The sequence below is a fragment of the Streptomyces sp. B15 genome, from assembly GCF_018070605.1.
In the GTDB taxonomy this organism is placed as follows: Bacteria; Actinomycetota; Actinomycetes; order Streptomycetales; family Streptomycetaceae; genus Streptomyces; species Streptomyces smyrnaeus.
Genome location: NZ_JAGPXJ010000065.1, coordinates 1 through 44,148, shown reverse-complemented (window position 1 = coordinate 44,148; position 44,148 = coordinate 1). Strand labels below are relative to the sequence as shown.

The following is a 44,148-nucleotide window of genomic DNA, read 5'->3' as shown; positions in this document are numbered from 1 at the left end:
TTCGCGCCAGGTCCTGGGGCCGGCCACCCCCCGGCCCGAGGACGGCGACACCCTCGGCTTCCGCTTCGCGTTGAGCGAGAACTCGCAGCAGGCCGACAAGCCGCGCGGCGCCGTCGCGTTCGCCGACGCCTGCGCGAAGACGGCGGCCGAGGCGGGCAGCAAACGGGTCGCCGTGCGCATCGACTTCGGCACCCGCGCCGACGCCGCCGAAGGTGAGCCCAAGGCCCCACCGGCCCCCCGCACCGGCTGCGCGCGCATACCGGAGAAGGGCACAGCTGCTGAAGCCCTGGCCGAAGTCGCTTCCCCGCTGCGCTACAGCTCCGAGGGGCTGTTGTGCGCCATCGACCACTATCCCGCCAAGGGATGCGGCGAGCAGGCGAAGGGCGGCGGCGACAGCGGGAAGGGGAGCAGCGACAGCCGGAAGAGCGGCGGCGACGGCGGGAAGAGCGACGGAAGCGACGACGGCCTGTCGACGGGGTTGGGGGTCGGGGCCGGTGTCGCGGCCGTGGCCATCCTCGGAGTCGCGGCACTGTGGCAGGCACGCCGCCGAAGGCGATAGCCGATGCACCGCTCCACTCCGAGAGCACTGCTCACCAAGAGCACGGGAGCGGGAGCGGGGGCCCGGACGGCGCCCCGCTCTCTGCCGAGAGCACCGCTCTCGACCCGCAGCACCGCTCTGCACCCGGGCGCGTGGTGGCTCTGGGCCCTGGGTCTGGCCACCGCGGCCTCCCGCACCACCAACCCCCTGCTGCTCGCCCTGGTGATCGCGGTGGCGGGCTACGTCGTCGCCGCCCGCCGCACCGACGCCCCCTGGGCCCGCTCCTACACCGCGTTCCTCAAACTGGGCCTGCTCGTACTCACCATCCGCCTCGTCTTCGCGTTCTTCCTCGGCTCCCCCATCCCCGGCAGCCATGTGCTCGCCGAACTGCCCGAGGTGCCGCTGCCCGAGTGGGCACGCGGGGTGCGGATCGGCGGGCGGGTCACGGCGGAGGGCATGCTCTTCGCCCTGAACGACGGGCTCAAACTGGCGACCCTGCTCATCTGCGTCGGCGCCGCCAACGCGCTCGCCAACCCCGCGCGTCTGCTCAAGTCCCTGCCGGGCGCGCTCTACGAGGCAGGAGTCGCGGTGGTGGTGGCGATGACGTTCGCCCCCAACCTCGTCGCCGACGTACGGCGGCTGCGGGCGGCACGCAGACTGCGCGGGCGGGACGACCGGGGGCTGCGCGGCGTGCTCCAGGTCGGTCTGCCGGTACTGGAAGGCGCGTTGGAGCGCTCGGTGGCACTCGCGGCGGCGATGGACGCGCGCGGCTACGGCCGCACGGCACAGGTACCGGCCGCCGTACGCCACACCACCACCGCTTTGACCCTCGGCGGGCTGCTCGGCGTCTGCGCGGGTACCTACGGTCTGCTGGCGGCCAAAGGGGCGGGCTTCGGTCTTCCCGTCCTGCTGGTGGGGCTGGCCCTCGCCCTGGCCGGACTGTGGCTGGGCGGCAGACGGGCGGCCCGTACCCGTTACCGCCCCGACCGCTGGGGAGCTCGCGCCTGGCTGGTGTCGGCGTCCGGCGCCGCCGTCGGCGCCCTCATGATCACGGCAGCCGATGTCCTTCCCGGACCACTGAACCCTCCGGCCGTACCGCTCACCGCACCCCACCTGCCCCTGTGGCCGGCCGCCGCCGTCCTCCTCGGCCTCCTCCCCGCCGTCCTCGCCCCGGCCCCACACACCGTTCAAGCCGCCCCGGGAACCGCCCCGAGCACTGCCCGTGCCCCCTCCATCGACCCCGCACACGGGCGGACCGCACGGAGGAACGCGGCACGGAGGGACGCGGCGCGGGGGAAGGCCGCACAAGGGGAGGCCGTCGCCGGGGAGAGCGCACCCGGGGTGAGCGCACAGGCGAAGGGCGCACAAGGGCGCCGTACCGCGCGGGCGCTGCGGGGCCGACAGCACGACGAGGAGAGCGCACAGTGATCACCTTCGACCAGGTCACCGTCGTCCACGACGGCGCGACCGCCCCCGCCCTCCCGCTGGTGGACGCCCATATACCGGAGGGCGAGCTGTGCCTGCTCATCGGTCCGAGCGGAGCGGGCAAGTCGACCCTGCTGGGCACCGTCTCCGGCCTGGTTCCGCACTTCACCGGAGGCACCCTGCACGGCAGGGTGACCGTGGCGGGCCGCGACACCCGCACCCACAAGCCCCGCGAACTCGCCGACATCGTCGGCACGGTGGGACAGGACCCGCTCGCCCACTTCGTCACCGACACGGTCGAGGACGAACTCGCCTACGGCATGGAGTCCCTGGGTCTGCCTCCCGGCACCATGCGTCGCCGTGTGGAGGAGACCCTCGATCTGCTCGGCCTCAACGAACTGCGTGACCGCCCCATCGCCTCCCTCTCCGGCGGTCAGCAGCAGCGCGTCGCCATCGGCTCCGTCCTCACCCCGCACCCCAAGGTCCTCGTTCTCGACGAACCCACCTCCGCGCTGGACCCGCCCGCCGCCGAGGAGGTGCTTGCCGTCCTGCAGCGGCTCGTCCACGACCTGGGCACCACCGTCCTGATGGCCGAACACCGGCTGGAACGCGTGGTGCAGTACGCGGACCAGGTGCTGTTGCTGGCACCGGATGACGAGGGGAGCGGTGGCGCGGCTCCGGGGGGCTTCCCCTCCCCTCCCCCACCCACCCCTGCCCTTCCCCCGCGGGGTGCGGCGCGGCTCGGGGAGCCGGCCGCGCTGCTGGCGGTCTCGCCCGTGCGGCCGCCCGTGGTCGAGTTGGGCGAACTGGCCGGATGGGACCCCCTCCCGCTGTCGGTCCGGGACGCCCGCCGCAGGTCCGGTCCGCTCCGCGAGCGACTGGCTCCCCATCTCCCTGCTGCCACCACCGCCGCCCCTCCGCACGGCGCCGAGCCGCTGGCAGAGGTCTCGCGGCTCACTCTGATCCGCGACCGTGTCCCGGCCCTGCACGAGGTGTCCCTCTCCTTGTACGCCGGGGAGACCGTGGCACTCATGGGGCGCAACGGGGCGGGCAAGTCCACCCTGTTGAACACGCTCGTCGGGATGCACAAGCCCACGTCGGGCCGGGTCACCGTCGGCGGCAGGGTCCCGCACCGCACCCGGCCGGCCGAACTCCTCCGGCACGCCGGTCTGGTGCCGCAGGAGCCGCGCGATCTGCTCTACGCGGACACCGTCGCCCATGAGTGCCGGACGGCCGACGCCGACGCCGGTGCCGAGCCCGGCACCTGTCGCGCACTGGTCTCCCGACTGCTTCCTGATATCGCCGACACCACTCACCCCCGCGATCTGTCGGAGGGCCAACGGCTGGCCCTCGCCCTGTCGATCATCCTCACGGCCCGGCCGCCGCTGTTGCTGCTGGACGAGCCCACCCGGGGACTGGACTACGCGGCCAAGTCCCGGCTGGTGTCACTGCTGCGCCAACTGGCGGCCGAGGGCCACGCCATCGTGCTGGCCACCCACGATGTCGAGCTCGTCGCGGAGCTGGCGCACCGCGTCGTCGTCCTCGCCCAGGGGGAGCCCGTGGCCGACGGACCCACCGACGAGGTCGTCACCTCCTCACCCGCTTACGCTCCACAGGTCTCCAAGATCCTTGCTCCCCAGCCATGGCTGACCGTCAGCCAGGTTCGGGAGGCGCTGTGACCGGCCGGACCGCCACCCCACCGCCGGCGGGCGGGGCCGATCCAGGAGACCGGGCGGACCGGGCCGGCCAGGCGGATCGGGTGGGCCGGGCCGTTCGCGCCGTACGGCTGGGGCCGAAGTCCGTTGCCGCGCTGGCGTTGACCAGTGCCACCGGCGTTGCCGCGTTCGCCTGGCCGCTGCTGGCCGATCGGACCTCCGGTCTGGCGCACTCGCAGGACGCTCCCTGGCTGTTCGCCGCACTGCTCCCCCTTCTGCTCGCTGTCGCCGTGGCGACCGTCTCCGAGACCGGGCTGGACGCCAAGGCCGTGGCCATGCTGGGCGTACTGGCCGCGGCCGGTGCCGCGCTGCGGCCGCTGGGCGCCGGCACCGCCGGTCTGGAGCCGATGTTCTTCTTGATGGTGCTCTCCGGCCGGGTGCTGGGGCCGGGTTTCGGATTCGTGCTGGGCGCTGTATCGATGTTCGCCGGGGCGCTGCTCACCGGTGGGGTGGGCCCCTGGATGCCGTTCCAGATGCTCACCATGGGCTGGGTGTCCATGGGGGCCGGACTCCTGCCGGGGCCCGGCACGTTGCGGGGCCGGCGGGAACTTCTCCTCCTCGCTGTCTACGGGGCGGTCTCCGCACTGCTCTACGGCCTGGTCATGAATCTGCAGGGCTGGCCGTACATCGCGGGCCTCGGCTCGGGCATCTCGTTCGTACCCGGTGACCCTCTTGGGGAGAATCTGGCCCGCTACGCCGCCTATGTACTGGCCACTTCCCTCGGCTGGGATGTACCACGAGCGCTGCTCACCGTGGTGCTGACCCTGACGCTGGGCGGCACGGTGCTGCGCGCACTGCGCCGGGCCACCCGTCGCGCCGCCTTCGACGCCCCGCCCGCGTTCAGGACGGCGCCCGGGCAGCAGGAGGACATCCAGGAGGGGAGCGACAACGTCTCCTCGCAGCTACCCAGGTCCTGATGAGCGCCACCGCATACCGGGCAGAGCCGGGGCGGTGAGGTCCCCGTGTTCCTGCCCGACCCCGACGGGCAGGAACACGAGCCCTACAGCGAGCCCCGCCGGATGTGCGGACTCGCGGCTCCTGTCCCGGGTGGCGCGACCTGGCACCGACTCCGGGAGGCTGCGGTGGGTTCAGCGGTCAGACGCGGGCAGCGGTGCCTATAAGGCGGAAGGGTATGACCTCGGCGTGGGTGGTCGGAGGCGGCGGCGCGGCAGTTGTGCGTGCACCGACGACGACCGGGACTGCGCACAGCCCGGTCCCCGCCAGCTCGCCCAGGCATGTCCATTGCTGCAACGTCTGCTCGGTCATGCTTGGGCCCCCCGTTCATCCCCGTTACGACCAGGAGAACGTCCGTTCTCCGGTCAGGTAAGACTGTATCGTAGAGAACAACGGTTCTCAAGACCTGGGGAGAACAGGGACGACGGGGGAGAACGGGGAGAACGGGGAGCATGGACAGCGAAGCCACGACCGAGGCTCGCATCCTCAGCGCGGCGGATGCGCTCTTCTACGAGCACGGCGTACAGGCCGTGGGTATGGACCGGATCCGTGACGCCTGCGGCGTCTCGCTGAAGAAGATCTACAAGTGCTTTCCGTCCAAGGGCGCGCTGGTCGAGGCGTATCTGCGCCGCCGGGACAAGTGGGCCCGGACCGCGCTGGAGGAGCGGGTGGCCCGCCACACCGATCCTCAGGAGCGGGTGCTGGCAGTGTTCGACTGGCTCTACGATTGGGTCGACGGGCCGGACTTCCACGGCTGCGCCTTCATAAACGCCTTCGGCGAACTGGGCGCCGACTCCCAGTCGGTGGCCGACGCGGTGCGCGACCACAAGACGGCGGTCCGCAGCTATCTGCGGGACCTGGCCCACGAGACCGGCGCGGCGCAGCCGGAATGGCTCGCCTCGCAGTTGGCCGTGCTGCTCGACGGAGCGATGAGCAACGCCTCCATCACCGACTCCCCCGACCCGGCGCACCACGCCCGCTCCGCCGCGAAGACGCTGCTGAGCGGCGCGGCCTCCCCGGCCGTCTGAACGGCCGTCGAACAACCATCTGAACGTCCGGACGACCGTCCGAACCGCGCCCAGGTCGTTACCCGGGGCCGCCCGGACCGCCCGATGCCGCACAGCCCGCGCACGCCGCCCGACCGCCCAGGACCCCGCAGGCCGGACACCGGCCGTCCCCACGGGCGACCCGCGTCCGGCGGGAGTCCGCAGGGGCGGTCGCCTACAGCCGCTGCAGGATGGTGGCCGTGGCCAGGGCGCCGCCCGCACACATCGTGATCAGGGCGAACTCCTTGTCGGCGCGTTCGAGTTCGTGGAGTGCGGTGGTGATGAGCCGGGCGCCGGTGGCGCCGACGGGGTGGCCGAGGGCGATGGCCCCGCCGTTGACGTTGACCTTCTCCAGGTCCTGTTCGAAGACCCGGGCCCAGGAGAGCACGACGGAGGCGAAGGCCTCGTTGACCTCGACGAGGTCGATGTCCTTGAGGGACATTCCGGCCTTGCCGAGGACGGCACGGGTGGCGTCGACGGGCCCGGCGCGGTGGAAGTGGGGGTCGGCGCCGACCAGCGCCTGTGCGACGATCCGCGCGCGGGGGCGGAGCTTCAGGGCGCGGGCCATGCGCTTGGAGGCCCACAGCACGGCGGCTGCGCCGTCGGAGATCTGCGAGGAGTTCCCGGCCGTGTGCACGGCGGTGGGCATCACGGGTTTGAGCCCTGCGAGGGCTTCCATGGAGGTGTCGCGCAGCCCCTCGTCGCGGTCGACGTGCCGCCACATGCCCTGCCCTGCGGCCTGTTCCTCCTCGGTGGTGGGCACCTGGACGGCGAAGGTCTCCCGCTTGAAGCGCTCCTCGGCCCAGGCGGTGGCGGCCCGCTCCTGGGAGAGGAGGCCGAGCGAGTCGACACGTTCGCGGGTGAGTCCGCGGTGGCGGGCGATGCGTTCGGCGGCCTCGAACTGGTTGGGCAGGTCGACGTTCCACTCGTCCGGCCACGGCTTGCCCGGGCCGTGTTTGGAGCCGCTGCCCAGCGGCACGCGGGACATGGCTTCGACGCCGCAGCCGATACCGATGTCGATGACGCCGGCGGCGACCATGTTGGCGACCATGTGGTTGGCCTGCTGGGAGGAGCCGCACTGGCAGTCGACGGTGGTGGCGGCGGTCTCGTAGGGCAGGCCGACAGCCAGCCAGGCGTTGCGCGCCGGGTTCATGGACTGTTCACCGGCGTGGGTGACGGTGCCGCCGACGATCTGTTCGACGCAGTCGGCGTGGATGCCGGTGCGGCCGAGCAGTTCGCGGTAGGTCTCCCCCAGCAGATAGGCGGGGTGCAGGTTGGCCAGGGCGCCGGAGCGCTTGCCGATGGGGGTGCGTACCGCTTCGACGATGACGGGTTCGGCGGCCATGAGTCGTCCTCTCCAGCCCGGCTGGCTCCCCACCAGCACAACTAGTACGCGTTCTAGTTCTTCGGACAGTGTGCGGAGCGTGCTCACCGCCGCGCAAGGGTCTTGCACCCTCCGCGCTCACTCCGCCGCATACGCGACCGCACGCTCCGTGCACAAGAACTGCTCCCGCAGCTCTTGCCACTTGTAGAACCCGTTATTACCTTCGGGGCGATTCTGACGGCCCGTCAGGAGCGGCCGGGCGCCGCCCCCGGTGCGCGCGCCGTGAACGAGCCGTCAGCACGTCGAAGATGGAGTGGAGCTGCCGATGTCCTCCTGCCCCGCGCTGCCCGACGGGTTCGACTTCACCGATCCGGACGTCTACCAACAGCGCGTTCCCCTGCCCGAGTTCGCCCTGCTGCGCGAGAGCGCGCCCGTGTGGTGGAACCGGCAGCCGCGCGGTGTGGCGGGCTTCGACGACGAGGGCTACTGGGTGGTGACCCGGCACGCGGACGTCAAGGAGGTCTCCACCCACCCGGAGCTGTACTCCTCCAACCTCAACACCGCCGTCATCCGGTTCGCCGACCATATGAGCCGCGACCAGATCGACGTCCAGAAGCTGATCATGCTCAACATGGACCCGCCCGAGCACACCCGGGTCCGCCAGATCGTGCAGCGCGGCTTCACGCCCCGCGCCATCCGCGCGCTGGAGAACGCCCTGCGCGAGCGTGCCGCGCGCATCGTACGGGACGCCAAGGAAGGCGGCAGCGGGGACTTCGTCACCGACGTCGCCGTCGAACTGCCGCTGCAGGCCATCGCCGAACTCATCGGCGTACCCCAGAAGGACCGTTCCCGCATCTTCGACTGGTCCAACAAGATGGTCGCCTACGACGACCCCGAGTACGCCATCACCGAGGAGGTCGGCACCCAGTCGGCGGCGGAGCTCGTCTCGTACGCGATGACGATGGCCGAGGCCCGCAAGGAGTGCCCGGCACACTACGCAGGGTCCGCGGCGGATATCGTCAGCCGGCTCGTGGCGGCCGAGGGCGAGGGCAATCTCAACCCGGACGAGTTCGGTTTCTTCGTGATACTGCTGGCCGTCGCCGGCAACGAGACCACGCGCAACGCGATCAGCCACGGCATGCACGCCTTCCTCACCCACCCCGACCAGTGGGAGCTCTTCCGCCGCGAGCGCCCCCGGACCGCGGCCGAGGAGATCGTGCGCTGGGCCACGCCCGTGGTCTCCTTCCAGCGCACCGCCACCCAGGACACCGAACTGGGCGGGGAGAAGATCTCCGCCGGTGAACGGGTCGGCCTGTTCTACTCCTCCGCCAACAACGACCCCGAGGTCTTCGCGGACCCCCATGTCTTCGACATCACCCGCGATCCCAACCCGCACCTCGGATTCGGCGGCGGAGGCCCGCACTTCTGCCTCGGCAAGAGCCTCGCCGTGCTGGAGATCAACCTCATCTTCAACGCCATAGCCGACCAGGCCCCCGACATCTGCCTCGTCGGCCCGTCACCCCGCAGGCTCCGCTCGGCGTGGATCAACGGGATCAAGGAACTGCGGGTCGTGTACGGGTGAGACGCGCGCCGGGGCGTACGCCTCCAGCGTGATCGCGAAAGCCTGCTGGGGTCGCGGCCCCGATGCGCCCGCGCCGCCGGGTGGGCCGAGGGGGGTGGCTCAGTCGCCCCGGGCCGCTCCACGGGCCCCGGGGCCGGGTGCGCCGGACTGTGCCACGTCCGGAGCAGCACGGGTGTCCGCGTCCGCGACGGCGTCCCCGTCCCCGTCCCCGCCCCCAAGGGTGTCCTCGTCCACCCGCGTATCCCCGTCCGCACGGCCCTCCGCGTCCGCGTCGGGCTTGGCGGTCGTCCTGTCACCGCGGATACGGGCGAGCCACCGCTGTCCGAGGAAGCCTGCCGCCACGACCGCGACGCCGCCCACCGCATCCAGCAGATAGTGGTTGGCGGTGGCCATCACCACGAACGTCGTCAGCAGCGGATACAGCGCACCCAATGCGCGCAGCCAGCGGTTGCGGGTGATGAGGAAGACCACGACGGCGCACCACAGCGACCACCCCACGTGCAGCGACGGCATCGCCGCGTACTGGTTGGACAGCTGGGTCAGCGCGCCGAAGTCCGGGTTGGACAGGTCCTGCGGGCCGTGGGCGGTGTCGATGTAGCCCAGGCCCGGCATCAGTCGCGGCGGCGCGAGCGGATACAGCCAGAAGCCGACCAGCCCCAGCAGTGTGGCGAAGCTCAACGCCGTGCGCGCCGACCGGTACAGGGGCACTCTGCGCACGTACAGCCAGCCCAGCAACGCGATGGGCACCAGGAAGTGGAACGTCGTGTAGTAGGTGTCGCAGGCGTCGCGCAGCCACTCCGTGCGCGCCGCCAGCTTGTTGAGGCTGTGCTCCATGTCGATGTGGAGGAAGGACTCCACGGTCAGTATCTGGTCGCCGTGGCCCTCGGCCAGGGAGCGCGAGTCGGGGGCGTGACCGCGGACGTAGGAGTACGCCCAGTAGCCGACGCGAATCAGCAGCAGTTCCAGCATCAGGTTGGGGCGGCTGAGCAGACCGGAGGGCTGCGGGTCGGCCCAGGCCGGCGAGGTGCGCGGCAGGAACGGCACGGCGCAGGACGCCAGCAGCGCCGCGAGCAGCACCGCGTTCTCGCCGAGCACACCGAACGCGGCGACCTTGGGCACCAGCGCCGTGCCGTCCAGCGTCATCACCATGACCACGAAAACCGGCCACACCAGCCGGTCCCCGGTGCGTCGGCCGACCCGCCCCACGACCGCCGGCAGCACCCACAGTTGCTGGTGCTGCCAGGCCATCGGCGAGGCCACCACCGCCGCGCAGCCCACCACGGCCGCGGCCAGCAGCAACTGCCCGTCACGCGCGTACCGCACCGCACGGCGCAGCGCCAGCCAGCTCACGCCCGCCACGAGCAGCACCAGCAGCACCACCTCCGGCGCACCGCGCAGTCCGGCACGCAACAGGGCGCCGTGCAGCGACTGGTTGGCGGTCGCGTCCGCCGGATCGCCCAGACCGACCCCCGCGACGTGGTGTATCCAGTACGTCCACGAGTCGCCCGGCATCGCGGCCCAGCCGGCGAGGGTGCAGATGACGAACGTGGCCGCACCCGAGACGGCGGCCGGGCGGCGCCCGGTGAGCCACAGCAGCGGTACGAACAACAAGGTGGCGGGCTGCAGTGCGCCCGCGACGCCGATGAGGACGCCGCCCGCCCTTCCGGCGAGAGCGGTCGCGGCCTTCCCGCGGGACTGCTTTCGGGAATCGCCGCCCACCAGCCAGCCGGTCAGCACCAGCAGGACCGGCAGGATGCTGGTCTGCCCCAGATGGAAGGTGTTGCGCACCGGCACCGACAGCACCAGCAGGCTCAGCGCGGCCGGTACCGCGAACAGCGCGGTACGCCGCGGGACCGGGTCGGGCAGCGCCCGCGCCGCGACCACTCCGACGGCGGCCACCAGCAGCATCGTGCCGAACGTCCAGGCCACGCCCAGCCCTTGCTCGGCAGCCCGGGTGAGCGGTTTGAGCACCAGCCCCGCGAAAGGCGTCCCGGTGAAGGGCGTGTCCCCGTCGTAGAGCGAACCGTGCACGCGCAGCACGCCGTTGTCGCCGATCCACGCGAACAGGTCGACGAGCCGCTCGTCCTGCGGGAGTCGCAGCACTGCGGCCGCCTGCCGCACGGCCAATGCCAGCGCCAGCAGCCACAGCCCCGCCAGCAGCATTCCCGAGCGGGAGTCCAGCCGCCCCCACTGCCGGGCCGACCTCCGGAACGGCCCGCCTCCGGTCGGGCGCCACTCGCCGCCCCGGTCCGGCCCCTTGGGCCCCTCCGCCACCGATTCCGCCGCCACGCCCCGCCGTCTCCCGTCCTGTCCACCGGTGTTCTGTCCGCGGGTCCCCCGCACCTGTCCGGATCCTCCCCGTTCCCCGGGGCCGGCCTTCAGGTCAGACGCTAGAAACCTACTCGCTACCTGACAGCTGTGCGCGACCGGCCACCAAGCGGGACAGACCTGTCACCGACGGGCCCGGCACCGGGCGGCGGTTCCCCTCCCCCGGGTGAGGCAGGATGGGCCCATGAGCATCGTCAAGATCAACGCGTTGACCGTCCCGGCAGACCAGCGGGAGGTGCTGGAGCAGCGGTTCGCCGCACGCAAGGGCTTCGTGGAGAGCGCCGACGGCTTCGAGTGGTTCGAGCTGCTGCGTCCGCTGGAGGGCAGCGACCGGTACCTCGTCTACACCCGCTGGCGGGACGAGGAGGCCTTTCAGGCCTGGATGAACGGCCCCATGAAGGAGGCCCACCAGCGGGCCAAGGGCGAGGACAGCGGTACGGAGGCCAAGCCGGCCGGGTCCGACGCGCAGCCGGGCGGCGGCGAGCGGCCCAAGCCGGCGGCGACCGACTCGGAGACCTGGTCGTTCGAGGTCGTCCAGCAGGCACCGCCCAAGAAGTGACTCCCTCGGCGGGGTGACGTCGCCCCGCCGCTCATGGCTGCGCCGAAGACGCAGCCGGGCCGGCAACGGGCCGCCGGCGGGCCGAGGCCGACCGCGGGCGGTCGTGCCTGCGCCGGGGACGGACGGTGTCTGCGCCGTGGCCGGGCTCGGCTCAGCCGTCGAAGGTGAGGCGTACCCGGCCGTCCGGGAGCCGGGCGGCACGCACCTGTTCCAGGTCCGGCACCCGCACGGTCGGACCGTGCTCCGCGGCGCGTGGTCCGACGCCGACCACGGGCATTCCGGCGGCCAGACCCGCGGCGATTCCCGCGCCCGAGTCCTCGAACACGACGCACTCCTCCGGGGGATGACCGAGCTCCGCCGCGCCCTTGAGAAAGCCCTCGGGGTCGGGCTTGCTGGCGCTGACATCGGCGGCGGTGACCCGGATCGCGGGCATGCGCAGCCCGGCCGCCGCCATACGCGCCGCCGCCAACTCGGGCGTCGCGGACGTCACCAGGGCGTGCGGCAGATCTTCGAGCGCCGCGAGGAAGGCGCCGGCGCCGGGGACGGGGACGACGCCCTCGGTGTCGGCGGTCTCCTCGGCGAGGAGGCCCCGGTTCTCCGCGTGGTTCTGCTCCATGGGGCGGTCCGGGAGCAGAGTGGCCATCGTCAGATGCCCCTGGCGGCCGTGTGCGACCCGCAGCACCTCGTCCGGGTCGAGGCCCTTCTCGACGGCCCAGCCCCGCCAGACCCGCGCCACGACGGCGTCGGAGTTGACGAGCGTGCCGTCCATGTCGAGCAGCAGCGCGCGAACGGTGAGCGGTGGTGTGGGCATACGGGGGCTCCCGGAATCGCGGTCGGCGCGCAGCTGTCGCGGAAAACCGGAGAAGCTGACGGCTCACAGGCAGCTGACGAGATACAGATGGCCCGCCCGCCGGTCAGGGACGCCCCTCCCGTCAGGTGAGGGACACGGGCGGGACCATTTGTTCCCCCATCATACAAACCAGTCCGGGAAACCGGCCAGCCCCGCGCGCCGTCCAGAAAATCGGCCGGCCCCGCGCGCGCTGGCGCACGCCCCTGGGTCCGGGCCTCCAGGGCCGGGCCTCCAGGGCCGGGGCTCCAGAGCCGGGTTTCTAGGTCCGGGCCTCCGACTCAGGTCACTAGGTCCGGGCCTCCAGATGGCGCCGGGTGGCTGGGCCGTACTCACCGGGGGTGTCGTCCCACAGCCGGTGGTGCGCCTGGTAGCGGAAGACGGCCTCCTGGACGCGCGCGGAGTAGACACCGTCCTCGCGGGCGTTCCGGTCGTAGTAGCCGACCTGCTTCAGACGGCGCTGCAGCTCGACGACCTCGGCGCCGGAGTCGCCGGGGCGCAGGGTCTCGCCCGAGGGGCGGTCCGGCCACACCGGGTGCGGACGGCCGTGCCTGCGCCCCCTGTCCCCCGAAGGGTCCGGCCGACCGGACGCGTGTTCCTCTTCTTGGGAGGGGGACGGGCGCGCGGTGTGCTCACCGCTGTCCCGGTCGGCGCGGGGCGTCGCCGAGATGCTCGGCCGGGAGGGAGCGGGCGTGGGCCGCTCACTGCGCTCCGGTTCCTCCTCCTCGGACGGAGAAGCGGAGGGCTCCGGGTCGACGGGGGCGCCGGTCGGCATATGGCGCAGCGCGCGCCCGTCCCCGGCCCGGCTGCCGTTGTCGGTGAGGAGCTGAGTGGTCAGCAGACCCCCGCCGAGTACGGCGGCCACCCCGACCCCGGCGAACACCGCCGTGCTGGGTCTGCGACGCTCCCGCATCCGCCGATGGCCCGCGGGGGCCGCAGCCACGGAGCTCCGGGCGCCGGGGCCGGCCCCGTCCCGTTTGCCGCCCCGGCTGTCCGCTTCGGTGACGGCCGACAGTTCGGCCGTCTCTTCCCCGCCCGGAGCCGCCGCCGGCATCAGGTCGGGCAACGGCACATGGGCGTCGTCCACGTCACCAGCATCCCCTGTCCCGGACCGGACCCCGGGCGGGCCCTCGGAGCGGGTGCCGGACTGCGCGGAGTTGGCCTCGTGCAGCAGTACGTAGGGGCGGATGTGCAGCGGGTCCTCGGGGTCGTGCGGCTGTCCGCCGTGCTCGTCCGCCCCGCCCCCGACGGTTGCTCCGTCAGCGTGTACGCACGGCTGCGTGCTGCCGTCGCACTCGGGACATCGTCCGTCCCCCGTCATCCCGATCCCCTCCCCTGACACCGCCACCCGTATCCGGTGCACGGCGGCCGTGCCCGAATCGCCAGTAACTGTCCAGTGCTGGACGATACGCGGTCGAGGTCGGTCAGGGTCAAGCGCACAGGAAAAGCGTGACAGGGGCGGAAAGTTCGTACTGCGGAAAGGCCCAGGAAGAGCGCCGCAGCCGCACGACGGAAGGCACCGAAGACGGCAACCGAAGACAACGAAGGACGGCGGTGGACCGCGCAAGGCAGCGAAGGGCGGCGGAGTGCGGCGGAGGCGACGCAAGGCAGCGGTCAGGACGCCCGGGGCGGCTCCGCGTGCCCGGCCTCCGCGTTCAGTTCGCGTACCAGCTCCGTCAGGTCCGCGGGGCGGTCCGGTGTCCACCAGTCGCCCAGCAGTTCGGCCAGCTGCTCCTGACGGGCGTCGGAGAGGGCACGTGCCGCCTGTTCGCCGCGCGGCGTGGCGACCAGTTCAAGCCCCTCGCGCGTCGCCAGCCCCCGTTCCTCCAACTCCCGTGCCCCGTCGGCGACGACCCGGCGCGACACCACTCCGGCGTCCTCCAGCAGCGCGGGTTCGACGGGCCCGTCGTGGTGGACGCGCAACAGCATCCAGGTGGCGGCCGGGGCCAGATCGAGCCCGGCGGTCCGAGCGATCCGCGCATACAGGTCCCGCCGGCCCTCGATGGTGCTCAGCCGGGAGAGGGCCCGGGTGACCTCGTCGGCGGGGCTGCGCTCGACGGGGCAGGCACCCAGCGTCTCGCTCTCGTCCGGAACCTGCACGCTGCGCCGCAACCGCTGCTCCCGCATCAGCCAGGTCAGGGCGAAGGCCAGCGCGGCGAGCGGCGCGGCGTAGAGGAAGACATCCGTGATGGAGGTCGAGTAGGCCTCCAGCACCCCGCGCCGGGCGCCGGGCGACAGCCGGCCGACGGACTGCGGGTCGCGCTTGAGGGAGTCCGGTGTGATCCCGCCGGGCAGGGAGCGCCCGCGCAGCGCGTCGGCGAGCTCGTGACCGAGCCGGGAGGCGAAGATCGCACCGAAGACGGCAACGCCGACGGCGGCGCCCACGGAACGGAAGAAGGTGACCCCCGAGGTGGCCACACCCAGGTCCGCGTAGCGCACGGCGTTCTGCGCGACCAGTACCAGCACCTGCAGCACCAGTCCGAGGCCGAGGCCGAAGACGGCGAAGTAGACGCCCATCTCCCACTGCGAGCTGTCCGGGCTCATCACGTGCAGCAGGAGCAGTCCGCCCGTGGTGATGGCGGTGCCCAGCACGGGGAAGATCTTCCAGTGCCCGGTGTGGGTGATCAACTGCCCGGAGACGGTGGAGGAGACGAGCACGCCCAGCACCATCGGCAGCATGTGCACACCCGACAGCGTCGGTGTGATCCCGTGCACAACCTGCAGGAAGGTCGGCAGATAGGTCAGGGCCCCGAACATGGCGAAGCCGATGACGAAGCTGATCACCGCGGAGAGGGTGAAGTTGCGTACGGCGAAGATGCTCGGCGGAAGCACCGGCTCCGCCGCTTTGCGCTCGACCACGACGAAGCAGACCAGCAGGATGGCGGCCAGCACCGACAGGCCGTAGATCTGTGCGGAGTTCCAGGACCAGGTGGTGCCGCCCAGTGAGGTGACGAGCACCACGCAGGTGGCGACGGCGGCGATCAGGAAGGTCCCCAGGTAGTCGATCCGGTGGGGCTCGGCGTGCACCGGGATGTGCAGCGCGAGGAGGATCACGACCATGGCGACGGCGCCGATCGGCAGGTTGATGTAGAAGACCCAGCGCCAGTCCAGGTGCTCGGTGAAGAACCCGCCCAGCAGCGGACCGAGCACGCTGGTCGTCCCGAACACCGCGCCGAACAGTCCCTGGTAGCGGCCGCGCTCGCGGGGCGGCACCAGGTCACCGACGATCGCCATGGACAGCGTGATCAGCCCGCCGCCGCCCAGCCCCTGCACTGCGCGGTAGCCGATGAGCTGCGGCATGTCCTGCGCCACTCCGCACAGTGCGGAGCCCACCAGGAAGATCACGATGGCGGTCTGGAAGAGGCGTTTGCGCCCGTACTGGTCGCCCAGCTTCCCCCACAGCGGGGTGGCTGCCGTCACGGCCAGCAGATAGGCGGTCACCACCCAGGAGAGGTGGTCCATGCCGCCGAGGTCGCTGACGACGGTGGGCAGCGCGGTCGCGACGATCGTCTGGTCGAGCGCGGCCAGCAGCAGCCCCAGCAAAAGCGCGCCGATCGGCAGCATGACCCCGCTGGTGCGAGGGGGTGCCGGCGCCGCGTGTTCCCCGCTCATACGCCCACGGTGCCGGTCCGGCGGTCACACAGCTTGCCGACCGCCGCCGTCCGGGGGACGCGGCGTCGGGTCCGGGGACGCGGCGTCGTCCGGGGACGCGGCGTCGTCCGGGGGTCACACCGCCGTAGGGGACACGCCGCCTACTGCGGCGCGCCTTCCGGCACCGGCGGCTGTCAGGCCACCGCCTCGTAGAGGCTGAATCCGGCCAGCGCCAGCATCACCAGCGCCGCGATCCTCGTGATCAGCCGCAGCGGGACGAACTTCAGCAGGGTGCGGCCTCCCAGGATGCCCAGCGCGGCCACGGCCCACAGGGCGAGCACGGCCCCGATGCCCACCGAGAAGGGGTCGTCGTAGCGGGCGGCGAGGTTGGCGGTCATGATCTGTGTCAGGTCACCGAACTCGGCGACGAGGATCAGCATGAAGCCGCTGCCCGCCACCTTCCAGAACGACTGGTCGGCGGGCTTGCGCGCCTGCTCCTCCTCGTCGTCGTCCTTCTTGAGCAGCAGCATGGCGGCGCCCAGCAGGAACAGCACACCCACGATGCCCTGCACCAGCCGGTGCGGCAGCAGAGTCAGGACACTGCCCGCCGCGACGGCGAGGGTGACATGGACGAGGAAGGCCGCGGCGACCCCGGCGAAGACATAGGACGCGCGGTAGCGGGTGCCGAGCATCAGCCCGGCCAGGGCCGTCTTGTCCGGCAGCTCGGCGAGGAAGACGACGCCGAACACGACGGCGACGACGGTGATGCTGAGCACGGGTTTCCTCCGTGGTCGGGGCTGCCGCACCGGCGCGAGCACACTTCGGCACGGCAGCGTCATGGGCCGCCCGTGCGCTGGCACGGACGCGGACACTGCGGCCGAAGGTCTCGCTGGCGCGGCACCGCCACCGGGTGGCGGATGCCTCGCTCCGGGCGCCGGGCCCGCACGCGGCGGGCCAGTGTGTCGACGGTCCGGCGAAGAGCTACTCCCCTTCAGACGCGTACGACTGTACGCGATGTCCGCACGCGAGCACGATCGTGCTCCGCTCGCGCCCCGACGGCAGTCGTCGGCGGGCGTCAGCGGGCGTCGGCAGTCGTTCTGGTGTCCAACTCCCGTACGGCATCCGTCGGGTGGGTGTATCGCGTGTGGCCGGAGACGGATTCCCGGGCAGGCTCTTGATGTGACGTGCACACGACCGTCAGGCTGTGAGCCGCACCACCCGAAGCACCATCGGCGAAGCACATCCACGCAGCACTGTCCACGCAGCACTGTCAACGCAACATCCGCCACACACCCTCACGCTGCATCGCTCAACTTCCCCCCACAACCGGGAGTTCGCATGGCGCACAAGCACCGGACCGTCCGCACCCTCTACGCGCGTCGACGCTGGTCGGCGCTGCTCGCAGCCCTCGCAGCCGCTGTCAGCGGACTGCTGGTCGCCCTCACCCTGGGCGCCTCCCCCGCCGCGGCCGAGCCCCCCACGCCGCCGAGCGCCTCGGAGGCCACCACCATGCTCGGTGATCTCACCGAGAAGTCCGAGGGCTCCATGGACGGCTACTCGCGCGAGAAATTCCCCCACTGGATCGACCAGGGCGACAGCTGCAACACCCGCGAAGCCGTTCTCAAGCGGGACGGCAAGGGCGTCGAGACCGGCAGCGACTGCTACCCGACGAAGGGCACCTGGACCAGCCCCTACGACGGGGAGTCCTGGACCAAGCCCTCCGACGTGGACATCGACCACATGGTGCCGCTCGCCGAGGCATGGCGCTCCGGCGCCGCCGACTGGACCCAGGACAAGCGCCAGAAACTGGCCAACGATCTCAAGATCGCCCAGCTGCTCGCGGTCACCGACAACGTCAACCAGGAGAAGGGCGACAAGGACCCCGCGGAGTGGATGCCGCCCTCCTCCGACTACCACTGCACCTACGTGCGCATGTGGGTCTGGGTCAAGCACACCTACGACCTGACGGCGGACTCCCAGGAGAAGGCGGCCCTGAAGAAGGCGCTGGCCGGCTGCTGAGGCGCCCGGCCGCGGACTCGGCCGGCGGCTGACTCGGCCGGCGGCTGACGCGAAAACCGGCCATGAACCGATGTCCGACCCGGTCGGGAAACTGGTCGGACGGCTCCCTCGTTCCGTACGGTGCGGGTTCCAGGCCCGCACCGTACGGCGCCACACGGACGAGGGAGATCCGCATGACCGGCCTTCGACTGGGCCCGCTGCTGCGCTACGTCGACCAGGACACCGCTACCGTCTGGGTCGAGACCGACGCTCCCTGTCAGGCCGAGGTCCACTGCGAGGGCAGCACGGCGGGCGGTACGGCCCGCACCTGGCAGGTCGCCGGACACCACTACGCGCTGATCACCGTCGTCGGGCTGGAGCCGGGCACCGAGACGCCGTACCGGGTGACTCTCGACGGCGAGCAGGTGTGGCCGCTGAAGGACTCCCCGTTCCCCGCCGGCACCATCCGCACTCTCCCGCCGCCCGACGCGGCCCCGGCCGAAACGCCTCCCCTCCGGATAGCCTTCGGGTCGTGCCGCTGGGCCGCCCGCCCGGCGGGCTCCCGGCACGATCCGATGGGACCCGACGCGCTGGACGCCCTGGCGCTCCAGGCGCTGGCCGGCGGCCCCCGCCCGGACGTCCTGCTCCTGCTGGGCGACCAGGTCTACGCGGACGAGACCTCCGAACCGGTCCGCGCGAAGCTCGCCCGGCGCCGCGATGTGAGCAGGCCCCCGTGGGACCAGGTGGCCGACTACGAGGAATACACCGAGCTGTACTACGAGTCCTGGCTGGACCCGGAGGTGCGCTGGCTGCTGTCCACCGTGCCCAGCTGCATGATCTTCGACGACCACGATGTGATCGACGACTGGAACACCAGCGAGGCGTGGCAGCGCGAGATCCGCGCCACCGACTGGTGGCGCGAGCGCATCCTGGGCGGGCTGACCTCCTACTGGGTCTATCAGCACCTGGGCAACCTCTCGCCCGCCGAGCTGGCCGAGGACCCGGTGTTCGCCGCCGTACGGCACGCGGACGACGGGGCGCCGCAGCTGCGCGCGTTCGCCGAACGCGCCGACCGGGACCCGACCGCGGCCCGGTGGAGCTACCGCCGCGACTTCGGCCGGACCCGGCTGGTGATGATCGATACCCGCGCCGGCCGGGTGCTGCCCGAGAGCGAGCGGCGGATGCTCGACGACGAAGAGCTCGACTGGCTGCACGAGCAGGTGCTCGACGGCGGGCCGGGCGCCGTCGACCATCTGATCCTGGGCACCTCGCTGCCGTGGCTGCTGCCGCCCGCCGTGCACGGCCTGGAGGCCTGGAACACCGCACTGTGCTCAGGGGCGCGCGGGCCGCGCTGGACGCGGCTGAGCGAGAAGCTGCGGCAGCGCGCCGACCTGGAGCACTGGGCGGCCTTCCCGCGCTCCTTCCGGGCCCTGACCGAGCTGATCCAGCGGGTGGCCACCGATCAGGAGGCGCCGGCCTCGGTCAGCGTCGTCTCGGGCGATGTGCACCACGCGTACGTCACCGAGCCGGAGTTCGACGATCTGAAGGTGTCCGGCGGCGGGCAGCGCTCCCGCGTGGTGCAGCTCACCTGCTCGCCGATACACAACGACATCCCGGCGGTGATGCGCTCGGGCTTCCGCTTCGGCTGGAGCCGGGCAGGGCGCCGGCTCGGGCAGCTGCTGGAACGGCACGCCCGCACCGAGGAGCCCACCCTGCGCTGGAGCCGCACCGGCGGCCCCTGGTTCGGCAACATGCTCATGACGCTGACCCTGCACGGGCGCGACGCCACCTACGCGCTCGACCAGGCCCGTCCGGCGACCTCCGCGCCGGACGGCACGCCCCGCTCCGCGCTGGAGCGGGTCTTCAGCGGCCGGCTCAGCGGAGCGGAACCGGCCGCCGGGCAGCACCGGGGCGGCTGAGCGGCGATCAGCTGCCGCTGAGCGGTACCGAGAAGCAGGCGAGCCGGGCACCGGCCTGTCCCGCGTGCCCCGGCTCGGTGCGGGTGCGGCTCTCGTGCAGTACGACCGACTGGGCCCCGCCCTCCCGGAAGGTCCAGTCGTGGCGGGAGACGGCGCTGCCCCGGCCCTCCCCGTCGGTGGTGAAGTCGAGCCACACCTCGTTGCGCGGGTTGGCGTAACGGGGGTTGGTGGAGGGCTGCTCGGGGTCCTTGCGGTGCTGGTAGTGCGGCCCCGCGTCCTCGGGCCGGGCGCCGCACGGCTCGGTGTGGACATGCGCCCCGTAGGTGCGGTTCGGCAGCAGCCCGCTCACCCGCAGCCGTACCGTGGTGTGGTGGTCGGTGGCCTTCCGCGCCACCATGATGTGCGCCCCCGCGGGCACCTTGGCACGGTCGTAGGTGACCGCGTCGGGGCGGATGAAGGCCTTCGCCGGCGAGAACTGGTCGTAGCGCACCACGATCGACTGCCGGTAGGAGTCGGCGGAACCGGCGCCGTCGGTCGCGTCGGCGGGCTCGTCGGTGTGCCGGATGATCGGGTCGGCGCTGTCGGCGGTACCGCGGCCCAGTGGGAAGAAGCGGTGCCCGCCCTTGCTGCTGACGATCTCGACCTCGCCCGAATCGACCTTCACACGCACGCTGCCGAGTTGGTCGTCGCGGAATCTCTCCGGCAGGTCGCGGAGATTCTTCAGCGCGGCCAGTCGGTCCATGTCCGCCTCGTCGGCGCCGGAGCCGCCGAGGTTCTTCAAGAGGTGGGCCAGGCCCTTGAGATCGACGCGCTCGGCGCGGGCCAAGGACTTCCCGTCGTCGTCCTTCGGCATGTCGCTCGCCGTACTCGACCCGCTCCCCGCCAGCAGCGCTGTCGCGACCGTGACAGCCGCCACTCCCCCCACGCCCACCGTGCGCATACGTACCCTCATCGTGCCGGCCTCCACTGATTCACGGGTTTTCCTATGGTCCGATTCCGTTACATCCGTATCCACAGGCACGGCGGAAGTGTCACCTGGCGAACCCAGCGGCCCTGAGCGGGGGACCCGGGCGTACGCTGTACGGCGGTAAACCGTCGGCCGACGAGAGCCGGGCAGGGGAGAAACGGGGACAGCAGTGCCGGAAATCCTGGGGTCGGTGACCGGATCCCCGTGGATCTACTTGGTCATCGCCGTATCCGTACTGCTCGATGTCTTCGTGCCCGTGCTGCCCAGCGGTGTGCTGGTGATCGCCGCCTCCACCGCCGCCGCCGGAACCACCGCGGCCGACGCCGCCGATCTGCCCAGCGCCGCAGCGCGCGGCGCGGCCGAGAGCGGCCATCTCGTCGAGGTCCTGCTGTTGATGCTCTGTGCGGCGGGCGCCTCCGTACTGGGTGATCTGGCGGCCTGGCGGCTGGCCTGGCGGGGCGGCGACCGCTTCGACCGGGCCCTCGCCCGCTCCCGCCGGCTCACCTCCGCCCAGGAACAGCTCGGCCGCGCCCTCTCCCAGGGCGGCGGTGCCCTCGTGGTGCTCGCCCGGTTCGCGCCCGCCGGACGCTCGGTCGTCAGCCTGACCGCCGGCGCGACCCACCGCAGCGCACGGGACTTCGTGCCCTGGTCGGCGCTGGCCGGAGTGGCCTGGGCGGTCTACAGCGTGGGCCTCGGCTACCTCGGCGGCCAGTGGCTGGGCACCAGTTGGCTGGGCACGGCCGTCTCGGTGCTCGCGCTCTTCCTTGCCGGTGGACTCGCCGCGTATCTGATACGGCGTGAGCCCGAAGGCGAGGACGCGACCGTGGCTGCGACTGCGACCGCGACCGCGGACGCGGGCAGGGGCGGCACGGGCATGGGCGCGGGCACGGGCATGGGCGCGGCCCTGTCGGCGGAAGCGGACACGGACGGGGAACTGCCGGGCAGCACCGCCCCCGCCGGTGCGGGTACGGCTTTTCAACTGCCGCCCGCGGCAAAGGTGCTGCCGGCGATCGGCGTCGTCTTCGCCGGACCGGCGACATTTCCGGTACTGCCCGTGCTCCCCGGCCTGCCGGGGATGCGCGTGGCCGGTGACGGTGGCGCCGAGGACGGCACGGTCACCGGTTCCGCCGCGGTGCCGTCAGTGTCCGCGTGAACTCCCAGGGCCGCTGGTCCACCCCCGAACAGCGGTCCTCGGCCGGGTAGGGCAGCTCGCCGCAGGTCCGGTCCCGGTTGACGGACCAGAACGCCGGCCGGGCCAGCCGCCGGTCGTGGGCGTACCGGGCGATGGTCCGGAAGTCCGCGACGGTGATGACCTCCTGACGCCCCGTGATGCCGTTCATCGTCGAGATGCCGCTGTGCGCGTACGCCCTGGCCGCGTCGTAGCCGTACGCCTTGCGGAGCCGTGCGGCCAGCCCTTCCGCCGCGCGCACAGTGGTACGGCCCATATCCTCCTCGCGGGCCTGCTGCCCGCTGCTCCCGGTGGTCGCGGAGCCGCTGCTGAAGGCGAACGGCATGATGGTCCAGGAATCCGGCTCCAGCCCCGCGCGCGCCGCCGTGCGGATCAGCAGCGCGTCAGGCCCGTCGCGGTCGCTGGGCAGCGTCACATGGACGGTGAGCCCGGGGTGGGCGGCCTTGACCCGCTTGAGCGCCTCCACGGTCCTGCGGCGGGCCGCGGCGCTCTCGTAGGTGCGCGTCTCGATGTCGACGTCGATCGCGCGCAGCCCGTAGGCGCGGATCACCTTCCGGTAGGCGGCCGCGAGTGCCGCGGCGTCCGGACAGTCCTGCTCCAGCTTGCGCCCCGTGCCACCGCCGAACGACACCACGGGCTCCCCGCCCGCAGCCCGCACGGCCCGCAGCGCCCGCGCGTCCGCTCCGCCGGTCAGTGGCCGCACCCCGTCCCAGCGCGGCTCGCACCCGCCCGCACTCAGCACGAACGCGAACGTGAACCCCCGCACGCCGGTCTTCCGCAGCACCGCGGCCGGATCGGGCGGGTCGCCCCACCCCAGGGAGAGATAGGGCTCGACCACCGGCCCGGAGGACACCGCCCCCGCGCCCCCGCCTTCGTTCCCGCTCCCGTTCCCGTCCGCACTGCCCGCTGCCACCACGGCCAGCCCCGACACCGCCACACCCACCAGCCGGCACGCCCGGCCCACCCGGCTCGTTCGTCGGCGTCCACACCTTCCGGTCCCACTCACACCGCGCATCCGTCCCCGCCCCGCCCCGCGATCCGGCAGACATCCGGGATTGTTCATACCAACTGATGAGGAACCGCCGCGCCGACGAAGAGCCGCCGCGCACAGCAAAAGGCCCCCGCGGACATCCGCGGGGACCCGATTCCGTCACTGGCCGAAAGCTCGACCGTCCGGTGGGCACAACTGGGATCGAACCAGTGACATCCTGCTTGTAAGGCAGGCGCTCTACCGCTGAGCTATGCGCCCGGAGCACGTGTGGGACGACAGCGTACCTCGCTCGGCGGTGGGCAGTGCAAACGTGGGGGTGGCCAAAGCGTTCCGTGAACGAATCAGCTCGTGTGTTCGTTGAGCCCAGGTGGGAGAATGAGCAGCGGTCGAAGAGCCACAGGCGCGTACGGGGAGAGGTTTCGTGACGGCGATGAACGGCGGTGGCATCCGCCGCTGGGGCTGGGGCAGTGGCCGCGCGGAACACCTCCGGGCCGACGCGCAGGCCGCCAAGGACGCCGCGGCAGCCGCCTTCTACGAACTCGACACCGCCCAGCGTGAGCTGCGCATCTCCATAGAGACGATCAGTGCCGTCGACAGCTCCCCCGCGGGCCGCAAGGCCGCGGCGGACTTCGCCGAGCTCGGGCGGCGCATCGACAGTGTCAGCCACGACTACATCACCGCCGTCGACTCCCACGACCTCGACCGGGACGACCTGGACGCCGCTGCCGCCTCCCGCGCCCGTACCGAGCTGGACCAGGCGCGCGGCGAGCTGGAGCGGGTCAAGGGGGAGCTGGACCGGTTCGCGCAGAGTCTCGGCCCGCAGCTGACCCGCGCGGAGAACCAGCTCGCCCGCCTGGCACCCGCCGTGGAGCGGGCCCGGCAGGCGCTGCTGGCCGCCAGCAACGCGCTGGACGCCGTACGGGCACAGGGGCTGAAGGCGGACGACCTCGCGGCACGGCTGGCGGCACTCTCGCCGGAGCTGACCAAGCTCAACGAGGGTGCGGGCACCCACGGCGTGCAGGAGACCATCCACCGCGCCGACCAGGTGGTACGGGAGGCCGAGGCGCTCCGCGCTCAGGCCGAGGGGCTGCCGCAGAAGGCGGCCGACATCGACAAGCGGCTGGCCTCGCTGCGTACCCGCACCGAGGCGCTGCAGAACAGGGCCCAGCAGGTGGAGCCCGTCCTCAGCGAACTGCGGCGCCGCTTCAGCGCGGCGTGCTGGCAGGACCTCCAGCAGGTGCCGCAGCAGGCCGAGCGCTCGGCGCGGCAGGCGGACGAGAAGCTGCGGGAGGCCCGCACCGCACGTGAGGAGCAGCGCTGGCCGGACGCCACCGCGCTGCTGTCGACGGTGCGGGCGCTGCTGAACACCACGGACGAGGCGGTCAAGGCCGCCGGAGAGCGGCTGCAGCGGCTCAACGAGGTCTCCTTCGACCACAGCAAGGAGGTCGAGCGCACCCGGTTCGCGATCCGCGACGCACAGCGGCTCGCGATGGCGGGGCGCTCCACCCCGGATCCGCGGCATGCGCAGCCGCTGGACAACGCGGTGGAGCGGGTGGATCGCGCGGTCGCCTCGCTCACCGGCCGCCACCCGGACTACTGGCACCTGCTCACCGAGCTGGACGCGGTCAAGGAGACGGTGCAACAGGTGATCGAGCAGATCCGCCAGGAGCGCGCGGCCGGGCACTGAGGCCCGGTGGCCGGGTCTCGGCGGGCCGGGCCGGGACATGGGGGCTGCCGGGAGCGCCGGCGCGGCGGAATCAGCTGGAGCCGCTGGAGCAGCCGTCACGGAGCGTCGCTGTTGAGGTGCTGGCGCCTCGGGCGGATGCTGGAAGGGGAAGCTGAGCGCCTCAGCCGTCCCGAGGAGGCCACGTGGCTGCGTCCCCCACCCGCACGTTCCGCCACCGCCGCGTCCTGCCGCGAGGGCGGCGCGTCCTGGACGAGCACATGCCGGTGCACCACAAGCTGAGCCGCGTCTACCGGGTGGGCGCCGGGCTGGTGGGGGTGATCCTGACCGCCTTCGGCGCTCTGGGGCTCACGAACAACATCGGCTTCTTCGACATCGGTGGCGACCGGGTGGGCGGTCTGAACACCAACGGCGCGCTGAGCGTCCTGTCCGTCGTCGTCGGACTGCTGCTCTTCTCGGGCATGGTGCGGGGCGGCAACTTCGCCTCCAGTCTCAACATCACCTTCGGCGTGCTGTTCCTGCTGAGCGGGTTCGTCAATCTCGCGCTGCTGGAGACGCGGTTCAACGTGCTCGCCTTCGAGCTGCAGAACGTGCTGTTCAGCTTTGCCGTCGGACTGCTGCTGCTGGTCTTCGGGATGTACGGGAGGGTGGGCAGCGCGCTGCCGCACGACAACCCGTACTGGCAGCAGCGTCACCCGGGCGAGGTCGAGGGCGCCCGGCGCGCCCGGGATCTGCGCGAACAGCGGACTCGTGCTCGCGTACGCGGCGAGGAACTGCGCCGCAGGGCCTCGCTCTACGGGGGCGCGGAGAGCGCGCAAGGCCGGGAGAGCGCGCAAGGCGGGGCGCCCGGCGCGGCAGGCGCCGGTGCGGGGGACGACGGCCCGGGCGAGCAGCAGCGGGACGGCGGCTAGCCCCTCACGGGCCGCATCCGAAGGGCGGTCCGGCCCCGTCAGCTCAGCGCGGAGCTCATCCGGCGCAGAATCGTCTCGCCCGCCAGCACGCCGCGCTCCGGCAGCACCCGTACGTGCGGCAGCTGCCAGCCGCTGTCGGCGAGCTCGCCGTGAGCCGGACGCCAGGCGACGTCGGCGGCGCGCAGCAGATCGGCGTCGAGCAGGGAGTCACCGGCCGCGAAGGTCCGCTCCGTGCCGGCCCGGCGGGCCACCTCGGCCACGGCGGCGCTCTTGGTGAGCGGATGCGGCACGGCGTAGATCTTGCGGCCCTGGAGGGAGACGCTCCAGCCCTGGGGGCCCGCCCAGGCAGCCAGCTCCTTGACCCAGGTGTCGGGCAGCAGTGCCCGCTCGACCACCAGGTAGGCGAACAGGCCGTCCGCGACCCGCTCCTTGAGCAGCCACTCGGGGCGCGCCCGGCCCAGCATATGGTCGCGGACCTGAGCGAGTGGGGCGCACCCGGTCAGCCGCTCGCGCACCCGCTCCCGCCACTCGGGGTCGCTCTCGCCGTCGACCAGCAGATGGCCACCGTTGGCGCACACGGCGTAGCGGGGCGGCGGGCCGGGCAGCCGGATACGGCGGTATTGCTCGGGGGTGCGGGTGGTCGCCGGCACGAAGACCGCACGCTCGCACAGCGCGGCCAGCAGCCCGGCGGCCTGCTCCGTCAGATAGGACAGCGGTCTGTGCTCGTACGTCTCCACGCACAGCAGCCGGGGTGCCTCAGGGTCGGGCATGGTCAGCTCCAGCGCCGCGGCCGAGTAGATCAGCGTGCGGTCCAGATCGCTGGCGACCAGGGTGCCTCCCGCCGGGCCGGACCCGGCGATGGTGGGCGTCACTGTGCGGCCTTTCCGTCGGCGCCGGTCGCGCCGCGCGTGTAGCGGGGGTGGACGATGCCGACGCAGCTGTAGGGCAGCTCGTCGGCCTCCTCGACGGGGACACCGCGCTGCGCGGCGAGCAGCCGTACGTGGTCGAGGTCGGCGCCCGCGCCGCGTCGGGCCAGGATGCGCCAGGGGACGCGGCGCAGCAGCACACGGGTCGTCTCGCCGACCCCGGGCTTGATGAGGTTCACATCGCCGATGCCGTACGCCTCGCTGATGTCCTCGACCGCGCGCCAGCCCGCCCAGGTCGGTGTGCGGTCCGCCCCGGCCAGAGCCGCGGCGTCGCGGGCGGCACCCTCGCGGACGGCGGGGAAGCGAGCGGCCACCGCGTCCACGAAGTGCCGCGACAGGTCGCTGTCCGCCAGCTCGCGGTAGAACTTGGCGCCGTGGAAGTCGTGCGGGCCCACCAGGTCGGCACGGAGCACGGTGCGGGATATCAGCCCGGAGACGGTGGAGTTGAGGCAGGCGGAGGGGATGAGGAAGTCCTCTCGGGTACCGAAGGTGCGCACGCAGGAGCCCGGGTCGGCGAGGACTGCCAGCTCCGGGTGGAAGCGCGGGTGCGCGGCGAGCGCCTGGGCCAGTTCTCGGGTGATGGCGCCCTTGCCGGTCCAGCCGTCCACGAACACGACGTCGGCCGGGTCGTGGTGGGCGGCGAGGTGGGCCAGCGCATTGGTGTCGATCCCGCGGCCCCGCACGATCGAGACGGCGTAATGCGGCAGGTCCAGACCGTGCGCGTACCGCGCCCCGTGCTCGTCTCACTGGCCCGGGCCGGTACGCCCGTCGGGGTACTGATGCGCCGTTGGGCGCGGGCCGCGCTCGGCGAGCACCGTCTCGGTGACGGTGCCGACCGCACGGGCGAGGCGCTCGGCCGCGGACTCCAACGCGTCGTGGAAGAGCTGCTGGTACTCCGGGGACGGCTGGTACTCCACGGGCAGCGATTCGGCGTAGTGCGCGCCGCCCGCCTGGATGGCCTCCTCCCGCTCCTCGGTGGGCGCCTCCAGCTCGACGTCGGACAGGTCGCGCAGCAGCCAGGCCACGTCCTCGGGCGCGTACGAGGAGAAGGCTGGGCCGCGCAGCGGCGCGGGCGGGTTCGGCCCGGCCGGGTCGGGGACGTATGCCGGGACGACGGACAGCAGCACCGTGGGCGCACATCCGGCGAGCTGGTCCAGCAGGCCGCCGGGAGCGTGCAGTTCGGGCGTGTCGCCCTGACTGTCCACGACAGCGACGACGGCGTCGAAGCCCTGGCCCGCGATGTTGTAGGCGTAGCGCTCGGCCCGGGACGCGTCTTGGGGCATGTCGTGCGCCGGGAAGGACAGCGCCGTGCGTATCGCGTAGCCCGGGTCGTCGACGGGGAGGACGGGCGAACGGGTCGTCGTGGAGAAGCGGATCTCCGCACGGCCCTTGGTGCGCTTCTCCATTTCGAACGCGAGCAGCAGCGGCGCGTACATCAGCTCCTCGTTGCCGAGGACCAGCACACGCGGCACCTCCCCCGGCGAAGCGTCCACCAGGGCCCCCGCGGGGGCGTCCTCGGCGGGGGCGTCCGCACAGGTGCCGGCGGCGGCGTTCGCACGGGTGTGGGCGGGGCTGTCCGCCCCGGCGGCGAGGCCCAGACCGGACAGCACCCGCTCGGCCATGCCCGGCAGCGCGGCCTCCAGCCGGGTGTGCTCACGCGGTCCGAAACCGTGCCGCCCCCCGTCGGGCAGCCCCTGCGGCCAACCGAGGTCCACCCGCCGCACGGTTCCCCGGGGAGCCGCGGACCGGGCAGCTGTCGCACGCGCGGGTGCCGGGTCGCTGCCGTACTTCTCGACCAGTTCCCGGCCCCGCTCCAGCACATCGGCGGGCAGCCTCACCCGCCCGGCTGCCAGGGCCACCACATCGACGCGGGTGCCCAGGTCGGCGGCGAACTTCTCCAGCGAGGCCGCATCGCCGTCACTGCGGGTGTCGACAAGCGCGGCCACCACGTACCGGTCGCGCGGGTGGACGGCGTGCAGTGCGGCGATGGTGTTGCGTACGGTCCGGCCGGTGGACAGCTCGTCGTCCACCAGTACCAGCGGCCCGTCCGTGCGCAGCACACCTGGGTCCCGGGGCAGCAGCAGATGTGAGGTGGCGTGGCTGTGCTCCTCCTCGAAACCGCCGTACTGCTGCGCACCCGGCACCCGGCGCCGCGTCGAGTGCAGCGCGCTCGTGCGGCTGCCCATGCTGTGCGCAACAGTGAGTCCGAGGCCCGTGGCCGTCTCGGCGAAACCGAGCACCACGGAGCGGGCCGCCCGCTCGGGGCCGAGCAGCTCACGTACCCGCTTGCCCAGACGGCAGCCCGCGCCGAGCACCACCGTCGGACGCTGCGGTACGTGCTTGCCCAGCACGGTGGAGACCAGCAGGTGGGCCCGCTTGGGGTTGCGCCGCAGCGCGAGCCCCAGCAGGTCCCGCAGCCCCTCGCCCTCCAGCCGCACCCCGAGCCGTCGGGTCACCCAGCTGCCCGGCCACACCTCGGCTCCGGCGCCCTGGTCGGGTGTGGTCTCCGGTCCGGGGGCCTCGAGGGGCCCGGCATCCCGTACGTTTCCGTTCACTTGACTCCCGCCGCCAGCAGTTCGACGAAGCTCACGCCCTCGCGCGCCACCCCGAAGACCTCGCCGCGCAGCAGTGTGCGCTCGGCCCAGGCACGGTGCGGCTTCACCTCGTTCATCTTGTTCGTGTACGCGGAGCGCAGCACTCCGCCTCCGCCGCGCTCGGGGCGCAGCACATCGGTCGCGTCGCAGAACTCCTCGTGGCTGACGATCGACAGCGCGTGCACCGGTGCCACGTGTGAGGGGTGGATGCAGGTCTTGCCCAGCAGACCGTTGGCCCGGTCGAGCTCGATCTCGCGCAGCAGACCGTCGAGGTCGTGCTCGATCAGCGCGGCGCGTACGTCCTCGGCCCGGCTGCTCAGGAACGGGCTCTGCCGTAGTTGCGGCTTGAACATCCTCTCCTGCGGCCGGAAATATTCCCATACCGGCCCGGTCACCGTGAACCCGGTGCCGTCGGCCCGGCCCAGCACATTCACCACGTCCGCGATGACCGAGGCGACGATCTGCACGTCGTACGCGGTCATCTCCGGCGTACGGCGCAGCCCGTAGGCGGCGCAGAAGTCGGTGACACCCAGCCGCAGCGCGAGGACCCGCTCGCGGTACTTGTCCAGGGTGCGGGAGATGCCGGTCAGGGCCTCCGTGCGGGTCTCCCGGTGCAGCAGCTCGGGCGACTCCAGGACGGGCATCGCGAACAGCCGACGCCCGCAGGCCGCCTCCGCGTCGGTGAGCGCCTCCAGGAACGGCACCGAGTGGTCCTCGGTGAACTTGGGCAGTACGAAGCCCGACAGCAGCCGCACGGCCGCACCCAGCCTGCGCACCAGGGCGGTGATCTGTCCGGATTCCCGCACCCGGACGAACAGCAGCGGCAGCTCGTCCTCCGCGACGCGGTCGGGAATCCGGTCGGCCAGCTCGCACAGCTGCCGCACCAGGTTGTCCTCGGCGGCGGGCACCTCGGCGTCGGCTATCGAGTCCTCCAGGCACAGCACCATCGACACGACGCCGCGCGCCGCCTGTTTCAGCACGTCGTCGGCGAGTGCGGGCCTGGTGGCGGGGCTGTAGAGAGTGGCGCCGAGCGCGACGGCGAGCGTGCTCGCCGGTGCGTCGGATGTGAACTCGATCGGCTCACGGTGGAAGAGCGCGCTTCGGCGCTCAGGCGTCAGCTGCCTGAAATGCCGCATGGAAAGTCCCCCGTCCCGCCGTCCTGCCGTCCTTCTTGGCTGCCATGGCGTACCTGGTGGCTCGCGCGGTGGCGGTGGTCCTGCCGGGGCCGCCGTGGTGCCGCGTGGCTGCTCATCGTACGTACGAGGGTCGGTCACAAGTTCCCTCGCCTCGGGATGCGGTCCCCCCTCGGGCCCCCCGGGCCCCCGCCGGCACCGCGTCATGAGCCGGCCGCATCACATGCCGCGTTGTCGATGGCGTCCGTCCGGGGGCAGGATGAAGACATGACGCACGCGATGACGAAGGGATCGAACATCCAGCTGGAGGCCACGGCGGTGCGCGCTGTGCTCTGCTGGGCGCCTGGTGCTGGTGTGCCGGATGTCGATGCCTCGGCTCTGCTGCTCGGCACGGACGGCAAGGTTCGCTCCGACGACGACTTCATCTTCTACAACCAACCGCGCCACCCCTCGGGACTGGTGCGGCATCTGGCCAAGAAACGCGAGCCCGAAGGGCTGCGCGACACCGTCGAGGCGGACCTGGCCACGCTGGACTCCTCCGTGGACCGCGTGCTGCTGGCCGCCTCCTCGGACGGCGGCACCTTCGCCGGCGTACGCGAGCTGCGGCTGCTGCTGCACGACGCGGGCAACCCGGACGGCGCAACCGACCCGGGCAACGGCGGACAGCTCCTCGCGCGCTTCGACATCGAGCCGGAGACGGGCGCCGAGACCGCCATGGTCTGCGGCGAGCTGTACCGGCGCGGCGACGGCTGGAAGTTCCGCGCCCTGGGCCAGGGCTACGACACCGGACTGGTCGGCCTGGCCACCGAGTTCGGCATCACCGTCGACGAGGGCGATACCGAGGCCGAGACCGAAGCCACCGGCGAGGCCGAAGCCGACGCCGGCACCGATGCGGAAGCCGGGCGGGAGACCTCGCGCGGCGCCGACCGGGACCGGGCGCCCGGCGCGGAGCCCGATCCGGACGCCACCGTGGCCCACACACCGCGCTTCGACACGGTCGGCTCGGACGACTTCCGGCTGGGCCCGCCCGCCGCCACCGTCCCGCAGCCGCCGCCCGAGCCGGGCTTCCCGGAGCCCGACCCGGTGCCGCCCGAGCCGCACCCGGAGCCCTCGCCCCATCCGGAGCCCGGTCCCCCGCCCGGACCGCCTCCCACCCCGCCCGGGCCCGGGCCGGAACCGGTGCCGCCGGCGCCGCCGCCCGGCCCCGCACCGGGCCCGGGCCCCGTCCCCGGCCCCGACCCCGCGCCGCCGCCGCCCGCTCCTGAGCCGCCGCAGCCGACTCCTTCACCGGAGCCGCAGCCGGACCCGGCGGGAGTCGGTGCGTCGGCAGGGGCGGCGGCGTCATCGGCCGTCACGGCGCAGGTGCCGCCGCCGGGCGCGCCGCTCTTCGGACCCCAGGGGGCTCCGGGAATCCCGGCTCCCCCGGCCCACCAGCCCACCTACGGCTACCCGCAGCCACCGCAGCAGCCGCCCGCCACCCAGCCCGCCTACGGCTATCCACAGCCCACCTACGGCTATCCGCAGCCGGACCCCGCGTTCGCGCTGCCGCCCCAGGGCCCGCAGTTCCTCACCAACCGCTGACGCGGACGGCACACCAGGAGGCCCGGCCGGTGACCGGCCGGGCCTCGTGTGATGTCGCGCGCCGGTGGCACCGGCGCGGGCCGCTCAGACCTTCTGCGACTTGTAGGCCCGGCCCCACTGCAGGCCCCAGCCGTAGAGCCGGTCCAGCTCCGCCTGGAAGCCGTAGACGTAGCGCACCTCGCGGCGCACCCGCAGCTCGCCCTTGACGTTCTCCATCAGCAGCACCGCGCAGGAGCGGGCCTGAGGGGCCCGCTCGTCCAGACCGACCTCCACGTGCGGGCCGTTGCTGGGGATGAGCGTGAGGACGGCATGGGTCCGGTCGAAGGCCGGGGTGCCGTCGTAGATGTAGACGAAGAAGAGCAGCCGCTTGATCTCGTCCCGGTGGTCGAGGTTGACGTAGAGCGTCTCGCCTGACGGTGAACCGAACCGGTCGTCGCCGGTGAGCTTGACGTAAGGGGGCGCGTTCCAGTCCCCCAGGAAGTTGCCGAGCGGCTGGACGACACCCTTGCTGCCGTCCATCAGCTCGTACATGCAGGCCAGGTCGAGGTCCACGTTGACGACACCCTGGGTGTGCGCCTGGACCACGGTGGGCTTGAACGCTCTGAGCGGATGCCGCAGCGAGCCGCCCGTACCGCGGCCGACGCTCTCCAGATCCGAACTGCGCATGCGCCAGGAGAGATTGACCTGCATGCTGCCGGTGTCGGCACCTTGTTTGGTCAGCGACAGTTCAGGGTGCCGTTTGGTCAGCTCCATCGCATACGTCGAAGGACCGCCGACCGTGTCGAACTTGGGTCCACGCCGGGACATGCCCACACCTCGGCGCCAGTTCTCCCACAGGGAGACCATCCCGTACCCCCACTCGTCCTCAACAAACCCAACTCACCGCTGCGGGGCGGCTCCGGGACGGCGGTGCGGGCCGGTGGCCCACGCCGTCGCGGAAGCCGCCCCGCTGGGAGCGTTCCTCAATCGGCAAGCGGTCACACGCGCGCGGTGACCCCGGATTGCTCGGATTCCTCCCCGCCGGACCCGTCCGACCCGTTGGCCTCGATCGCACGATTGCGGCGCAGCGAGGACCAGAAGGAGGTGGCGATCAGCACCACTCCGATGAGGCCCGTGATGACCTCGTTGATCTGGTACTTGACGGTGACGAGCAGGATGACGGCGAGAGCACCGATGGCGTAGTGCGCGCCGTGCTCCAGGTAGACGTAGTCGTCCAAGGTGCCCTGGCGCACCAGGTAGACCGTGAGCGACCGGACGTACATCGCCCCGATGCCCAGGCCGAGCGCCATCCAGAAGATGTGGTTGGTGATCGCGAAGGCGCCGATGACCCCGTCGAAGGAGAACGAGGCGTCCAGCACCTCCAGGTAGAGGAACATGAAGAAGGCGGCCTTGCCGGCCAGTCCGACGGCCGAGGGCTGCTTCCCGGCCTTCTTGGCCTCCTCCTCGGCTTCGTGTTCGCGCTCCTCTTCCTCCTCGAGCTTGTTCTCGAAGTGGCTGGAGAGCCCGCCGACGATCAGATAGGTGACGAGTCCCGCCACACCGGAGAGCAGCACTGTGGCCGATTTGTCGGCATGTGCCCCGCCGTGCTGGTGCGCGGCGGTGGCGAGTGTGGTGGCGGTCACCAGCAGCACGATCAGGGCGATGCAGACGGAGAGACCGTCGACCTTGCCGAGCCGCGACAGCGGGCGCTCCAGCCAGCCGATCCACTTGTGTTCCCGCTCATCGAAGATGAAGTCGAGGAAGATCATCAGCAGGAACATCCCACCGAACGCGGCAATGGCCGGATGCGCGTCCGTGACCAGCTGCTCGTAGCGGTCGGGATTCTCCAGCGCGACCCGCACGGCTTCGACCGGCCCGACCTGCGCGCTGATGGCGACGATGACGACCGGGAAGACCAGTCGCATGCCGAATACCGCGATCAGAATGCCGATGGTGAGGAAGATCTTCTGCCAGAAGGCGTTCATCTTCTTCAGTACGCCGGCGTTGACGACCGCGTTGTCGAACGACAACGAGATTTCGAGGACGGAAAGGATCGCCACGAGGGCGAACGCCTCCCACCCCCAGAAGAACGCCGCTGCGGCCAACCCTGCGGCGGTGACGCCGAAGGACCAACCAAAGGTTTTCAGGAGCACTGGCTTCCCAATCCGGTATCCGGTCTACATAGGTTCACAAAGGGTGAGGAATCCGGGACGACTGCGACCTCGAAGTCGTCCCGACGGCATCGCCGCGACTAGGCGACATTGACGCCGAAGTCTAGAGCGATGCCCCTCAGGCCTGACGCGTACCCCTGGCCAACTGCACGGAACTTCCATTCTGCGTTGTAGCGGTACAGCTCCCCGAAGATCATCGCCGTCTCGGAAGAGGCGTCCTCGGTGAGGTCGTAACGCGCCAGCTCCACTCCGTCTTCCTGGTTGAGGACACGGATGTACGCCTCGCCGACCTGGCCGAAGGTCTGATGCCGGCTCTCGGCGTCGTAGATCGAGACGGCAAAGACGATCTTGTCGACGTGCGCGGGGACCAGTGTGAGGTCCACCAGCACCGTCTCGTCGTCGTCCCCGCCGGTACCGCCGACCAGTTCGTCGCCGGTGTGCTCGACGGAGCCCTCGGGGCTCTTGAGGTTGTTGTAGAAGATGAAGTACTCGTCACCGAGGACCCGGCCGCCGGAGCACAGCAGTGCGCTCGCGTCGAGGTCGAAGTCGGCGCCTGTGGTGGAACGGGCCTTCCAGCCCAGGCCGATCCGTACCTGGGTCAGGTTCGGTGCGGCCTTCGAGAGGGAGACGTTTCCCCCCTTGGCGAGCGTCACGCTCATGTTCTGGTCCTCTCCCCGGCTAGTGGCACGACCGTGCGGCCCGCGCCACGGTGCATCCAGTCTCTCCGTACCACCGGGCGCCGCACACCTCCGGGGCACGGAAGTCTGCGGCGCCCGTGGCTGCCGGTCCCCGGCAGGTGCGCCCACCGGCCCGCGAGCGGGGCCGGTGGCGATACCCGACAGGGTCCTCAGACGTTCACGCCGAAGTCCTGCGCGATGCCGCGCAGACCGGACGCGTACCCCTGGCCGATGGCGCGGAACTTCCACTCCGCACCGTGCCGGTAGAGCTCACCGAAGACCATCGCCGTCTCGGTCGACGCGTCCTCGCTGAGGTCGTAACGCGCCAGCTCGACGTTGTCGGCCTGGTTGAGCACGCGGATGTAGGCGTTGCGCACCTGGCCGAAGCTCTGCTGGCGGCTCTCCGCCTCGTAGATCGAGACGGGGAAGACGATCTTCTCGACGTCGGCGGGCACCCCGGCGAGGTTCACCTTGATGACCTCGTCGTCGCCTTCACCCTCACCGGTGAGGTTGTCGCCGGTGTGCTCCACGGAGCCGTCGGGGCTCTTGAGGTTGTTGAAGAAGACGAAGTTCTGGTCGTTGCCGACCTTGCCCTCCGCGTTCGTCAGCAGGGCACTCGCATCGAGGTCGAAGTCGCTGCCGGTGGTCGTACGCGCGTCCCAGCCCAGGCCGACGATGACGGCGGTCAGGTTGGGCGCTTCCTTGGTCAGCGAGACGTTGCCGCCCTTGCTGAGGCTGACTCCCACGAGTCCTCCTGGTCAGTTGTTTCGTGAGGAGCACCGCGTGCCCCCGTTGTGTGGATGCCTTCGGATCAACGATTCGATCCTAGTGAGCGGTTCCCCGGGAAACAGCCCTCTTACGGAGCGGAATCGGGGTTGTTCCGAGCGTGGCCGGGAGCGCCCGGAGCGCGTACCCGGCGCGGCGGCCCGGCAGGCGTCAGAGCTTTTCGAGCGCCTTGACGTAGTCCTTGAGGTCCCTCGCATCGGGCAGCCCGTTGACGACCGTCCAGCGCACGGTGCCCTCCTTGTCGATGATGAAGGTCCCGCGTACCGCGCAGCCCTTCTCCTCGTCGAAGACCCCGTAGGCGCGGGACGCCTCGCCGTGCGGCCAGAAGTCGGACAGCAGCGGGTACTCCAGCCCCTCCTGCTCGGCGAAGACGCGCAGCGAGAACGGCGAGTCGTTGGAGACCGCCAGCAGCTGCACGTCGTCGTTGACGAACCGGGGCAGCTCGTCACGCAGCGCGCACAGCTCACCGGTGCACACGCCGGTGAAGGCGAAGGGGTAGAAGAGCAGGACCACGTTCTTTTTGCCCTGGAAGTCCGAGAGCCGCACGGTCTGGCCGTGCTGGTCCTTGAGCTCGATGTCGGGTGCCTTGGTGCCGGCCTCGATCGCCATGGCGGGTTCCCTTCGGTGGGCGGACAAAGACGACCCCACCCTATGCACCGAGCCCCTGCCGGCCATGGGCCGGTCAGGGGCTCGTCGCATACCCGCCGGAGCGGATCGGGCACACACCGGAAGCAACCGAAAGGTGGTTCCGGAACGCAACCGGACCGGGAGGCCCCGGCCAGGAAGCAACCGGAAAGCGGCGCCGGGCCGCAGCGCCGACGCCGACGAGGCGCAAACCTCCCGAACGCCGGTCAGCGCTTGTTCGGGGCGCCCTTCGGGGTGACCAGACGGCTGCCCGTCCAGTCCTTGGCCGCGTTGAAGCTCTTGGTCTGGGAGAGCCCGGCGGTCTGGGACGCCTCGCCGATGTCGCTGGGCTCGACGTAGCCCTCACGCCCCGTCTTGGGGGTCAGCAGCCAGACCGGGGCACCCTCGTCGATCATCGTGGTCGCGTCCACCAGCGCGTCCGTCAGGTCGCCGTCCTCGTCGCGGAACCACAGCACCACGGCGTCGGCCACATCGCCGTAATCCTCATCGACCAGCTCCGTGCCGGTGATCTCCTCGATGGACTCGCGGAGCTCCTGGTCGACGTCGTCGTCGTAGCCGATCTCCTGGACCACCTGCCCGGGCTGGAAACCTAGCCTTGCGGCGGGGTTGGTCCGCTCCTCCGCGTGGTCCGCGGTCGCGCTCACGGATTGCCTCCAGTCATGTCTTACGAATATGGGGGTTGCACCCCGCGCGTACGCGAGGCATGGGCCGTAGTCCACACGGGCGGGCCGGATCACGCAAGTACCCGGCCTTCCATCCCGCCCAAACGTTGACGTCTCATCCCACAATGCCTGATCGAGAGTGATTCAGGCCACATTACAGCCGCCGAGACCTGCCAGGTTTGCCCCGGCTGAGCCGGGGGAGCCGTAGAGGTACCTCTGGGTACCGAACGTATGTTTGGGGTGGTAAGGGCGGAGTGGGCGGCACACCCCGGAACGGGCGTAAGGTTGCGTTTCGACCGCGCCACTGTATTCCGCGAACACCTGCGTACACCCCCTTTCCGGTCCGCCTCGAGGGGCGCTGGGTTACTTATCGGTAGAGATGACGTCACAGCGGCGGCGGTACACGATGGAGGCGGCGCGCCACCCACTGAGCACGATTCCTGGCGTCCGCCGTCGCCCGGCCCCGAGCACCACCCGACCGATACAGCGAAGGAACAGCGTGGCTTCCGGATCCGATCGCAACCCGATCATCATTGGCGGCCTTCCCAGCCAGGTCCCGGATTTCGATCCCGAAGAGACCCAGGAATGGCTCGACTCGCTCGACGCCGCCGTCGACGAGCGCGGACGGGAACGCGCCCGCTATCTCATGCTCCGGCTCATCGAGCGCGCCCGCGAGAAGCGTGTCGCCGTCCCGGAGATGCGCAGCACGGACTATGTCAACACCATCGCGACCAAGGACGAGCCGTTCTTCCCCGGCAACGAGGAGATCGAGCGCAAGATCCTGAACGCGACCCGGTGGAACGCGGCGGTCATGGTCTCGCGCGCCCAGCGCCCCGGGATCGGGGTGGGGGGCCACATCGCCACCTTCGCCTCCTCCGCCTCGCTCTACGACGTGGGCTTCAACCACTTCTTCCGCGGCAAGGACGAGGGCCACGGCGGGGACCAGATCTTCTTCCAGGGCCACGCCTCCCCCGGCATCTACGCCCGCGCCTATCTGCTCGACCGGCTCAGCGAGGCACAGCTCGACGGCTTTCGGCAGGAGAAGAGCAAGGCGCCGCACGGGCTCCCCAGCTATCCGCACCCGCGGCTGATGCCGGACTTCTGGGAGTTCCCCACCGTCTCCATGGGCCTGGGCCCGATCGGCGCCATCCACCAGGCACGGATGAACCGCTACATGGAGGCCCGGGGCATCGCCGACACCTCCAAGTCGCGGGTGTGGGCCTTCCTCGGTGACGGCGAGATGGACGAGCCCGAATCGCTCGGTCAGCTCTCCCTGGCCGCCCGCGAGGGGCTGGACAACCTCACCTTCGTCATCAACTGCAACCTCCAGCGGCTGGACGGGCCGGTCCGCGGCAACGGAAAGGTCATCCAGGAGCTGGAGTCCTACTTCCGGGGTGCCGGCTGGAACGTCATCAAGCTGGTGTGGGACCGCTCCTGGGACCCGCTGCTGGCGCAGGACCGGGACGGCGTGCTGGTCAACAAGCTGAACACCACGCCCGACGGGCAGTTCCAGACCTACGCGACCGAGAGCGGCGCCTATATCCGCGAGCACTTCTTCGGCGGCGACCAGCGGCTTCGCAAGATGGTCGAGGGCATGACCGACGACCAGCTCCTGCACCTGGGCCGCGGCGGCCACGACCACCGCAAGGTCTATGCGGCCTACAAGGCGGCGGCCGAGCACAAGGGACAGCCGACCGTCATCCTGGCGCAGACCATCAAGGGCTGGACGCTTGGCCCCAACTTCGAGGGCCGCAACGCCACCCACCAGATGAAGAAGCTGACGGTCGACGACCTCAAGGGCTTCCGCGACCGGCTGCATCTGCCGATCCCCGACAGCGAGCTGGAGTCGGGCCTGCCGCCCTACTACCACCCGGGCCGCGACTCGGAAGAGATCCAGTACATGCACGACCGCCGCAAGGAGTGCGGCGGCTACGTACCGACGCGGATCAACCGGGCACAGCCGCTGCGACTGCCGGACGACAAGGCGTACGCCACGCTGAAGAAGGGCTCGGGGCAGCAGCAGATCGCCACCACGATGGCGTTCGTCCGGCTGCTGAAGGACCTGATGCGGGACAAGGAGATCGGCAAGCGCTTCGTGCCGATCGCGCCCGATGAGTACCGCACCTTCGGGATGGACTCCTTCTTCCCGTCGGCCAAGATCTACAACCCGCTGGGACAGCTCTACGAGTCCGTCGACCGTGAACTGCTGCTGGCCTACAAGGAGTCCCCGACCGGGCAGATGCTGCACGACGGCATCTCCGAGGCGGGCTGCACCGCCGCCGCCATCGCCGCGGGTTCCGCCTACGCCACCCACGGCGAGCCGCTGATCCCGATCTACGTCTTCTACTCGATGTTCGGCTTCCAGCGGACCGGTGACCAGTTCTGGCAGATGGCCGACCAGTTGGCGCGCGGTTTCGTGCTGGGCGCCACCGCGGGGCGCACCACGCTCACCGGTGAGGGCCTCCAGCACGCGGACGGCCACTCGCAGCTGCTCGCCTCCACCAACCCCGCGGTGGTCGCCTACGACCCGGCGTTCGGCTTCGAGATCGCCCATATCGTCCAGGACGGGCTGCGCAGGATGTACGGCTCCAGCGAGGAGCACCCGCGGGGCGAGGACATCTTCTACTACCTGACCGTCTACAACGAGCCCATCCAGCAGCCGGCCGAGCCGGAGAACGTGGATGTCGAGGGCATCCTCAAGGGCCTCTACCGCTACCGGGCGGGTGAGCGGGGCACTCATGCCGCGCAGGTCCTGGCCTCGGGCGTGGCCGTGCCGTGGGCGCTGGAGGCGCAGCGCATCCTGGCCGAGGAGTGGGATGTGAAGGCCGACGTGTGGTCGGCCACGTCCTGGAACGAGCTGCGCCGGGAGGCCGTGACGGTGGAGGAGCACAACCTCCTGCACCCCGAGGAGGAGCAGCGCGTCCCCTTCGTCACCCGCACGCTGCGCGATGCCGACGGCCCGAAGGTGGCGGTCTCGGACTGGATGCGGGCCGTGCCGGACCAGATCTCGCGTTGGGTGCCCGGCACCTACCAGTCGCTGGGCGCGGACGGGTTCGGCTTCGCCGACACCCGGGGCGCCGCCCGCCGGTACTTCCACATCGACGCGCAGTCGATCGTGCTGGGCGTGCTGACCGAGCTGGCGAAGGAGGGGAAGGTGGACCGCTCCGCGCTGAAGCAGGCCATCGACCGCTACCAGCTGCTGGAGGTCGCGGCGGCCGACCCGGGCACCGCCGGCGGCGACGCCTGAGCCTGCTCCCGGTCGCCGGGAGCCGGCCGGCTCCCGGCCCGGGCCTTGCGGCCGGGTGCGGTCCTGGAGCGGATCGCACCCGGCCGCTCGCCTGCGGGGCCGATCTCGGCGCCCCGCGTACGCGGCGGGCATCTCAGTGCTCCCACACCTTGAACGCGCGTGCCCGGTAGGGCAGCTCGGGTGTCCAGGAGCCCGAGGGATGGGTGTTGAACTCGGCCGTCTCCGCGCATTCCGCGCTCTGGTAGAGCGTGACGGGCCTGCCGGTGCGGTTCGCCGCCGAGGTGGCCGAGGCTCCGCCCCGCAGCGGCGTACAGCTTTCGATATCGATACCGCTCAGTTCGTGGACGCGCGGCTTCCCCTTGAACTTCGGGCGTTCCCACAGGCACAGCTCCCCCGGGCCGCATTTCCCCAGCCGGGGCCCGGCGTCGCCCTTGCCGGCCCGCTGTAGCGCCGCCCCTTCCACCGCGGCCTTGGGCGCCGCATTCTGCACGGCCCGCTGCTGGGACCCGTGCTGCGACCGTGCCCCCGCCGGCTGTGCGGCGGCGGTGACGGACACCGCGAGCGCTGTCGCGGCCAAGATCCCGGCCGCCGTCTTCGGACCTCGTCCGAGCATGCCTTTCATGGCTGATCACTCCCCCCGCTCAGGGCCGGGCACGTTCTCGCCCGGCGTGTGATCAGCATGTGCGTGCCGCCGACGGGCCGCCAAGAGCAAACGGCCCGGTTCACCGGGACAGGTGGCGGAGTTGTCCACAACTCGCGAGTTATCCACCGTCTCCGGATGCACCGGGCCGGAAAAGATCCGGATACCTCCCGCCGTGCCGGATCGATCCCGGAAGCGGCGGACAGATACCGGTTGGTCAGACGTGCACGGAGGGCCCCGCGTCGTTCTTGCCGCGGCTGGTGAAGACGGCGACGCCCGCGGCCAGCACCGAGACGATGCCCGCGCAGACGAACGCCAGGCCCATGCCGGAGACGAAGGAGTCGTGCACCACATGCTTGATCGCCTGAGCCATCTGCTCGGGCGTGCCCTTGGGCACGGGCGCGATACCGACCTCGGCGGCGTCCTTGAGGGCCGCCTCCTTCTTCTCCGGCAGCGGCGGCAGCTTGGCCTCCGCCCACTTGTGGGGCAGTTCGCTGCCGACCCTGGAGGCCATCACGGCGCCGAGCACGGCCGTACCGAGGCTGCCGCCCACCTGCATGGCGGCCTGCTGGAGTCCGCCCGCGACACCGGCGTGCTGCAACGGGGCGTTGCCGACGATCACTTCGGTGGCGCCGACCATCACCGGAGCGAGTCCGAGGCCGAGGAGGGCGAACCACAGCGAGGTGATCCCCATGCCGCTGTTCGCCTCCAGTGTGGAGAGGCCGAACATCGCGACGGCGGCCAGCACCATGGCGCCGACCAGCGGCATGCGCGGGCCCACCTTGGTGATGACGGTGCCCGCCAGCGGTGAGGCGACGATCATCATCGCGGTCAGCGGCAGCAGCCGCAGCCCGCTGTCCACGGGCGAGAGGCCGTTGACGTTCTGCAGATAGAAGGTGACGAAGAAGATGCCGCCCATGAAGCCGAAGGCCATCAGGACCATCAGGACGGTGCCTGCGGTCAGCGGCACCGAGCGGAACATGCTCATCGGCAGCAGCGGTTCCTTGACCTTCGTCTCCCAGAAGCCGAAGAGGGCGAAGGCCACCACGGACACCGCCAGGAAGCCGAGCGTCTTGGCGTCGCCCCAGTGCCAGTCGGGGGCCTTGATGATCGCCCAGACGAGGCAGAACATCGCGCCCGACAGCAGGACGATTCCCAGCAGGTCGAAGGAGCGGGGTGCGTCCTTCGCGCGCCGGTCGAGCAGCAGCACGAGGCCCATCACCAGGGCGAGCGCCCCGACGGGGACGTTGATGAAGAAGACCGACTCCCAGCCCTTGTGCTCGACCAGCAGACCGCCGACGATCGGTCCGGCAGCGGTGGAGGCTCCGATGACCGCGCCCCAGATGCCGATGGCGGCGTTCAGCCGCTCGGCGGGGAAGGATGCGCGCAGCAGGCCGAGCGCGGCAGGCATCAGCAGTGCGCCGCATATGCCCTGGAGTACGCGGAAGGTGATGACGAGAGCGACGCTGCCGGACAGTCCGATGGCGGCGGAGGCCAGTGCAAAGCCGACGACGCCGCCGAGGAAGGTCTGGCGGTGGCCGAAGCGGTCACCCAGCTTGCCCGCCGTGATCAGCGAGACCGCGAGCGCGAGCAGATAGCCGTTGGTGATCCACTGGACGTCCGCGAGAGAGGCGTCGAGATCGTCCTGGATGGCGGGGTTGGCGATGGCGACGATCGTCCCGTCGAGGGCGACCATCGCGACACCGAAGGCGACTGTCACGAGGGTCAGCCACGGGTGCCCGCGCAGCCCGGTGCGGGTCCCCTGACCGCCCTCGGGGCCTGATGGATCCGGCGCGCCGTGCGCGACGGTGCTGGTCTGGGTGCTCATGGCGCGAGGGTAGTGACAGCCTCTGACAATTGACAAACCAAATTATTAGCCGGTAAATGTCAGACGGCGCTCACGTATCGTGAGCAATTCGACGCGGGAGAGGAAGCGGCATTGACGGGTCTGCGTGAGCGGAAGAAACAACGCACCAGGGACGCCTTGATCGTGGCGGCCCATGAGCTCTTCGTCACGCAGGGTTACGAATCCACGACCGTCGACCAGATCGCCGAAGCCGTCGACGTCTCCCAGCGCACCTTCTTCCGCTACTTCTCCAACAAGGAGGAAGTCGCGCTCTTCGTCCAGGACATGGTCGAACGGTTCTACTACGAGGCGGTGTGCGCCCGCCCGGCGGACGAGCCTCCGCTGGAGTGCCTGCGCCGCACCCTCAACGACGTGTGGGACGACGTCGGCGTGGCCGTGGAGGAGATCACCCCTCTCGACCTGCACCTGAAGATGTGCCAAGTGATCGAGGTGACCCCGCCCCTGCTCGCGGCGCATCTGCGGCACTCGCTGCTGATGGAGGAGAAGCTCGTCCAGGAGATCGCCCGGCGTACCGGTGTGGACGCCGAGGTGGACCCGCGGCCGCGCGTACTGGTGGCGGCCTTCACCGGAGTCATGCGCACCGCGGCCCGGCAGTGGAGCATGCGCAACGACGCCTCCCTGGAGACGGCACGTGAGGTCACCCGCGATTACATCGCGCAACTGGGCCCCGCGCTCACCGCGGACTGGGGCCGAGCGCGCTGAGCCCGACTGCCGCGCCCCGCGCGGCAGTTGCACACGGTGACCACTACGCCGAACGGCGGTGTGGCACTGACCCGACCGCGGAGTACGAAACGTGAGATGACTCACGGGGCGCTCATGAATGCGGGACCGCCGGGCGGCATCTCCTAAGGTGTCGCTCCAGTGACTTACTTCTCCGCACTAGGCAACCCGCTGTCCGGAACAGGCGTCCCTCCGTCGGGCGCCCCGGGCATCACGGCCTGGCGTGCGCTGCTCGCCCTGGCCGTGGTCTTCGTCCTGCTGGCGACCACCGGCTGGACCGCGGTCCGCAGGCACCAGGCCGCCGACGGGCCCCGCGCAGCGGCACTGCACGCCTGGGAGAAGGGCTCCTTCGCCGGCCGCCCACTGCCCGACCCGGACGCCTCACCCAACCGCATCGCCCGCTACTTCGCCACGCTGAGCGCAGCACAGCAGCGCACCCTGGCAACGCGCTATCCACTGGTCGTGGGCAACCTCGGCGGCGCCCCCCTGAAGCTGCGCTACCGGGCCAACCACGCGGCGCTGCTCAAGGCCCGCGACACCGAGCGCAAACGGATGCGTGACCAGCGGCTGACGGAGGAGGGCCGCAACCAGGCGGGGCAGCGGATGCACCGCTTCGAGTCGATGCTGCGCCCCGGGCGGCAGATCCTCGCCTTCGACCCGACAGGGCGGGGCCGGGCAGCCGAGGTCTTCGGCGATCTGCGGGACGCACAGCGGGTCTCGGTGGTCGTACCCGGGGTCGACACCGAACTGCTGACCTTCGAGAGGTCGGCACGGCAGTACTCCGCCCCCGTCGGCATGGCCGAGTCGCTGCAGCGGCAGCAGCACAGCGCGCGCCCGGGCGTGCGTACGGCCACCATCGCCTGGGCCGACTACACCGCACCCGCGGGCCTCGGGGTGGACGCGGCCTCCGGCGGGCCGGCCCAGGACGGCGCGGTACGGCTCAACAGACTGC

The 44,148-nt window shown here is 71.4% G+C and carries 34 protein-coding genes, 1 tRNA gene and 1 pseudogene; 16 read left to right on the top strand and 20 right to left on the bottom strand.

Annotation, left to right across the window (positions count from 1 at the left end; genetic code table 11):
• The 5 genes from KBY19_RS25365 to KBY19_RS25345 all read left to right on the top strand — a co-directional run.
• A partial coding sequence (locus tag KBY19_RS25365; protein ID WP_307843618.1) for an SCO2322 family protein occupies positions 1-559 on the top strand: 559 nt, incomplete at its 5' end.
• Positions 560-562: 3 nt separating this feature from the next.
• Positions 563-1,966: an energy-coupling factor transporter transmembrane component T gene (locus KBY19_RS25360; protein WP_210966781.1), complete on the top strand. Its 1,404-nt coding sequence runs from the start codon at positions 563-565 to the stop codon at positions 1,964-1,966.
• A complete protein-coding gene (locus KBY19_RS25355; protein WP_210966780.1) occupies positions 1,963-3,642 on the top strand; it encodes an ABC transporter ATP-binding protein in 1,680 nt (559 codons plus the stop codon). Before KBY19_RS25360 ends, KBY19_RS25355 begins: the two co-directional genes overlap by 4 nt.
• 80 nt (positions 3,643-3,722) lie before the next feature.
• On the top strand, positions 3,723-4,595 hold the full coding sequence (locus KBY19_RS25350) for an ECF transporter S component (protein ID WP_210966783.1): 873 nt from the start codon (positions 3,723-3,725) through the stop codon (positions 4,593-4,595).
• A 489-nt stretch (positions 4,596-5,084) separates the two neighbouring features.
• Positions 5,085-5,660 carry a TetR/AcrR family transcriptional regulator gene (locus KBY19_RS25345; protein ID WP_099880435.1) on the top strand — a complete coding sequence of 192 codons (576 nt, stop codon included), beginning with the start codon at positions 5,085-5,087 and terminating at the stop codon, positions 5,658-5,660.
• 193 nt (positions 5,661-5,853) lie between these two features.
• Here KBY19_RS25345 and KBY19_RS25340 read toward each other — a convergent pair whose 3' ends face one another.
• On the bottom strand, positions 5,854-7,023 hold the full coding sequence (locus KBY19_RS25340) for a steroid 3-ketoacyl-CoA thiolase (RefSeq protein WP_210966779.1): 1,170 nt from the start codon (positions 7,021-7,023) through the stop codon (positions 5,854-5,856).
• Positions 7,024-7,327: 304 nt separating this feature from the next.
• On the opposite strand from KBY19_RS25340, the gene KBY19_RS25335 reads away from it, so the two are divergent.
• Positions 7,328-8,584, top strand: coding sequence for a cytochrome P450 (locus KBY19_RS25335; RefSeq protein WP_099886469.1), 1,257 nt, complete (start codon positions 7,328-7,330; stop codon positions 8,582-8,584).
• 99 nt (positions 8,585-8,683) lie between these two features.
• Here KBY19_RS25335 and KBY19_RS25330 read toward each other — a convergent pair whose 3' ends face one another.
• Positions 8,684-10,747, bottom strand: coding sequence for a bifunctional glycosyltransferase 87/phosphatase PAP2 family protein (locus KBY19_RS25330; protein WP_180289902.1), 2,064 nt, complete (start codon positions 10,745-10,747; stop codon positions 8,684-8,686).
• A gap of 349 nt (positions 10,748-11,096) precedes the next feature.
• Here KBY19_RS25330 and KBY19_RS25325 point away from each other — a divergent pair, with 349 nt between their 5' ends.
• A complete protein-coding gene (locus KBY19_RS25325) occupies positions 11,097-11,471 on the top strand; it encodes an antibiotic biosynthesis monooxygenase (RefSeq protein WP_099880442.1) in 375 nt (124 codons plus the stop codon).
• Between the two features lie 151 nt (positions 11,472-11,622).
• On the opposite strand, the gene KBY19_RS25320 is transcribed toward KBY19_RS25325, so the two are convergent.
• The 4 genes from KBY19_RS25320 to KBY19_RS25305 form a co-directional block, all read right to left on the bottom strand.
• Positions 11,623-12,282, bottom strand: coding sequence for an HAD-IA family hydrolase (locus tag KBY19_RS25320; RefSeq protein ID WP_210966778.1), 660 nt, complete (start codon positions 12,280-12,282; stop codon positions 11,623-11,625).
• Between the two features lie 325 nt (positions 12,283-12,607).
• Complete coding sequence (locus tag KBY19_RS25315) at positions 12,608-13,639, bottom strand: peptidoglycan-binding protein (RefSeq protein ID WP_210966777.1); 1,032 nt, start codon at positions 13,637-13,639, stop codon at positions 12,608-12,610.
• Between the two features lie 293 nt (positions 13,640-13,932).
• Positions 13,933-15,930 (bottom strand): MFS transporter, encoded by a 1,998-nt coding sequence (locus tag KBY19_RS25310; RefSeq protein ID WP_210966776.1) that lies wholly within the window; start codon positions 15,928-15,930, stop codon positions 13,933-13,935.
• A 173-nt stretch (positions 15,931-16,103) separates the two neighbouring features.
• Entirely contained in the window at positions 16,104-16,685 is a 582-nt protein-coding gene (locus KBY19_RS25305; protein WP_099880449.1) for a TMEM165/GDT1 family protein, read from the bottom strand.
• Between the two features lie 562 nt (positions 16,686-17,247).
• Here KBY19_RS25305 and KBY19_RS25300 point away from each other — a divergent pair.
• Positions 17,248-17,928 (top strand): HNH endonuclease family protein, encoded by a 681-nt coding sequence (locus KBY19_RS25300; RefSeq protein ID WP_099880451.1) that lies wholly within the window; start codon positions 17,248-17,250, stop codon positions 17,926-17,928.
• Between the two features lie 173 nt (positions 17,929-18,101).
• Entirely contained in the window at positions 18,102-19,826 is a 1,725-nt protein-coding gene (locus KBY19_RS25295; protein ID WP_185016776.1) for an alkaline phosphatase D family protein, read from the top strand.
• A 7-nt stretch (positions 19,827-19,833) separates the two neighbouring features.
• On the opposite strand, the gene KBY19_RS25290 is transcribed toward KBY19_RS25295, so the two are convergent.
• The gene (locus KBY19_RS25290; RefSeq protein WP_247691404.1) at positions 19,834-20,778 is read right to left on the bottom strand and encodes a superoxide dismutase family protein; all 945 of its coding nucleotides are present in this window, start codon (positions 20,776-20,778) and stop codon (positions 19,834-19,836) included.
• A gap of 184 nt (positions 20,779-20,962) precedes the next feature.
• Between KBY19_RS25290 and KBY19_RS25285 the strand changes: the two genes are divergently transcribed.
• The gene (locus tag KBY19_RS25285) at positions 20,963-21,946 is read left to right on the top strand and encodes a DedA family protein (RefSeq protein ID WP_210955376.1); all 984 of its coding nucleotides are present in this window, start codon (positions 20,963-20,965) and stop codon (positions 21,944-21,946) included.
• On the opposite strand, the gene KBY19_RS25280 is transcribed toward KBY19_RS25285, so the two are convergent.
• A complete protein-coding gene (locus KBY19_RS25280; RefSeq protein ID WP_210966775.1) occupies positions 21,909-22,946 on the bottom strand; it encodes a chitinase in 1,038 nt (345 codons plus the stop codon). The two genes, KBY19_RS25285 and KBY19_RS25280, sit on opposite strands and share 38 nt — an antisense overlap.
• 213 nt (positions 22,947-23,159) lie before the next feature.
• A tRNA-Val gene (locus tag KBY19_RS25275) sits at positions 23,160-23,231 on the bottom strand.
• Between the two features lie 172 nt (positions 23,232-23,403).
• On the opposite strand from KBY19_RS25275, the gene KBY19_RS25270 reads away from it, so the two are divergent.
• Positions 23,404-24,660, top strand: coding sequence for a hypothetical protein (locus KBY19_RS25270; RefSeq protein ID WP_210966782.1), 1,257 nt, complete (start codon positions 23,404-23,406; stop codon positions 24,658-24,660).
• Positions 24,661-24,917: 257 nt separating this feature from the next.
• Complete coding sequence (locus KBY19_RS25265; RefSeq protein WP_099886471.1) at positions 24,918-25,568, top strand: DUF4383 domain-containing protein; 651 nt, start codon at positions 24,918-24,920, stop codon at positions 25,566-25,568.
• A 38-nt stretch (positions 25,569-25,606) separates the two neighbouring features.
• Here KBY19_RS25265 and KBY19_RS25260 read toward each other — a convergent pair whose 3' ends face one another.
• The 3 genes and pseudogenes from KBY19_RS25260 to KBY19_RS25250 all read right to left on the bottom strand — a co-directional run bounded on the left by KBY19_RS25260 (position 25,607) and on the right by KBY19_RS25250 (position 30,224).
• Complete coding sequence (locus KBY19_RS25260) at positions 25,607-26,428, bottom strand: HAD family hydrolase (RefSeq protein WP_210955468.1); 822 nt, start codon at positions 26,426-26,428, stop codon at positions 25,607-25,609.
• Between the two features lie 8 nt (positions 26,429-26,436).
• Positions 26,437-28,968: pseudogene (locus KBY19_RS25255) on the bottom strand (phosphoribosyltransferase).
• A gap of 77 nt (positions 28,969-29,045) precedes the next feature.
• Entirely contained in the window at positions 29,046-30,224 is a 1,179-nt protein-coding gene (locus KBY19_RS25250) for an HpcH/HpaI aldolase/citrate lyase family protein (protein ID WP_099880459.1), read from the bottom strand.
• Between the two features lie 264 nt (positions 30,225-30,488).
• Here KBY19_RS25250 and KBY19_RS25245 point away from each other — a divergent pair, with 264 nt between their 5' ends.
• Positions 30,489-31,802 carry a TerD family protein gene (locus tag KBY19_RS25245; protein WP_185016779.1) on the top strand — a complete coding sequence of 438 codons (1,314 nt, stop codon included), beginning with the start codon at positions 30,489-30,491 and terminating at the stop codon, positions 31,800-31,802.
• 84 nt (positions 31,803-31,886) lie between these two features.
• Here the strand turns inward: KBY19_RS25245 and KBY19_RS25240 are convergent, their stop codons facing one another.
• The 6 genes from KBY19_RS25240 to KBY19_RS25215 all read right to left on the bottom strand — a co-directional run bounded on the left by KBY19_RS25240 (position 31,887) and on the right by KBY19_RS25215 (position 36,704).
• On the bottom strand, positions 31,887-32,648 hold the full coding sequence (locus KBY19_RS25240) for a Tellurium resistance (RefSeq protein WP_099880462.1): 762 nt from the start codon (positions 32,646-32,648) through the stop codon (positions 31,887-31,889).
• A 131-nt stretch (positions 32,649-32,779) separates the two neighbouring features.
• Positions 32,780-33,934 (bottom strand): DUF475 domain-containing protein, encoded by a 1,155-nt coding sequence (locus KBY19_RS25235; RefSeq protein WP_099880463.1) that lies wholly within the window; start codon positions 33,932-33,934, stop codon positions 32,780-32,782.
• Positions 33,935-34,032: 98 nt separating this feature from the next.
• Positions 34,033-34,611 carry a TerD family protein gene (locus KBY19_RS25230; protein WP_185016780.1) on the bottom strand — a complete coding sequence of 193 codons (579 nt, stop codon included), beginning with the start codon at positions 34,609-34,611 and terminating at the stop codon, positions 34,033-34,035.
• Positions 34,612-34,799: 188 nt separating this feature from the next.
• On the bottom strand, positions 34,800-35,375 hold the full coding sequence (locus KBY19_RS25225; protein WP_099880465.1) for a TerD family protein: 576 nt from the start codon (positions 35,373-35,375) through the stop codon (positions 34,800-34,802).
• Positions 35,376-35,565: 190 nt separating this feature from the next.
• A complete protein-coding gene (locus KBY19_RS25220; RefSeq protein WP_099880467.1) occupies positions 35,566-36,024 on the bottom strand; it encodes a peroxiredoxin in 459 nt (152 codons plus the stop codon).
• Positions 36,025-36,266: 242 nt separating this feature from the next.
• The gene (locus KBY19_RS25215; RefSeq protein ID WP_099880468.1) at positions 36,267-36,704 is read right to left on the bottom strand and encodes a DUF3052 domain-containing protein; all 438 of its coding nucleotides are present in this window, start codon (positions 36,702-36,704) and stop codon (positions 36,267-36,269) included.
• 517 nt (positions 36,705-37,221) lie between these two features.
• On the opposite strand from KBY19_RS25215, the gene aceE reads away from it, so the two are divergent.
• Entirely contained in the window at positions 37,222-39,969 is a 2,748-nt protein-coding gene (gene aceE, locus KBY19_RS25210) for a pyruvate dehydrogenase (acetyl-transferring), homodimeric type (protein WP_210955373.1), read from the top strand.
• 133 nt (positions 39,970-40,102) lie between these two features.
• On the opposite strand, the gene KBY19_RS25205 is transcribed toward aceE, so the two are convergent.
• Positions 40,103-40,591 (bottom strand): peptidase inhibitor family I36 protein, encoded by a 489-nt coding sequence (locus tag KBY19_RS25205; protein WP_099880472.1) that lies wholly within the window; start codon positions 40,589-40,591, stop codon positions 40,103-40,105.
• Positions 40,592-40,826: 235 nt separating this feature from the next.
• Positions 40,827-42,437: an MFS transporter gene (locus KBY19_RS25200; RefSeq protein WP_099880474.1), complete on the bottom strand. Its 1,611-nt coding sequence runs from the start codon at positions 42,435-42,437 to the stop codon at positions 40,827-40,829.
• A gap of 111 nt (positions 42,438-42,548) precedes the next feature.
• On the opposite strand from KBY19_RS25200, the gene KBY19_RS25195 reads away from it, so the two are divergent.
• Positions 42,549-43,178 (top strand): TetR/AcrR family transcriptional regulator, encoded by a 630-nt coding sequence (locus KBY19_RS25195; protein WP_099880476.1) that lies wholly within the window; start codon positions 42,549-42,551, stop codon positions 43,176-43,178.
• 159 nt (positions 43,179-43,337) lie between these two features.
• Positions 43,338-44,148 (top strand): alpha/beta hydrolase (locus KBY19_RS25190; RefSeq protein WP_307843617.1); only part of this gene is annotated, 811 nt, incomplete at its 3' end.

Excerpts from the sequence above, each read along its gene's own strand:
- KBY19_RS25265 (WP_099886471.1), top strand. The coding sequence starts at position 24,918 with ATGCCGGTGCACCACAAGCTGAGCCGCGTCTACCGGGTGGGCGCCGGG.
- KBY19_RS25340 (WP_210966779.1), bottom strand. The coding sequence starts at position 7,023 with ATGGCCGCCGAACCCGTCATCGTCGAAGCGGTACGCACCCCCATCGGC.
- KBY19_RS25230 (WP_185016780.1), bottom strand. The coding sequence starts at position 34,611 with ATGAGCGTGACGCTCGCCAAGGGGGGAAACGTCTCCCTCTCGAAGGCC.
- KBY19_RS25250 (WP_099880459.1), bottom strand. The coding sequence starts at position 30,224 with ATGCGGCATTTCAGGCAGCTGACGCCTGAGCGCCGAAGCGCGCTCTTC.
- KBY19_RS25310 (WP_210966776.1), bottom strand. The coding sequence starts at position 15,930 with ATGAGCGGGGAACACGCGGCGCCGGCACCCCCTCGCACCAGCGGGGTC.
- KBY19_RS25290 (WP_247691404.1), bottom strand. The coding sequence starts at position 20,778 with ATGAGGGTACGTATGCGCACGGTGGGCGTGGGGGGAGTGGCGGCTGTC.
- KBY19_RS25300 (WP_099880451.1), top strand. The coding sequence starts at position 17,248 with ATGGCGCACAAGCACCGGACCGTCCGCACCCTCTACGCGCGTCGACGC.
- KBY19_RS25330 (WP_180289902.1), bottom strand. The coding sequence starts at position 10,747 with ATGCTGCTGGCGGGGCTGTGGCTGCTGGCGCTGGCATTGGCCGTGCGG.
- KBY19_RS25345 (WP_099880435.1), top strand. The coding sequence starts at position 5,085 with ATGGACAGCGAAGCCACGACCGAGGCTCGCATCCTCAGCGCGGCGGAT.
- KBY19_RS25295 (WP_185016776.1), top strand. The coding sequence starts at position 18,102 with ATGACCGGCCTTCGACTGGGCCCGCTGCTGCGCTACGTCGACCAGGAC.
- KBY19_RS25205 (WP_099880472.1), bottom strand. The coding sequence starts at position 40,591 with ATGAAAGGCATGCTCGGACGAGGTCCGAAGACGGCGGCCGGGATCTTG.
- KBY19_RS25270 (WP_210966782.1), top strand. The coding sequence starts at position 23,404 with ATGAACGGCGGTGGCATCCGCCGCTGGGGCTGGGGCAGTGGCCGCGCG.
- KBY19_RS25200 (WP_099880474.1), bottom strand. The coding sequence starts at position 42,437 with ATGAGCACCCAGACCAGCACCGTCGCGCACGGCGCGCCGGATCCATCA.
- KBY19_RS25335 (WP_099886469.1), top strand. The coding sequence starts at position 7,328 with ATGTCCTCCTGCCCCGCGCTGCCCGACGGGTTCGACTTCACCGATCCG.
- KBY19_RS25315 (WP_210966777.1), bottom strand. The coding sequence starts at position 13,639 with ATGACGGGGGACGGACGATGTCCCGAGTGCGACGGCAGCACGCAGCCG.
- KBY19_RS25325 (WP_099880442.1), top strand. The coding sequence starts at position 11,097 with ATGAGCATCGTCAAGATCAACGCGTTGACCGTCCCGGCAGACCAGCGG.
- KBY19_RS25220 (WP_099880467.1), bottom strand. The coding sequence starts at position 36,024 with ATGGCGATCGAGGCCGGCACCAAGGCACCCGACATCGAGCTCAAGGAC.
- KBY19_RS25320 (WP_210966778.1), bottom strand. The coding sequence starts at position 12,282 with ATGCCCACACCACCGCTCACCGTTCGCGCGCTGCTGCTCGACATGGAC.
- KBY19_RS25245 (WP_185016779.1), top strand. The coding sequence starts at position 30,489 with ATGACGCACGCGATGACGAAGGGATCGAACATCCAGCTGGAGGCCACG.
- KBY19_RS25240 (WP_099880462.1), bottom strand. The coding sequence starts at position 32,648 with ATGGTCTCCCTGTGGGAGAACTGGCGCCGAGGTGTGGGCATGTCCCGG.
- KBY19_RS25360 (WP_210966781.1), top strand. The coding sequence starts at position 563 with ATGCACCGCTCCACTCCGAGAGCACTGCTCACCAAGAGCACGGGAGCG.